This is a genomic window from Bacteriovorax sp. BSW11_IV, from assembly GCF_000447755.1.
GTDB lineage: Bacteria > Bdellovibrionota > Bacteriovoracia > Bacteriovoracales > Bacteriovoracaceae > BSW11-IV.
The window spans coordinates 1-56,474 of sequence record NZ_AUNE01000049.1 but is presented as its reverse complement, the minus strand read 5'-3'; the positions used below and the strand labels follow the sequence as shown (position 1 = coordinate 56,474).

At 36.4% G+C, this 56,474-nt stretch carries 61 protein-coding genes, 5 tRNA genes and 1 pseudogene; 30 read left to right on the top strand and 37 right to left on the bottom strand.

What is annotated here, in order from left to right; genetic code table 11:
• Nucleotides 1-117: 117 nt before the first annotated feature.
• The 7 genes and pseudogenes from M899_RS13825 to lpxC form a co-directional block, all read right to left on the bottom strand.
• Nucleotides 118-192 (bottom strand) — tRNA-Thr (locus M899_RS13825).
• 129 nt (nt 193-321) lie between these two features.
• Nucleotides 322-397, bottom strand: a tRNA-Gly gene (locus tag M899_RS13820).
• A 48-nt stretch (nt 398-445) separates the two neighbouring features.
• Nucleotides 446-532, bottom strand: a tRNA-Tyr gene (locus M899_RS13815).
• Nucleotides 533-543: 11 nt separating this feature from the next.
• Nucleotides 544-619 (bottom strand) — tRNA-Thr (locus tag M899_RS13810).
• Nucleotides 620-711: 92 nt separating this feature from the next.
• A complete protein-coding gene (locus tag M899_RS13805) occupies nt 712-1,473 on the bottom strand; it encodes a TrmH family RNA methyltransferase (protein WP_021272092.1) in 762 nt (253 codons plus the stop codon).
• 107 nt (nt 1,474-1,580) lie between these two features.
• Nucleotides 1,581-3,281, bottom strand: a pseudogene (locus M899_RS13800) (proline--tRNA ligase); the annotation flags it as partial.
• A gap of 99 nt (nt 3,282-3,380) precedes the next feature.
• Nucleotides 3,381-4,301 (bottom strand): UDP-3-O-acyl-N-acetylglucosamine deacetylase, encoded by a 921-nt coding sequence (lpxC, locus tag M899_RS13795; RefSeq protein WP_021272077.1) that lies wholly within the window; start codon nt 4,299-4,301, stop codon nt 3,381-3,383.
• Between the two features lie 331 nt (nt 4,302-4,632).
• Between lpxC and M899_RS13790 the strand changes: the two genes are divergently transcribed.
• Nucleotides 4,633-5,055 carry a hotdog fold thioesterase gene (locus tag M899_RS13790; protein ID WP_021272046.1) on the top strand — a complete coding sequence of 141 codons (423 nt, stop codon included), beginning with the start codon at nt 4,633-4,635 and terminating at the stop codon, nt 5,053-5,055.
• Between the two features lies 1 nt (nt 5,056).
• On the opposite strand, the gene M899_RS13785 is transcribed toward M899_RS13790, so the two are convergent.
• The 5 genes from M899_RS13785 to M899_RS18435 form a co-directional block, all read right to left on the bottom strand.
• A complete protein-coding gene (locus tag M899_RS13785; protein ID WP_021272051.1) occupies nt 5,057-5,560 on the bottom strand; it encodes a hypothetical protein in 504 nt (167 codons plus the stop codon).
• Between the two features lie 76 nt (nt 5,561-5,636).
• On the bottom strand, nt 5,637-6,617 hold the full coding sequence (gene ruvB, locus M899_RS13780) for a Holliday junction branch migration DNA helicase RuvB (protein ID WP_034729568.1): 981 nt from the start codon (nt 6,615-6,617) through the stop codon (nt 5,637-5,639).
• Between the two features lie 24 nt (nt 6,618-6,641).
• Nucleotides 6,642-7,304 (bottom strand): Holliday junction branch migration protein RuvA, encoded by a 663-nt coding sequence (gene ruvA, locus M899_RS13775; RefSeq protein WP_021272059.1) that lies wholly within the window; start codon nt 7,302-7,304, stop codon nt 6,642-6,644.
• Nucleotides 7,301-7,861 carry a crossover junction endodeoxyribonuclease RuvC gene (gene ruvC, locus M899_RS13770; RefSeq protein WP_021272069.1) on the bottom strand — a complete coding sequence of 187 codons (561 nt, stop codon included), beginning with the start codon at nt 7,859-7,861 and terminating at the stop codon, nt 7,301-7,303. Before ruvC ends, ruvA begins: the two co-directional genes overlap by 4 nt.
• Nucleotides 7,862-7,904: 43 nt before the next feature.
• A complete protein-coding gene (locus M899_RS18435) occupies nt 7,905-8,075 on the bottom strand; it encodes a hypothetical protein (protein ID WP_021272067.1) in 171 nt (56 codons plus the stop codon).
• Between the two features lie 104 nt (nt 8,076-8,179).
• Between M899_RS18435 and M899_RS13765 the strand changes: the two genes are divergently transcribed.
• The 4 genes from M899_RS13765 (at nt 8,180) to M899_RS13750 (ending at nt 11,031) form a co-directional block, all read left to right on the top strand.
• A complete protein-coding gene (locus M899_RS13765) occupies nt 8,180-9,046 on the top strand; it encodes a bifunctional 5,10-methylenetetrahydrofolate dehydrogenase/5,10-methenyltetrahydrofolate cyclohydrolase (protein ID WP_021272081.1) in 867 nt (288 codons plus the stop codon).
• 21 nt (nt 9,047-9,067) lie between these two features.
• The gene (gene gcvT, locus M899_RS13760) at nt 9,068-10,144 is read left to right on the top strand and encodes a glycine cleavage system aminomethyltransferase GcvT (protein ID WP_021272044.1); all 1,077 of its coding nucleotides are present in this window, start codon (nt 9,068-9,070) and stop codon (nt 10,142-10,144) included.
• Nucleotides 10,144-10,530 carry a glycine cleavage system protein GcvH gene (gcvH, locus tag M899_RS13755; protein ID WP_021272065.1) on the top strand — a complete coding sequence of 129 codons (387 nt, stop codon included), beginning with the start codon at nt 10,144-10,146 and terminating at the stop codon, nt 10,528-10,530. The genes gcvT and gcvH overlap by 1 nt, the downstream gene beginning before the upstream one ends.
• A 207-nt stretch (nt 10,531-10,737) precedes the next feature.
• Entirely contained in the window at nt 10,738-11,031 is a 294-nt protein-coding gene (locus M899_RS13750; protein WP_021272083.1) for a hypothetical protein, read from the top strand.
• On the opposite strand, the gene M899_RS13745 is transcribed toward M899_RS13750, so the two are convergent.
• The 4 genes from M899_RS13745 to M899_RS13730 form a co-directional block, all read right to left on the bottom strand.
• On the bottom strand, nt 11,028-11,927 hold the full coding sequence (locus M899_RS13745) for an energy transducer TonB family protein (RefSeq protein ID WP_021272072.1): 900 nt from the start codon (nt 11,925-11,927) through the stop codon (nt 11,028-11,030). The two genes, M899_RS13750 and M899_RS13745, sit on opposite strands and share 4 nt — an antisense overlap.
• A 68-nt stretch (nt 11,928-11,995) precedes the next feature.
• Complete coding sequence (locus M899_RS13740) at nt 11,996-14,719, bottom strand: penicillin-binding protein 1A (protein WP_021272082.1); 2,724 nt, start codon at nt 14,717-14,719, stop codon at nt 11,996-11,998.
• Nucleotides 14,720-14,724: 5 nt separating this feature from the next.
• Nucleotides 14,725-15,669, bottom strand: coding sequence for a hypothetical protein (locus tag M899_RS13735; protein WP_021272058.1), 945 nt, complete (start codon nt 15,667-15,669; stop codon nt 14,725-14,727).
• Nucleotides 15,669-15,881, bottom strand: coding sequence for an exodeoxyribonuclease VII small subunit (locus tag M899_RS13730; RefSeq protein WP_021272078.1), 213 nt, complete (start codon nt 15,879-15,881; stop codon nt 15,669-15,671). Before M899_RS13730 ends, M899_RS13735 begins: the two co-directional genes overlap by 1 nt.
• A 197-nt stretch (nt 15,882-16,078) precedes the next feature.
• Between M899_RS13730 and M899_RS13725 the strand changes: the two genes are divergently transcribed.
• The 12 genes from M899_RS13725 (at nt 16,079) to fliW (ending at nt 25,371) form a co-directional block, all read left to right on the top strand.
• Nucleotides 16,079-16,918 carry a flagellar hook-basal body protein gene (locus M899_RS13725; protein WP_021272039.1) on the top strand — a complete coding sequence of 280 codons (840 nt, stop codon included), beginning with the start codon at nt 16,079-16,081 and terminating at the stop codon, nt 16,916-16,918.
• Nucleotides 16,919-16,925: 7 nt separating this feature from the next.
• Nucleotides 16,926-17,762 carry a flagellar basal-body rod protein FlgG gene (gene flgG, locus M899_RS13720; protein WP_021272037.1) on the top strand — a complete coding sequence of 279 codons (837 nt, stop codon included), beginning with the start codon at nt 16,926-16,928 and terminating at the stop codon, nt 17,760-17,762.
• Entirely contained in the window at nt 17,762-18,640 is an 879-nt protein-coding gene (gene flgA, locus M899_RS13715) for a flagellar basal body P-ring formation chaperone FlgA (protein ID WP_081653842.1), read from the top strand. Before flgG ends, flgA begins: the two co-directional genes overlap by 1 nt.
• The gene (locus M899_RS13710; protein WP_021272032.1) at nt 18,637-19,434 is read left to right on the top strand and encodes a flagellar basal body L-ring protein FlgH; all 798 of its coding nucleotides are present in this window, start codon (nt 18,637-18,639) and stop codon (nt 19,432-19,434) included. The genes flgA and M899_RS13710 overlap by 4 nt, the downstream gene beginning before the upstream one ends.
• Nucleotides 19,435-19,438: 4 nt before the next feature.
• Complete coding sequence (locus M899_RS13705; RefSeq protein ID WP_021272070.1) at nt 19,439-20,452, top strand: flagellar basal body P-ring protein FlgI; 1,014 nt, start codon at nt 19,439-19,441, stop codon at nt 20,450-20,452.
• Between the two features lie 102 nt (nt 20,453-20,554).
• Nucleotides 20,555-21,013 carry a hypothetical protein gene (locus M899_RS13700; RefSeq protein WP_021272036.1) on the top strand — a complete coding sequence of 153 codons (459 nt, stop codon included), beginning with the start codon at nt 20,555-20,557 and terminating at the stop codon, nt 21,011-21,013.
• On the top strand, nt 21,006-21,329 hold the full coding sequence (flgM, locus tag M899_RS17950; protein ID WP_021272034.1) for a flagellar biosynthesis anti-sigma factor FlgM: 324 nt from the start codon (nt 21,006-21,008) through the stop codon (nt 21,327-21,329). Before M899_RS13700 ends, flgM begins: the two co-directional genes overlap by 8 nt.
• 5 nt (nt 21,330-21,334) lie before the next feature.
• On the top strand, nt 21,335-21,838 hold the full coding sequence (locus tag M899_RS13690) for a flagellar protein FlgN (RefSeq protein ID WP_021272050.1): 504 nt from the start codon (nt 21,335-21,337) through the stop codon (nt 21,836-21,838).
• Between the two features lie 13 nt (nt 21,839-21,851).
• Nucleotides 21,852-23,318 (top strand): flagellar hook-associated protein FlgK, encoded by a 1,467-nt coding sequence (flgK, locus tag M899_RS13685; RefSeq protein ID WP_021272064.1) that lies wholly within the window; start codon nt 21,852-21,854, stop codon nt 23,316-23,318.
• Nucleotides 23,319-23,321: 3 nt separating this feature from the next.
• Complete coding sequence (gene flgL, locus M899_RS13680; protein ID WP_021272093.1) at nt 23,322-24,347, top strand: flagellar hook-associated protein FlgL; 1,026 nt, start codon at nt 23,322-23,324, stop codon at nt 24,345-24,347.
• Between the two features lie 141 nt (nt 24,348-24,488).
• Nucleotides 24,489-24,719: a carbon storage regulator CsrA gene (csrA, locus tag M899_RS13675; protein WP_021272091.1), complete on the top strand. Its 231-nt coding sequence runs from the start codon at nt 24,489-24,491 to the stop codon at nt 24,717-24,719.
• 82 nt (nt 24,720-24,801) lie between these two features.
• Nucleotides 24,802-25,371 carry a flagellar assembly protein FliW gene (gene fliW, locus M899_RS13670; protein ID WP_021272062.1) on the top strand — a complete coding sequence of 190 codons (570 nt, stop codon included), beginning with the start codon at nt 24,802-24,804 and terminating at the stop codon, nt 25,369-25,371.
• Between the two features lie 50 nt (nt 25,372-25,421).
• Here fliW and M899_RS13665 read toward each other — a convergent pair whose 3' ends face one another.
• The 5 genes from M899_RS13665 to M899_RS13645 all read right to left on the bottom strand — a co-directional run bounded on the left by M899_RS13665 (nt 25,422) and on the right by M899_RS13645 (nt 29,295).
• Nucleotides 25,422-26,153: a tetratricopeptide repeat protein gene (locus M899_RS13665; protein ID WP_021272048.1), complete on the bottom strand. Its 732-nt coding sequence runs from the start codon at nt 26,151-26,153 to the stop codon at nt 25,422-25,424.
• A gap of 2 nt (nt 26,154-26,155) precedes the next feature.
• Entirely contained in the window at nt 26,156-26,920 is a 765-nt protein-coding gene (gene bamD / locus M899_RS17945; RefSeq protein WP_021272073.1) for an outer membrane protein assembly factor BamD, read from the bottom strand.
• A 63-nt stretch (nt 26,921-26,983) separates the two neighbouring features.
• Nucleotides 26,984-28,030: an AI-2E family transporter gene (locus M899_RS13655; RefSeq protein WP_034729523.1), complete on the bottom strand. Its 1,047-nt coding sequence runs from the start codon at nt 28,028-28,030 to the stop codon at nt 26,984-26,986.
• Nucleotides 28,011-28,628, bottom strand: coding sequence for a cyclic nucleotide-binding domain-containing protein (locus tag M899_RS13650; protein ID WP_021272054.1), 618 nt, complete (start codon nt 28,626-28,628; stop codon nt 28,011-28,013). The genes M899_RS13655 and M899_RS13650 overlap by 20 nt, the downstream gene beginning before the upstream one ends.
• 1 nt (nt 28,629) lies before the next feature.
• Nucleotides 28,630-29,295, bottom strand: coding sequence for an SH3 domain-containing protein (locus M899_RS13645; protein WP_021272053.1), 666 nt, complete (start codon nt 29,293-29,295; stop codon nt 28,630-28,632).
• Nucleotides 29,296-29,378: 83 nt separating this feature from the next.
• On the opposite strand from M899_RS13645, the gene M899_RS13640 reads away from it, so the two are divergent.
• Genes M899_RS13640 through M899_RS13630 form a run of 3 tightly spaced genes read left to right on the top strand, consistent with a single transcriptional unit; the run spans nt 29,379 to nt 33,306 of the window.
• Nucleotides 29,379-30,743: an aminotransferase class III-fold pyridoxal phosphate-dependent enzyme gene (locus M899_RS13640; protein ID WP_021272033.1), complete on the top strand. Its 1,365-nt coding sequence runs from the start codon at nt 29,379-29,381 to the stop codon at nt 30,741-30,743.
• A gap of 15 nt (nt 30,744-30,758) precedes the next feature.
• Entirely contained in the window at nt 30,759-31,778 is a 1,020-nt protein-coding gene (locus M899_RS13635; RefSeq protein WP_021272089.1) for an arginine N-succinyltransferase, read from the top strand.
• Nucleotides 31,779-31,791: 13 nt separating this feature from the next.
• On the top strand, nt 31,792-33,306 hold the full coding sequence (locus tag M899_RS13630) for an aldehyde dehydrogenase family protein (protein WP_021272061.1): 1,515 nt from the start codon (nt 31,792-31,794) through the stop codon (nt 33,304-33,306).
• Nucleotides 33,307-33,334: 28 nt separating this feature from the next.
• Here M899_RS13630 and M899_RS13625 read toward each other — a convergent pair whose 3' ends face one another.
• Nucleotides 33,335-33,850: a hypothetical protein gene (locus tag M899_RS13625; protein ID WP_021272074.1), complete on the bottom strand. Its 516-nt coding sequence runs from the start codon at nt 33,848-33,850 to the stop codon at nt 33,335-33,337.
• A gap of 173 nt (nt 33,851-34,023) precedes the next feature.
• Between M899_RS13625 and M899_RS13620 the strand changes: the two genes are divergently transcribed.
• Nucleotides 34,024-34,098: transfer RNA gene (locus tag M899_RS13620), tRNA-Asn, on the top strand.
• Nucleotides 34,099-34,136: 38 nt separating this feature from the next.
• Nucleotides 34,137-35,597 carry an aKG-HExxH-type peptide beta-hydroxylase gene (locus M899_RS13615; protein WP_021272068.1) on the top strand — a complete coding sequence of 487 codons (1,461 nt, stop codon included), beginning with the start codon at nt 34,137-34,139 and terminating at the stop codon, nt 35,595-35,597.
• Here M899_RS13615 and M899_RS13610 read toward each other — a convergent pair.
• Nucleotides 35,594-37,150: a tetratricopeptide repeat protein gene (locus tag M899_RS13610; RefSeq protein ID WP_021272079.1), complete on the bottom strand. Its 1,557-nt coding sequence runs from the start codon at nt 37,148-37,150 to the stop codon at nt 35,594-35,596. The two genes, M899_RS13615 and M899_RS13610, sit on opposite strands and share 4 nt — an antisense overlap.
• Nucleotides 37,151-37,159: 9 nt before the next feature.
• Nucleotides 37,160-37,498 carry a HesB/IscA family protein gene (locus tag M899_RS13605; protein WP_021272088.1) on the bottom strand — a complete coding sequence of 113 codons (339 nt, stop codon included), beginning with the start codon at nt 37,496-37,498 and terminating at the stop codon, nt 37,160-37,162.
• Between the two features lie 131 nt (nt 37,499-37,629).
• On the opposite strand from M899_RS13605, the gene M899_RS17940 reads away from it, so the two are divergent.
• Nucleotides 37,630-38,301, top strand: a complete 672-nt coding sequence (locus M899_RS17940; protein ID WP_021272041.1) for an FHA domain-containing protein — start codon at nt 37,630-37,632, stop codon at nt 38,299-38,301.
• Here the strand turns inward: M899_RS17940 and M899_RS13595 are convergent.
• Nucleotides 38,298-38,861 carry a cob(I)yrinic acid a,c-diamide adenosyltransferase gene (locus M899_RS13595; RefSeq protein ID WP_021272086.1) on the bottom strand — a complete coding sequence of 188 codons (564 nt, stop codon included), beginning with the start codon at nt 38,859-38,861 and terminating at the stop codon, nt 38,298-38,300. The two genes, M899_RS17940 and M899_RS13595, sit on opposite strands and share 4 nt — an antisense overlap.
• Nucleotides 38,861-42,016 (bottom strand): fused isobutyryl-CoA mutase/GTPase IcmF, encoded by a 3,156-nt coding sequence (gene icmF, locus M899_RS13590; protein WP_021272035.1) that lies wholly within the window; start codon nt 42,014-42,016, stop codon nt 38,861-38,863. Before icmF ends, M899_RS13595 begins: the two co-directional genes overlap by 1 nt.
• A 154-nt stretch (nt 42,017-42,170) precedes the next feature.
• On the opposite strand from icmF, the gene M899_RS13585 reads away from it, so the two are divergent.
• On the top strand, nt 42,171-42,599 hold the full coding sequence (locus M899_RS13585; protein WP_021272060.1) for a 4Fe-4S dicluster domain-containing protein: 429 nt from the start codon (nt 42,171-42,173) through the stop codon (nt 42,597-42,599).
• Between the two features lie 28 nt (nt 42,600-42,627).
• Here M899_RS13585 and lspA read toward each other — a convergent pair whose 3' ends face one another.
• Genes lspA through M899_RS13565 form a run of 4 tightly spaced genes read right to left on the bottom strand, consistent with a single transcriptional unit; the run spans nt 42,628 to nt 47,286 of the window.
• Nucleotides 42,628-43,131 (bottom strand): signal peptidase II, encoded by a 504-nt coding sequence (lspA, locus tag M899_RS13580; protein ID WP_021272063.1) that lies wholly within the window; start codon nt 43,129-43,131, stop codon nt 42,628-42,630.
• A gap of 10 nt (nt 43,132-43,141) precedes the next feature.
• A complete protein-coding gene (locus tag M899_RS13575) occupies nt 43,142-44,632 on the bottom strand; it encodes a sigma-54-dependent transcriptional regulator (RefSeq protein WP_021272090.1) in 1,491 nt (496 codons plus the stop codon).
• Nucleotides 44,633-44,641: 9 nt separating this feature from the next.
• Nucleotides 44,642-46,519 carry an ATP-binding protein gene (locus tag M899_RS17935; RefSeq protein WP_021272085.1) on the bottom strand — a complete coding sequence of 626 codons (1,878 nt, stop codon included), beginning with the start codon at nt 46,517-46,519 and terminating at the stop codon, nt 44,642-44,644.
• Nucleotides 46,519-47,286 (bottom strand): hypothetical protein, encoded by a 768-nt coding sequence (locus M899_RS13565; protein WP_021272042.1) that lies wholly within the window; start codon nt 47,284-47,286, stop codon nt 46,519-46,521. The genes M899_RS17935 and M899_RS13565 overlap by 1 nt, the downstream gene beginning before the upstream one ends.
• 280 nt (nt 47,287-47,566) lie before the next feature.
• Here M899_RS13565 and M899_RS13560 point away from each other — a divergent pair, with 280 nt between their 5' ends.
• Nucleotides 47,567-48,403, top strand: coding sequence for a TIM barrel protein (locus M899_RS13560; protein ID WP_021272080.1), 837 nt, complete (start codon nt 47,567-47,569; stop codon nt 48,401-48,403).
• Between the two features lie 13 nt (nt 48,404-48,416).
• On the opposite strand, the gene M899_RS13555 is transcribed toward M899_RS13560, so the two are convergent.
• The 3 genes from M899_RS13555 to M899_RS13545 are packed head-to-tail and all read right to left on the bottom strand — an operon-like array spanning nt 48,417 to nt 49,974.
• Nucleotides 48,417-48,926: a hypothetical protein gene (locus M899_RS13555; RefSeq protein ID WP_021272038.1), complete on the bottom strand. Its 510-nt coding sequence runs from the start codon at nt 48,924-48,926 to the stop codon at nt 48,417-48,419.
• Between the two features lie 36 nt (nt 48,927-48,962).
• Nucleotides 48,963-49,403 (bottom strand): hypothetical protein, encoded by a 441-nt coding sequence (locus tag M899_RS13550; RefSeq protein ID WP_021272056.1) that lies wholly within the window; start codon nt 49,401-49,403, stop codon nt 48,963-48,965.
• Between the two features lies 1 nt (nt 49,404).
• Complete coding sequence (locus tag M899_RS13545; RefSeq protein ID WP_021272076.1) at nt 49,405-49,974, bottom strand: hypothetical protein; 570 nt, start codon at nt 49,972-49,974, stop codon at nt 49,405-49,407.
• Between the two features lie 197 nt (nt 49,975-50,171).
• Here M899_RS13545 and M899_RS18250 point away from each other — a divergent pair, with 197 nt between their 5' ends.
• Nucleotides 50,172-50,360 carry a 4Fe-4S dicluster-binding protein gene (locus M899_RS18250; protein ID WP_081653838.1) on the top strand — a complete coding sequence of 63 codons (189 nt, stop codon included), beginning with the start codon at nt 50,172-50,174 and terminating at the stop codon, nt 50,358-50,360.
• Nucleotides 50,361-50,368: 8 nt separating this feature from the next.
• Here M899_RS18250 and M899_RS13540 read toward each other — a convergent pair whose 3' ends face one another.
• The 4 genes from M899_RS13540 to M899_RS13525 are packed head-to-tail and all read right to left on the bottom strand — an operon-like array spanning nt 50,369 to nt 53,573.
• On the bottom strand, nt 50,369-51,139 hold the full coding sequence (locus M899_RS13540; protein ID WP_021272045.1) for an NTP transferase domain-containing protein: 771 nt from the start codon (nt 51,137-51,139) through the stop codon (nt 50,369-50,371).
• Complete coding sequence (locus M899_RS13535; RefSeq protein ID WP_021272066.1) at nt 51,129-52,124, bottom strand: aminoglycoside phosphotransferase family protein; 996 nt, start codon at nt 52,122-52,124, stop codon at nt 51,129-51,131. The genes M899_RS13540 and M899_RS13535 overlap by 11 nt, the downstream gene beginning before the upstream one ends.
• The gene (locus M899_RS13530) at nt 52,121-52,918 is read right to left on the bottom strand and encodes a hypothetical protein (protein WP_034729519.1); all 798 of its coding nucleotides are present in this window, start codon (nt 52,916-52,918) and stop codon (nt 52,121-52,123) included. The genes M899_RS13535 and M899_RS13530 overlap by 4 nt, the downstream gene beginning before the upstream one ends.
• 1 nt (nt 52,919) lies before the next feature.
• Nucleotides 52,920-53,573, bottom strand: coding sequence for a LysM peptidoglycan-binding domain-containing protein (locus M899_RS13525; RefSeq protein ID WP_021272055.1), 654 nt, complete (start codon nt 53,571-53,573; stop codon nt 52,920-52,922).
• A 127-nt stretch (nt 53,574-53,700) separates the two neighbouring features.
• Between M899_RS13525 and M899_RS13520 the strand changes: the two genes are divergently transcribed.
• The 4 genes from M899_RS13520 to M899_RS13505 form a co-directional block, all read left to right on the top strand.
• Nucleotides 53,701-54,669 carry a hypothetical protein gene (locus tag M899_RS13520; protein ID WP_034729516.1) on the top strand — a complete coding sequence of 323 codons (969 nt, stop codon included), beginning with the start codon at nt 53,701-53,703 and terminating at the stop codon, nt 54,667-54,669.
• A complete protein-coding gene (locus tag M899_RS13515) occupies nt 54,632-54,835 on the top strand; it encodes a hypothetical protein (RefSeq protein WP_021272084.1) in 204 nt (67 codons plus the stop codon). The genes M899_RS13520 and M899_RS13515 overlap by 38 nt, the downstream gene beginning before the upstream one ends.
• The gene (folK, locus tag M899_RS13510; protein ID WP_021272052.1) at nt 54,835-55,314 is read left to right on the top strand and encodes a 2-amino-4-hydroxy-6-hydroxymethyldihydropteridine diphosphokinase; all 480 of its coding nucleotides are present in this window, start codon (nt 54,835-54,837) and stop codon (nt 55,312-55,314) included. The genes M899_RS13515 and folK overlap by 1 nt, the downstream gene beginning before the upstream one ends.
• Nucleotides 55,315-55,393: 79 nt before the next feature.
• A partial coding sequence (locus tag M899_RS13505) for an acyl-CoA dehydrogenase family protein (RefSeq protein WP_021272040.1) occupies nt 55,394-56,474 on the top strand: 1,081 nt, incomplete at its 3' end.

Sequence of the window (56,474 nt, the reverse complement as noted above, 5' to 3'; positions counted from 1 at the left end):
TTTGCCATGATTACTACTCCTTAAAGCAAAAATCGCGTGTAAAAAATTAAAATATTACAAGCTAACTCGTTATTAACAAGATAAAAAAAATGCCTCTAAACCATTGTTGTTCAGAGATGGAGCTTGCGACGGGAATTGAACCCGTGACCTCTCCCTTACCAAGGGAGTACTCTACCACTGAGCCACGCAAGCCCATAATCTGCATTTCACATATTTTTAAATCATATGGTAGGCTTATGTAAAGCAAAAATAGCTCTAGGACAATGTTTTTTGGGGAATTTAGGGCAAAAAAAAAGAGTTCCGAAGAACTCTTTTTTTATTTGGAGCGGGCGACAAGGATCGAACTTGCGACATTCAGCTTGGAAGGCTGACACTCTACCAACTGAGTTACGCCCGCATAGAATAATTTTTTATACTATCTATCAACTTTTATCAAGTGTCAAGATGGTGGCGAGAGATGGATTCGAACCATCGAAGGGGTAAACCCGACAGATTTACAGTCTGTTGCCTTTGGCCACTCGGCAATCTCGCCCCGAGTAAATCTGGAGCTGGTTATAGGACTCGAACCTACGACCTGCGGTTTACAAAACCGCTGCTCTACCAACTGAGCTAAACCAGCGCACTCTTAAAGCTTGTGGATAGTAGTTATAAAAGCTTTGTTTTAGGTTTGCAAGTTTTTTTTAATAAAAAAATTTTTCCCTATCAATTAAATTAGTTGCCACTGAAAAATTTTTCCATGGCCACTGCTGCAGCCACTGATACGTTCAATGATTTAATTGGTCCTTGTGATTTAAAAGCTACAGTTTTATCGAGCATTCTCATAACTGCGTTTGATAATCCAACATCTTCTGCACCAAGAACAAGTGCTATTTTTTCGCTATCAATTTTTTCAGCGGCCTGAGTTTCGTGCTCGCTAAATCCAATACATGAATAGCCAAGGGATTTTAGCTTTGTAATCGCCTTTGGAAGACTTGCCACTTTAATAATTTTTACGTGCTCAAGTGCACCCGATGCAATTCTTGCAAATGATGGAGCGATTCCGAAATTACCTTTAGCAGAAATAAGAATAGCGTCTACACCATAGAAACAAGCTGTACGCATTATCGCTGCTGCATTTTGAACATCTGTAACTTGATCAAGACAAATGATTCGAGGGGCCTTGCCCCCATTTACCATATCACTTACCCATCCGATATTTTCTTCTTCTAAACTTTCAGCAATTAAGAAAATCTGTGAGGGTACGCGAGTGTAGTTGAAGTCGTGAATCGAATAATATCTTTTCGCTTCTTCTTGTAATTTATGAGAAGAACAAAGTTTTATCTCAACTCTCTCAAGTTCAGCTTTAGTTACTCCATGCTTCTTTTTTAATTCATCCAAACCGTCTTCAGATGCATAGAGTGACGTTAAGCTTCTTTTCTTATTTCTTAGGGCCTCGGCAATACTATGAAGCCCTACTATGATTACTTCTTTCATTCTGTTACTACTTCTTTTTCAACATCTAGAACTTTGTTAATTTCTTCCATCAGCTTTGCAACTTCAAAACCTTTGCTCTGCTCGCTCCATAGAATTAACTTATGAACACTTTTTACTTTTTTTACAGCTTCTTCAGTTGAAACTTTGATTGTTTTACCAGTTCTTCTAATTCTGATTTCAAGCATGCCCGATTCTTTATGGTCACGCTCTCCGAGTACAAGTTGAATTGGTAATCCTAAAAGATCTGCATCTTTAAACTTGAAGCCTGGCCCCTGATTTCTATCGTCATAAACAACATCTAGACCTTCTTTTAGAAGTTCTTCATAAATATCATCTGCAAGCTTGTTGTATTCTTCTGATTTTGTAATTGAGACAAAAGATAAATCATATGGAGCTATAGATGCTGGCCAGATAATTCCATTTTCATCATGATTTTGTTCGATGGCCGCAGCAACAACTCTTGTTACACCAATACCATAACAACCCATAAGTGGATGCTGGGCTTTACCGTTAGAATCAAGAATTGTAACGTTCATACCCTTAGTATATTTATCCCCGAGTTGGAATATATGCCCAACTTCGATCCCTCGTCTTACTTTAATTGTACCTTTTCCACACTCGGTTAAATCACCTTCGCGTGCTTCTCTAAGATCTGCAACTTCAAATTTTGCAACATCTCTTTTTGGAACTAAGTTCTTAATATGGAAGTCTTTCTTATTAGCTCCAGCAACAAAGGCCGCTTCTAAATCAACTTCTCTATCAAAAACGATTGAGATATTTTGACCGATTGGCCCAATAAATCCTTTTTCTAATTTAAGCTCTTCTAACTCACCATCGTGGGCCGCACGAACTTTATCTGATTTTAAAAATCCACCTAGTTTAACTTCATTTAATGAGTCATCGCCTAAAAGAAGTAGGAGATAGAATTTTTTCTCTTTTCCACTTTCATCTACGTATACAAGAGATTTAAGACTTGTATGCTGTGGTACTTTTAAGAAATTACATACGTCTTCAATTGTCGCTTTATTTGGTGTGGCAACTTCTTCAATAGCATCAGAAGTATGATTAAATTCGACCTTTGCTCTTTTCGTTTTTGCTTTTTCTACGTTGGCCGCATAACCTGTTTCTGGGCTGTAGATAATCGCATCTTCACCAGAATCCGCAATAACTTGGAACTCATGTGTTTTGGCATCACTTGAGGCCATTGCTCCACCATCAGCTTCAACAGCAGTGAACTCAAGGCCTAGACGCGTGAAGATTGCTGAGTATGCACCATAAAAATCGTCATAGATTTTATCCATACATTCTTTATCGTTATGAAATGTATAGGCGTCTTTCATCGTAAACTCACGACCTCTCATTAGACCAAAGCGTGGTCTAATTTCGTCTCTGAACTTTGTATTAATTTGGTAAAGAGATACTGGAAGTTGCTTATAAGACTTTACTGTTTTTCTAAAAATATCTGTGATTGCCTCTTCATTTGTTGGAGAAATACAAAGATCACGATCTGCCTTGTCTTTAAACTTAAGCATTAGATCACCCATCTTGTCCCAACGACCAGTTTCTTGCCACAGCTCACCTGGAGTCACTACAGACATAAGTAGTTCTTGCGATCCGATTTTATTCAATTCTTCGCGAACGATATTTTCAACTTTTCTGATTGAACGGTAGCCCATCGGTAGATAGTTATAAAGTCCACTTCCTGATTTATGAATGAGTCCTGCTCTAATCATTAATTTATGAGATGTGATTTCAGCATCCGCAGGTGTTTCTTTATATGTTTGCCAAAAGCCTTTTGACAGTTTCATACCGATCCTTTTGTTTTAAAAAAAATTTGAAGCTATGCCCTATGAGCATAGCCTATTTATCAGAGTTTAACATTAATAAAAAGGGGAAATGTCTTTTATTTAAGAGTAACTGGGGGTAAGTGCCAGAGGGAGTTCAAACGCTTCTAGCGCTTCTTTTTCTAGTGATGAAGCGGCAACAATTTGATAAGCACTTGGCGTCTCTAGAAGTTTACGACACAGAAGATTGTGCAGATTATGACCAGATTTATAAGTTGTAATTTTTCCAGCAATCTCATGACCTAAAAGGCCGAAGTCGCCGACAGTATCAAGAATTTTATGTCTAACAAATTCATCTCTAAATCTTAAACCGTCTTCATTTACAACTTTGTATTCATCTAAAACGATGGCATTGTCGAGAGATCCACCTTTGATTAGGCCTTTTCTCTTTAACATATCAACGTCTCTTAAAAGACCAAATGTACGAGCTCTACCAATTTCATTGATATAATTTTCGCAACTAAATTCAAAAGTCTTTCTTTGAGTCTTAATTAATGGGTGAGTGAAAACAATCGTTGAATCGATAATCAAACGAGAAGCAGGTTCGATTCTCGCCCACTTGTCATCAACTCTAACTTCAACAGGTTCTAGTACTACTAGAAACTTTTTCGATTTATTCAGAGTTGTGATTCCGATTTCTTTTAATACAAAAACAAAAGAAGCACCTGAGCCATCCATGATCGGAACTTCAGGGCCATCAATTTCAATAAAGACGTTATCAATACCTAGTCCATAAAGAACTGAAAGTAAGTGCTCTACTGTATGAACAGCATTAACACCTTCACCAATTGTTGTATTATTTTCTGTTGCACCTACTGAAGTCGCAGATGCTCTAAGAATTTCCGAACCTGGAATGTCTACACGTTTAAAACGCACGCCCGTATCAGCTTCAGCAGGATGAAGTTTCATCGTAACTTTTCTTCCTGAGTGAATACCGATTCCTGTGATACTTACAGATTTGGCGATAGTTCTTTGATATAACATTAAACAAAATCCAGTGTTTTTAGCAATTTAGGCTATTTTAATCCAATGCAACATGCGTTGTAAACAGCTATATTCAAGTATATAAGCTTTTTCACGAGGGTCACGCTTTAGAAAGTTTTGCCTCGTCAGAAGAAACGGATGCTCTTCCATCTCCCATAATAATCGTTTCTATACTTGTGGTCATAAAGAATGTAATAATTGCCAAACATATCAACTATTTTGACGATAAATTTTAAGTTATTGAATTTTTGCAGTTTTTAAAAACTGCCAATCTTTATAAACACTTAGAGTAAAGACCGAGTAAAAGACATCGTATTTTCAAGGAGTTAAGATGATTTGGTTTCATAAAGAGCTCACATTAGAAAAAATCAATTCAATCAATAAAAACACTCTCTTAGAGCATTTAAATATCAATATCACTGAAATTGGCCCAGATTTTTTGGTTGGAACAATGCCTGTAAATTCAACAACTCACCAACCCTACGGTGTCCTTCACGGCGGAGCAAGCTGCGTTTTGGCCGAATCTGTTGGAAGTGTTGCCAGCAATCTCATTCTTGATAATAAAATTAGCTATGCTGTTGGCCAATCTATTACCGCAAATCACTTACGTCCCGTAAGCAGTGGTCTAGTCACAGCGAAAGCTCAAATTATGCACAAGGGAAGAAAGAGTCATCTTTGGGAAATTAAAATCACAGATGAGAATGATAAGCTCGTTTGCTTAAGCACTCTCACCATGGCGATTGTTGAGAGATAAATTATTCTTTGTCTTCGTAGTGAGGGATCGTAATATAATCCCAAATATCATCTTCTGCTGTTGGCAGAAATGACATAAGAATTTCACGCTCTTTTTTTGTTAAGGGAGTATAACCACGGTTGTACTTCCATCCGTAGCCCCATCTATAATCAGTTTCAAAGCTTGGACTTCCTCCGGCCCTAACACCAAGATACATTACAATTCCCATCCAATCAGAGAAATTTTTCGATACACATTGTTTGAGTTTACGATCAGCTAGTTTGCGATCCCAATCAGAGCCACCCATCCAGTAGGCCTTGTCATGTTCAAAACAACAGCCTAACCAAGCAAAAGGTTTATCTTTTGTACCTTCTGGCCAGCGGCTACAACCATCTGAATAGAATGGGTTAATATTCTTAGCAATATCTTCACTAGGACCCGTTTGTACTTGTTCAGTACTCATTGAGGCACAAGAATTAAAAATAAAAAGTGAACTAAAAAGAATCACTGAAAAGATTTCTTTCATAATAACTCCAATAATGCGTGAATATATCACTTCAGTTCAGAGCACATTATTTACTTTGTAAAAAATACCTTCAGTGTTAGAAATTTGACTTCTCTATATGATCTTTCGCCTTTTCAGATATTTCTCTTCCACGAGGAGTTCTGATAAGAAAACCTTCTTTAAGAAGATATGGCTCATAAACATCTTCAATTGTCGTTCTATCTTCAGACAAAGTTGCACACAAGGCCTCAATACCTACAGGGCCACCACCATAATAGTCTTTAATAACTGAAAGAATCTTACGATCCATTCTGTCTAGGCCATAGTAATCAATTTCCATAAGACCTAAGGCCTTCTCAACATCTTGCTCAGTTACTTTAGTGTTTCTTGCAACGATGGCAAAATCGCGAACGCGTCTTAGAATTCTATTTGCGATCCTCGGTGTTCCCCTTGAGCATTTTGCAATATGAAGATCAACACCTTCACTCAGAGTAATTTCCATTTTGTGAGAATTATTTCTTACAATCTGGGCCAACTCTTCAGCTTTATAAAAATCAAAATGGAGATGGGCCATAAAACGATCGCGTAGCGGGTTGGATAATAATCCCGATCTCGTTGTGGCACCTATCAAGGTAAAAGGAGCAATGTCTATTTGCATAGTTCTGGCACTTGGCCCCTGACCAATAAGAATATCTAATCGATAATCTTCCATTGCAGAGTAGAGAATCTCCTCTACTGAAATATGCATACGATGAATTTCATCAATAAATAAAACATCGTGAGGTTGTAAATTTGTAAGGATCGCAGCAAGATCCCCTTTTTTTTCAATGGCCGGTCCAGAAATCACATGAAGTTCTGTGCCAAGGGCCTTTGAAATAATCATCGCTAACGATGTTTTCCCTAGGCCTGGGGGTCCTGACAAAAGACAATGGTCCATAGTTTGTTCACGCAGTTTTGCGGATTCAACCATGACTTCAATATTCTGAACGACCTTTTTTTGGCCAATATATTCACTAAAATCCTTCGGTCTAAGAAAGACTTCTTGCTTATATTCTTGATCAGTAATTGAAGAGGACATCAATCTTTCGTTTTCTTCCACTTTTTAAATTTCCTTTAAAACTAGGTGAACTAATTGCTCTGCTTTGACGATATTATTTTCAGACATAATTCTGTGGGCAAGAGACATGACTTTGTCTTCTTTGAATCCAAGTTCTTTACAGGCCATGATCGTTTCTCTTAGAACCTGATCATTCTCCACTACTGCAGAAACTTCTGAAGGTGCATCTTCAAATAATAACGGTTGAGAATATTCATATTCAACTTCACCAGAACTAATTTCAGAAATTACGATCGTTTTATTAGAGTACATTCTAATTTTTTCAATTTTCTTAGTAAGATCAAGAATCATCTGAGATGCTGCTTTAGTTCCAACCCCAGGGGCCTTCGTTAAAGTTTTCTTGTCATCATTTAAAACTGAATCAATGATTTGAGTTGTACTCAATGCCGCCATCAAATTAAAAGCGGACTTAGGCCCAACACCTTTTACAGATATTAGCAATTCGAACATTTTTTTATCGCGAAGAGATTTGAAACCGTATAATTCCTCTGAGCCTTCTTTAACAATGTGACTCACGTAAATACTAATTTTTGACCCCTCTAGGGCGACATTTGAAAAGTAAACTTGGTATCCTGTTCCACTTCTCGTATTTATAATGATTTCATTTCCATCACTGAAAAGTACATCACCTTGTAAAAATCCAATCATCTTTTTTCCTGTATTTTATGAGCAAATACTGATTTGAGAGATCTGCTCTTTGAAGAATGAATAGCTTTTTTATTTGTGACAATTTTAATGTCGCGACTTAAAGCATGACAAACTGCTATTGCTAGCGCATCTGATTCATCGTGTGTTTTAAATTCAATTTTACCAAATATCATCGTTAAGGCCTTGTCCACACTTTCTTTCGTTGCGTGCCCATGCCCCGTCACCGTTGATTTGATAAGGTTCGGACTATATTCAAAAACTTTGCCCTTATTTGTTTTCATAAAAGCAGCAATCATAGCTCCACGGGCCTGAGCAAGCTTTGCCAGCGAAGTTACACTTTTAACATAAATTAACGATTCGATAGCAATTTCAGCAGGAGCGTGGCCGCGAATTAATTCCTCGCATGAATCATAAATATGTCCAAGTCTATCTACGAACTCGTCCACATCGTCATATTTCATAACGCCCGAAGTTATATAATTTATTTTTTTACCGTGAAGCTCAATGAGTGCAAAGCCTGCTTTGCGAGATCCAGGGTCAACGCCAAGAATAATCATAAGAGTATTCTACAAGGCCTTGTCCCCTATCGTCTATGATTAGTTATTTTGATTTGCCTTTAATTGCAGAGCCAATATAGAACAACGCAGAGCCACCAATTAATTGGACTAACTCCAATTGACCATAATCTCCCTTAGTCATACCTGCAAATAAGCACATTCCCACAGATGCAAAACCAATAAGTTGCATTCCAAGTCCAATATAAAATTGCATAGGACCTCCATCTTCGTGCTTTATACTCAAAACGATGTTTTTTAACAACTTTGCGAAGAAGATATTTTTAGTTAATATATCAACTCTTTAGGAGTAAATCGATTATGTCTAATGTGCTTAGCGCAAAACCCGTCGTTGATAAAAATATCAATGACCTCATTAATGAGTGCAACTTACTTAAAAGTAAGGGGGTTACTCCGTATCTTAAAGTGATCCTTGTTGGAGATAATCCGGCGAGTGTCATTTACACAAAAAATAAAAAAGCTTTTTGCGAAAAGATCGGTGCCAAGTGCGACATTATAAAACTGTCTGCTGATATTGATGAAAAAGATTTCCTAAACGAAGTTGAAAATATCAATAATGATAATAGCGTTCATGGATTACTAATCCAACTTCCCCTTCCTAAGAAGTTAAAGCATCTTGATGTCACGACTCTTGTCAATGAAACAAAAGATGTAGACGGTTTTCATCCACTGAATGTTTTTGAACTCTACAAAGGTAACAAAGAAGATAAGATACTTGCTCCATGTACTCCGAAAGGAATCGTCACACTTTGCAAGTTCTACAATATCGACCTTGAAGGAAAAAAAATTGTCGTTGTTGGACGATCGCTAATTGTGGGAAAACCTTTGGCCCTACTTTTAATGAACTACAATGCAACGGTAACTGTTTGTCATTCAAAAACTAAAAACTTAAAAGAGATCACTAAAAGTGCTGATATCATTATCAGTGCAATTGGTCAGGAAGGTTTTATTAATTGCGATCATGTTCGCGATGATAAAACTCAAATTGTAATTGATGTTGGAATCAACAAAAACAATGATAACAAAACAGTTGGAGATTGTGACTTTCAAACTCTTTCTAATAAAGTTAAGGCCATAACTCCTGTTCCTGGTGGAATAGGTCCCATGACCATTCTCTCTCTTGCTCAAAATCTTTTACAAGCTGCTAAAAAGAGCTTATATCCATAAGAAAATTATTAAGGAGAAATCATGTCTCTACAACTTACTTCATTGCATAATAAGCATGTAAACCTTGGTGCGAAAATGGCGCCATTTGCTGGTTTTGATATGCCACTTCAATACTCTTCAGTTAAAGAAGAAGTTATCGCTGTTCGTTCAAACTGTGGTGTTTTCGATGTTAGTCACATGGGAGAATTTCTATGTGTGGGTGAAGACGCAGAAAAGTTTGTGGACTTCATGGTAACAAATGATTTTCTCGGAGCAGGATCTAATAAGGCCGTTTATTCTCCACTATGTAGAGAAAACGGAACTGTCATCGACGATCTTATTGCTTATAAACTTTCACATGGTCGCGTTCTTATTTGTGTAAACGCATCGAATATTGAAAAAGACTGGGATTGGTTCAATGAATTTGTGGGAGACTTTGACTGTACTCTTACAAATCTTTCAAGCGAATACTCACTTTTGGCCATCCAAGGTCCTAAGACAGAACAAATCCTAAAAGATTTAGAAATTATCGATAGTGCTGAATTCCCATACTATTCTGTTAAAGAAAGTGAATTCAATGGAAATGAATTAATTCTCGCAAGAACTGGTTACACAGGTGAGGATGGATTTGAAATTTTCTGTTCACATAAATTCGCAGGAGAACTTTGGGACAAACTTCTTTCTGTTGGTGTCGCTCCATGTGGTTTGGCAGCGAGAGACGTCCTAAGAGTTGAAGTTTGTTATCCTCTTTACGGTCACGAAATTACAGATGACATAACTCCATTGGATGCTGGTCTTAAGTGGACAGTAAAACTTAATAAACCTGAGTTCATTGGCAAACAAGCATTAAGTGAATATCAAGCCAAGTACACTCTTGTTAAGCTCGCTCTTGAAAAAGGAATTCCAAGAGAAGGTTATGAAGTTCTTAATGCCGCAGATGAAATCATTGGAAAAGTAACTTCTGGAACAATGTCAGTAACTGCGAATAAAGGTGTGGCCATTTGCCAGGTAGAAGCAAACAAAAATCCAAAAGATAAAAACTATAAAATTAGAATTCGTAAAAATGATTTCGAAGCAACATACTATGCGAAAGCTTTTGTAACAGGAGGACACAAATAATGTCTCATCAAGTACCATCAACACTTAAGTACACTAAAGACCACGAATGGGCGAAAATTGAAGGTGATATCGTAACTATCGGTATTACAGACTTCGCACAATCAGCTCTAGGGGACATCGTCTTCGTTGAGCTACCAGAAGTTGGTTCAACTCTAGATCAAGCAAGCACTTTTGGTGTTGTTGAATCTATTAAATCTGTAAGTGATTTATACTCACCAATTACTGGTGAAGTTGTTGAAGCAAACAACGAACTTGAATCATCTCCAGAGCTTTGTAACCAGTCTCCATATGACTCATGGATCATTAAAGTAAAGGCAACGAACCTTTCTGAACTTGATTCACTACTGTCAAGTGCTGATTACGAACAACATTGCAGCGAACTATAATCTTAGGAAGCCCCTGCTTTTGCGGGGGTTTTCAACTAATTCACACAACTTATCCACAATTTTCCTAAACATATTCACACCGCATATCTAAACGAATTACCTACTATAAACTTTTTTTAATTGTGGCTTTTTTTACTTCACAAACTGTTGTTAAAGTCTCATACTGCAAGCGTTTGACAGGCCCATCTGAAGAGGATTTCCAGAGCTATGAATAACAATCAAGAATCAATTCAATTAATCAATACAGCAATCATCAAGAGCAAAGAAAAAAGAATTGATAGCAGCTATGAAGAAAGACTATCGGCCACTTGTCAGACAGAGGCCATTAAAGCTCTTTCAATTGCGATCTCACATTTAGCAGAAAGCCAAAAAATTTCTTACGACCAAGCGGCAATTCAAATTGTTGAAACAGTTAGAGAACTAGACTCAATTTGGAATGATTACGTAATGATGGAAGGGATTAACAAGCTAAAGACTATGCTTAAGTCTTCATCTCACTAAGATTTTACAACAAATCCCCATTCGATTGTTGCAACACCATTTTTAACAAGTCCCTTTGGAGGATTTGGAAATGGCCCAGCTTTATTAAACGATTCGATAGCGGCTTCATCAAGTTCTGCAATTCCTGAAGTACTTTTAACTATAATGTCGACAATATTACCTTTCTCATCGAGAACGATTCTAAGTGACGTTATATGATTTTCACTCGCTGGAACACGTCTTCCAGAACTCATTATTTTCTTGGCCTTCTCTTGGATTGAATTACCCCAATACTGCTCAAGACGCTGACGAATTCTAAAATAGAAGCCGTAATACTTATACTCTGTAGTATTAAGTTTAGTCATATCACCTAGGGGAATTTCTTCTACGAAGTCATTCGCACGTGACAATCCTCGTTCATTTGCATTTCCATTTTTAAGGCCTTTGGCCTGTGCCATCACATTTTTCTTAACTGGATTTTTTGAGAAGGCCAAATCAGAAAATGAAATTTTCTTATTCTTACCTTTTTTAACTTTTTTCTTTGGCGTTTTATCATTCTTTCCACCTTGATCCATATCCATCGCTGTTTTTGAACCTAGGCCGGCCTCTTTAAATGAGCCAATATCTTTGGAAACACTCTGACGATCAACTCTTTGGTTGCTGTGACTCAAAAACTTAGAATCTTCAGGTTTCTCTTGATTTTGTTGTTTGATATTATTAACGATTTGTTTTTCAACTTTTGCTTTATCTTTAAAAACAAGTTTAATCTTCTGAGGTTTCTTTGGTGCTTCTTCTTCAGAATTTTTAATTAGAGAGTAGACATCATATTTTGAAACAAGAAAACCAACGTGAATCATAAATGAGAAAAATACACTCATTAAGATTACTTTTTTTAAATTTGTTGGTTGATTCTTCATCGCGCCTCGCTCACGGTGCTATAGCACCATGAGCTTTATCGGCAGGTAGATTTTTTACTTAAAAGGTTTTACTGATTATTGAAGTATTCATCATCTTCAAGTAGCTGACCTTTAGGGTCAACTTTTATCTCTTCAACTGTCTCAGAACCTGGCTCAGTTCCTTCAACAAATGATTCCAGAAAATACTCTTTCTCACCATTCTTTGCGAGGCGGCCAGTCTCTTTATTAATCGGAACGTTAACAATTCCTAAAGGAACACTGAAGTCACGCTCTCCATATCTTTCAATGGCCTTTTGCATGAAATCTTTCCAAATTGGAAGCGCAGTTTTTGCACCAGTCTCACCCCAACCGAGAGTCTTATTGTCATCGAATCCTGTCCATACACCCGTCACTACGTTTGCTGAAAAACCGATAAACCAAGCATCAACATAGTTGTTAGTTGTTCCTGTTTTCCCGCCCAAGAAGGTACTTACACTCTTAGCACCTTTTCCTGTTCCATAATTAACAACACCCTTCATAAGGTTTGTCATAATATAGGCAAGTCTAGGATCGTAAACTTGTTCATCATTTAAAAGTTCATGATAAGGATTTATTTTCTTTTCTTCTTCAACTTGTGCGACTTCCTCTTGGATAGGTTCTTCTACTGGTTTTACTTCAGTTGTTTCAACTTCAGGAGCTACGACATCATCCTTATTCAAATTATCAAGATTGTCGTACTGTCTTCCTTCGCGATCAGTAAGAGAAACTATTGATTTAACCTTCAAGAGTTTTCCACCATTAGGAAAAATTGAAAATGTCTTCACAATATCCATTAGAGTAACGCCAAAAGACCCGAGAGAAAGACTTAGGTCTCTATCAAGCTTGGCATTGAATCCAATTCTATCCATGAATTTAAATATTGTTGGCACTCCAATTTTTTCAGTAATTTTGATCGTTGGAATATTTCTACTTTGTTCAAGTGAGTTTCTATATGTAATTGGCCCTTTGAACTTTCCATCATAATTTCTTGGCTTCCAATTTAAACTTGCATCAACTCCCCCAAGGGCCTCTGGTGAATCTATAATAATAGAATTAGGTGTAAATCCATTTTCTAGACCAGCGGCAAATAGAAGTGGCTTAAATGATGATCCTGGCTGTCTTCTTGATTGTAGCGCTCTATTAAATTGAGAACGTTTGAAATCATAACCTCCAACCATAGAGATTAGTTCTCCTGTATCAGGTCTAATTGATACGAGCCCGGCCTCTGCAATCGGCTCTTGATCCAGCATAACAAGAAGATATTTTTCTTTCTCAACAATTTCTTTATCTTTACTTCGCTCTAGTCTCTCTTTTCCTGTTGACCACATTTGCGGCAACAGACCAGTGTTTTTCCCCATTAGCTCAACAAGGATTTTGTCACCAGGTTTTACAATACTGCTAGGACGAGTCACATATGGAAAAAAGTTTCTTTCTTCACTAATGATTCTTTCATGTGCCCATCTAAAATATCTATATGGAATAACCCCAGTAAGACCACCTAGATTGACATAAATCAATCGTGAATCGTCATCAGTATGTAGAACATACGCCTCGTAAGACTTGCCTACTTCAAGAGCATTTAAAAGTTTGTCGTCTTTTAAATTACCATGCAGATAATTTTTTGATCTAATTTTTCCAGTGAATTCATCACGATGTTCTACAATTTTTGTGAGTTCTTCTTCGTCAAAGGCCATTTCATATTCCCTTTCCAAAGATTCACTTAACGTGAAAAACTCAGACTTATTCATATAGAAGTCTGTTCTGAATTTTTTAATATATTCATCATTAATTTCAGATGGTGCTAAAGTCGCAAGCGGTCCATTAAATCCCTGTCTCTTATCTACTTCTTTTACACCATAACGTACTTGTAATTCTGCTGCCTTTTGTAGCTCATAATCAAGAGTTGTTTGAACTTTATAACCACCAGTTAAAAACTCTTCTTCGCCAATGGCCGTGATAACTCTTTGACGAATCCAATCTGTGAAATAACCCGCTCTGAAATCATTATCTTCACGAAGCCTAAATCTAATTTTTTCTTTTAGGGCCTCTTCATACTGCTCTTTTGATATTTTTCCGTTGGCCAACAATCTCCCTAGAACATAGTGTTGTCTCTTATATGCAAACTTTGGATTAATATAAGGGGAATAGCGCCCAGGAGCAACGAGAAGACCAGCAATCATGGCCGACTCGGCGACAGTCGCTTCACTTAACTCTTTACCGAAGTAACCACGAAATGCCGTTTTAACTCCGTAGTATCCACCACCAAGATAAACTTGATTTAAATATAAAAATAAAATCTCTTCCTTAGTAAACTTCTCTTCAATTTTTTGGGCCAAAAGGAAATCTTTTACTTTCCTAGAAATTGATCGTTCACGAGATAAAAGAAGTGACTTTGCAACCTGTTGGGTGATTGTACTTCCCCCTTGCACAACTCGACCTGCCTTAATATTTGCAAGCATAGCTCTAAGAACACCTAGGTAATCAACTCCTTTATGTTCATAGAAACCATCATCCTCCGCAGACAAAAATGAATTCACAATCAGTTTTGGAATCTCATCAAATTTTGCAATTTCTCTGCGCTCTTTACCAATTTCAGCTAAGACAACCCCATCTTTAGATAAAATCTGTGATGGTAATGCTGGTTTATAATCGGCCAAACTTTGAATTTTCGGTAATCCGAATGAAAAATAAACAAATAGCAAGGCAAGGGCGATAACTCCAAGAATACCAGCAGTTAATCCGCCTAGGATCAGTCTTATGATCAACTTCTTCATTAAATCTATTCCTCTTTTTTATCTTTTAACTCAGTCAAAAAAGATTCTACTTTTTTGCAATATTCCTTCCCTACTTGAATTACATCACCAATTTTCTCAGTATCTAATTCAAATTCATCCACAGGAATTTTGAGTTTTAAATCTGCACGTGTATCAAATTTTATATTATGACCGATCAATTTTCCATAGACGCCATAAAGATAGTCATTAATTGAATTCAATTTCAATTTATCTCCAAGGACATCTAGGACAATGACATAGTCAGCTCTTTTTTTAAGCTCCTCTACTATATCATCTTCGCTGCCAAATACTGAATTAACGTTATTGCCGCTAAAAGTTAAAGAGAGATTGTTTAAAAGCGACGTTTTCAAGTTTCCTTTAAACGTAAGAACATTTTTCTTCTTTTTTAAATCATATTCAGCAACAGCTAAAACCTTTGTTGCTCCTTGAATTCTTTTGTTCTTAAACTCTTTGTCTACAAACTTAACTATTGTCTCACTCCAATCCTTTGAATAAATTGTCTTATTCTTTATCTCTTCAGACATTTGATAAAGTTTCCAGTCAATTTCCTCAGCGGTTAAATCATAAGCGTATAAAGATGCTATCATCGCAGAAAACTCTGCTCCAGCAATGATATGAAAATCTAGATCCATTCTTTTTAAGCACGAAATAACTGGAATGTAGGCAAATGATTTATGAAGTCCTGGTCCTAAATAGAGGGCAATAACTTTTTTATTTTCAATTTTTTCGTCATAAACTTGATCAGGGCCCTCAACATTTATAGGACCCATATCTAGAGATCGAACTCTTTCTTTACTGATAAAGGGCGAGCTTTTAATGGCCATTGTTTTATCAACATCTACACCAGTGAAAAGAATATTTCTCTCTTTCTCTGATTGAGAACATGAAAAACAAATGAATAGGATAAAAACAAAAGCGAGATATCGCACTATTCTAATTCTTCTTCTTTTAGACTATCGGTTAGTTTTGAAAGCTTCTTCTCGGCCTTAGTGAGATAGTCTTTGCAGCCTTTATAAAGTTTAACACCTTTTTCAAAGGCCACTAAACTTTCATCCAATGAAAGCTCACCAGATTCAAGTTCACGCACAACTTTTTCAAGGTCTGTTAATGATGATTCAAATGAATTTGTTTCTTTACTCATATGTCATACCTTTGACGCATCATGGTCATAATTTGAGAAAAATTTTCATATATCTCTATATCTATAACATTATTATCTCTATCTGAAACCAGTTTTGACATAATTTCAAAGACTTATTCAGTGGGTCAATTTTACCCATGTGGAATCTATGGCATAGGGATTGATACTATTTTCCTAAGGCTCACCAGGAGGGTGAATTGAAGGAATTATGGGTCCCACTTTCTGGCGCGATTGCTCAACAGAGGAAAGTTGAAACAATTGCCAACAATGTTGCTAATGCAAACACACCAGGATTTAAAAAGGACGAAGTTACATTTCGTGAATATCTCACGGCACTAGATAAAGGTGTCGAGGACATTGATATACCCAATAAAGAATTTGCTCCAGAAGATTTTTACAGAAGCCAGGGTGCTGAACATTCTAAAGTTGAGGCGGATGGCAATTACACAATTTTTGAACAAGGACAATTAAGACCTACTAAAAACCCATTAGATGTTGGGTTATTCGGCAAGGGCTTTCTTGAAGTTCTTACACCAAATGGTATTCGTTATACAAGAAGAGGTATGCTCTCTTTAGATAATCAAGGACATCTTGTAACCGATCAAGGCTTCAAAGTCTTATCTAAACTAGATCTTCCTCCAGATTTAAATACAAACGTAAATGCAGTAAACACACTTCCAAAACCAGAAGAGCGTTTTATTAAGGCCAATGGTGGAAATATTTCTATAAATCTTCAAGGTGAGATTTTCACTGGCAATATCAAAGTCGGAGAAATGAGCGTTCGTGAATTCAAAGATATTCACGCCCTAAGAAAAGAAGGGAGTTCATTATTCATAAATAAAGATCTGAACAATATTTCCAACACTCCACTTAAAACAGCTATTCATCAAGGTTATGTAGAACAATCAAACGTTAATGCCATTCAGGAAATGTCTGAGCTTATCAAAGCACACAGACACTTTGAAAGTATTCAAAACGTTATAAAAACTTACGACAACATTAGCAGTAAAGGTGTTAATGAAATCTCTAAATTTTAGGAGTCTTATGAAGACAACACTAGCACTTATTCTCTTTATGTCAGCTAATACCTATGCAATGTTTGGCGCACTCAACACTGCTGCGACAGGAATGGCGGCACAGGAAACACAAGTTGGTACAATTTCAAACAACATTGCCAACGTAAATACTATTGGATTTAAAAAACAAAGAGCTGAGTCTGAAGATTTGCTTTACAACACTGTTACTGAAGCAGGGGCTAGGTCAAGTCAAAACACTCAATATAACGTTGGATTACAGATTGGTTCTGGGTCCAAAATTTCAGCCGTTAGAAAAGAATTTTCACAAGGTATGCCTAGGATTACAAACAACCCATTTGATCTAATGATCAACGGAGAAGGTTTTTTCGGTCTTGTTAAACCTAATAACGAGGTACTTTATACAAGAGATGGCTCATTTAACGTCGATCAAACAGGGACAGTGGTAAATAAGCAAGGCTATAAACTTTTTCCAAATTTTTCTTTTCCCCAAGGAACAAAATCAGTTTCAATTGGCGAGGATGGTACTGTTGAGGCATATGTTAATGGTCAACTTGAACCAGTGAATCTAGGACAAATTCCAGTTTTCACTTTTGTAAATCCAGTAGGACTTAAGTCTGCTGGTGGAAACAATTATCTTATAACAACAGCATCTGGTGAACCCATTCAAAACGTAGCAGGTCAAAGTAACTCAGGCGTTGTAGTCCAAGGCTCTCTTGAAAACTCAAATGTAAACGTAATGAATGAGATGACTGATTTGATTCGTGCTCAAAGGGCCTACGAAATGAACTCTAAAGTCATGGGTGTTACAGATCAAATGATGCAAACGCTGAACAATATTAGGTAATGATGATTAAATACTTTTTCATTTTATTCACATTCATCGCTTCTTTTAAGGTTTTATCGTGTGAAATGACATTGCCCGATAAAATCTTTTTCATTAATGATCAAAAAATTGAAACTTTGCCTGCAAGTTTACAAACTGCTTGTGACCAAAGTTCAACAATCGACCTTGTAAATTCTCTAAAAAACTCTAACGGTGTTATTCCCGGTTTTCATATTGCTAGAGGTGCTAGCATAGAAAACTTGAAGATCACTAATAATAAGGTTCAAATAAATTCACTAAACGAATTTGTTAAAGAAAAATTAAATCTTGCAGGAGATTTATTCATTACAGATTTAAAAGTGACAGGAATCGATGGAGCGCTCACTCTTACTGAAGATCAAAACCTAAATATCAAATGTTATCAATGTGAGCGTCCTGGAACCTATGCTTTAAATATTGAAATCAACTCCCCTTTTGGAAAAGCAACAAAGTGGGGTCAGATTCACATTCAAAGACAAGTACAAGTTGTAAAAGTTAAAGATGAAATACGTGCTATAAACACAGATTTAACTCCAGATATGTTCGAAGAGGCCTTGATCTTCACAGATAGACCGAGCGATTATTTAAAAAGTAAAAACGAAGTAGTTTTTTATAAAAACAACAAACATTTTCCGGTTGGTCATGCAGTAAAGAAATATGACATTGTTCCAATCAATCTTGTTCAAAGAGGTCAACAGGCCAAAGTTGTTATTCAGTCGAGTTCTTTAAAACTTTCTGGATATGGAATTCCTTTGCGAAGTGGTGCGAAGGGACAAAACATTGAACTAAGAAACCCAAAATCAAACAGAACATTTTCAGCAACAGTTATTGATTTTAACAAGGTATTGGTCGAGCTATGAAGTCTATTCTATTTATTTTATCACTCTTTCTTTTCACTTCATGTGCTAGTTATGTAGATCGCATTCACAAAGAATTAGATAGAGAAGAACAACAAAACTATAATGCCAATTATAAACGTGGTTATAACACTTTTGATCAATTCAGAGCTCCGCAAAGAAGTAATCCAAACGGATACTATGCGCCAAGATCTGCTCCACTAAACACTGTCACATCAGCTCAACAGTCTGTTATTCAGCCCAATATTAAAAGACAGTACAACACTCAAGAAGAATTCAAAAAAAGAGTTACCGCAAGAGATCTCGAGGATAATAGTGACGAAGGAAGTCTATGGACTGGTTCAGGTAATGAAAACTACCTCTTCACCAAAAACAAATGGAAAAAGAACGGAGACATTGTTCTTATAAATGTTCAATCTAAATTAAAGAATGAAATTACTCTTGAACTTAAAAGAGCATTTCCTGATTACCCAACTCGTAAAAAAGAACAAGAAAAAGGACCTGCTTCTACAGATCCCGCCGCAGCAGCAGCGACGCCACCAGCGGCGTCAGGTGCAGAAGATGATACGGCCTCAGAAGACGGTGATCCAGAGAAGGTTCACGACAGAATTTCTGCTGTTATTGTTGAGGAAATCAGTAAAGATCACCTCCTTGTAAGAGGTCAAAAACTGGTTCTTTACAAAAATCAAAAACGCTTAATTGAATTACAGGCACTCGTGTCGCGTAAAGATATATCAGATGAAGATACCATTAGTTCTTCAAAATTTTTAGAGTCTAACGTAACAGTTATTAGGTGATTAAATGAAAAGAATTCTATTACTTTCTTTGTCTCTTCTTTTTTCAAACGTGTCCTTTGCTAAGGCCTCACGTCTTAAAGATTTAGTCACTGTAAAAGGTGTTCGTGAAAATCCAATTATCGGATATGGTCTTGTTATAGGACTTAACGGTTCTGGTGACGGTGGTGGTGAAATAACAAACACATCGCTTAAGAGAATGTTTCAAAAACTTGGGCTTAATCCACAAACAGAAGTGACTTCTAAAAACGTTGCTGCCGTAATCGTTACCGCTAAAATTCCACCATTCGCTCGCGTTGGCCAAAAAATAGATGTAACTGTTTCCTCTATTGGAGATGCTTCATCTCTTGCGGGTGGAACTTTACTCGTAACTCCCCTTAAAGGTGGTGATGGTAATGTATACGCAGTTGCAAACGGTCCCCTTTCAATTGGTGGTCTAAAGCAAGGTGCAAAATTTGCGACAACAGGACTTATTCCCTCTGGAGCATCTGTTGAAAGAGAAATCAACTTAGATTTTGATCGTAAAAACTCACTTCGACTTTCTTTAAATAATGCCGATTTCACTACAGCTGCGAGAATTGAAAGAACAATCAACCAAGAACTTGGCGGTAAGTATGCTAATGCCAAAGATGCTACAACGATTGATTTAATTGTCCCTGTACATTACCAGAGAAGTGTTGTTGCTCTCATGGCAATTGTTGAAAACTTTAAAGTTGAAACAGATCAATCAGCTAAAATTATCATCAATGAAAGAACTGGTACTATCGTGGCCGGTGGTGATGTCCTTCTCAAAGAGGTGGCGATCAGCCATGGGAACCTGACAATTGAAGTCGGAGAAGGCCAAGGTGGTGGCCAAAATGCGGCAAAATCTGCCTCTGCCGTTTATTTTGAAGAAAAAACTACACTTAATGATTTAGTTAAGGCCCTAAATGCCTACGGAACGACTCCAGAGGACCTTATTTCGATCTTTCAGGCCCTTAAAAAGAATGGCTCAATCATAGGAGACATTGAACTAATATAATTTTTACAATGGCGGAAAGCACTTTTAATACTAGCTTTCTATCCATATTTAAGGCACAATAATAGAAGGTGATTCTAGGATTGAATCTCCCAGGAGCTCAGGATGAGTAATGTTGACATCAAAATTCATAATCCAAAGATTGCTATTGGAAACAATAGTAAGCCTGCAGCTTCAAAAAACATTGATACAAAACAATATATTCCAGAACCCTATCGCGAAGTCGCAACTGGTATGGAAGAGCAGTTTGCAAATTTTATGATCGCCGAAATGGAAAAATCTGTCGGGAATCTTCCTACTGATACAGCTGGTGATTACTATGCAACTCTAATGCGTTCTAAAAGAGCTGAGATGATGGCGAAGAAAGAAAGTTTAGGTCTTCAAAATGTTATCTTAGATCAAATATATCCAGAGGCCCAAAGAACTAAAGAGGCCTATGATGCTTACCAAAAGATGGTAGCAATGAATAATTTCAGTCGTAAGAAGATTGAAATTCATGATCAACCAACACAAGATATCCAAATGGTCAGAAAAACTTCTGCCAAGGAGCTAACGCATGAATAATATCGACACTACTCGCTCTGGTTTTTTTCCTAATTCAAAAACGACTAAAGAAACAAATTCAAAAGTTGCTGATGTCGTTCTAAGAAAAAATACTCCAGAACGTGCAAACGAACTGAAAGCTTTTGCTAAGACTGATTCAAAGGTTGATATTTCTGACGCTATCAAAGACTTCTCTAAAATTAAAAGAGCAGTAGATGCGGCACCAGAAATCGACAACTCAGATAAGATCGCTAGCTTAAAAAGTAGAATTCAAGCTGGTACATACAATGTTGATTACGATGCACTGGCAGACCGTATTTTAAGTGAGGAGATGTAGGATTAATGGAAAGATCAAAGCTTAATCTAGAAATTCTTTATTATAGAATTACAGATCTTTGGAAGGAGTTCTGCGAACTTCATAATAGCTTATTTGATCTTACATGTGATGAATACTCCCTGCTTCTTAAAAGCGATCTAGAGAATCTTGAAACTAAAGTTGAAGAGAAGAAGGCCATTATTCAAAAAATTTCACTAATCGAAAGTGAGCGAGTCCTTTTGATCGATGATTTAAATAAAGAGCTGAGTGACGATAAAAAAATCAGTACCGTTTCTGAATTAATTACTTATTTTAGAGAATTCGAAGATAAAAATAATTTGAAGCACCTTTTTCGCTTCAATGCACTATTGATTGATATTATCGAGAAGATACAAGATCAAAATAAGAGAAACCAAATTTTCATTAACAAGGCGATTCATGCTCTTAAAGAGATTCGCCATGAGGCCGTAGGTCAGAAGAACTACGCTACATATAACTCACTTGGAAAACAAACATCCAAGGCACTTTAACTAGAGGTTCGCGTTGTCTGATTTATTAAATATTGGACGCACAGGTTTAAATGTTTCCAAGAAGTCTCTAGAGACTACAGGGCACAACATTGCCAACGCAAACACTGAAGGTTATTCACGTCAAAGAGTTAATCAAACTACAAATATTTCTATTGTAAAAGGTGGTTTAAACCACGGAACGGGTGCAAGAATTAAAGATGTTACTCGTGTCCATGACCCTTTTGTAGAAAAAAGATTTCGCGATCAAACATCTAGTCATGAATATTATGAAAAAAGATCTGAATATCTCACCCAAGTTGAAGAGGTATTCAATGAAATTGACAATGGTGGTTTAAACCAAGTTATGAACCGTTTTTTTAACTCTTTCAGAGACTTGGCTAACCAACCAGAAAATGAAACGATTCGCTCTGTTGTACGAGACAATGCCCAACTTGTAATAAAAGATTTCAAACGTATCCGTGAATCATTAGACATGATTTCTAGAAATATTGATAATTCAATGTCTCGTTCAGTCGAAGACGTTAATCAAACTCTTAAAAATATCGCCGGCTTAAATAAAAAAATAGCCGAACTAGAGGCCGGTGGTTCAGAAACTGGTGACCTACGCGACCAAAGAGATATTGAAATTAAAGAACTTTCAAAAGTCATGAAAGTTCATACATACGAGGATGAAAAAGGTAGTTTTGTTGTTTCAGCTGTCGGAGTTGGTACTCTTGTAACAGCGGCTCAAACGATTCCACTTCGCTATGGTACAGAAAATAAGGAAGCTGGAACTACCCAACTCGATGGATCGGGCCAGGTTTATTATCAAGGTCGTCCTGCAGCGACACTTACTGAGCGTTTCCAAAAAGGTACGATGGAGGCCATTGCTGAGGTTCGTGATCAAGATGTTGCAGGCCTTAGAAAGAAAATTGATGAAATTGCCTATAATTTTATAAATGCTGTTAACGCTATTCACAGAAAAGGATTTGCTCATCGTGACGTAAAAATGGATGAAAATGGCAATCCAATGCAAAGTGCCGATGCAAAAGGTCCGCTAACAGGCATCGACTTTTTTCAGGCCCCAGCAGCAATGAGCGATGCGGCCCTAAACATTGAATTAAGTACGGCCGTTTCAAGTGATCTCACAAATATTGCAACTGCTCTAGCTCCAAACTCACCTGGGGATAACCGCGTTGCTGTTGCAATTTCAAAACTCCAACATGAAAAGTATCTTGATGATGGAACGGCCACAATTGAAGAATATTTTCTACAGACTATCGGAAACGTTGGTCTTGAATCAGGGAAAACTAAAATTGACCTTGAGCAATCAACTGGTCTTTTAGCCCAAATTAAAAATATTAAAGAAAGAATTAGCGGTGTTTCAATAGATGAAGAAGCCGCAAATATGGTTCGCTTCCAACATGCTTATGAAGCGGCCGCAAAAGTTATGAAAACTGCCGATGAAATGTTTAGAACGGTAATTGACCTTAAAAGGTAATAGATGACGAGAGTATCTGAAAACAGTCAGACAGCTTCCTTAAAGTTTGCCTTAAATAAGGCAAAGACTAAAATGGAAGACCTTCAACTTAAAGGTTCTACTTTAAAGAAGCTCACTCGTCCTTCAGATAATCCCGTTAGCAACGTTGAGTCCATGGCGCTGACAAGTAGCATGAACGACAATAAACAGTTTGTTAGAAATGCCAATTATGCTCTTATGCATTTGAACGTTACAGAAAGATCTTTAGAAGAACTTACAAATATATTAGTTAAGGCCAAAGAAGTTGCAATTGCGCAATCATCAGACTTTTACAACTCTGATGTGCGTAAGAATATTTCTAATGAAATCATTCAGCTTAAAAATTTGGCCTTATCTATTGCTAATAAACGTATTGGCCAAAAATTTATTTTTGGTGGGTTCTCTACTTTAAAGCAACCCTTTGACGGTTCAGGAAATTATCACGGAGACAAAGGTCACGTGAATCTTGAAGTTTCAAAAGATTTCTTTGTTCCTATTAACGTTAATGGTAGCGAAGTATTTTACTCTTCAGAGTCTACTCCAACAGATCAGGATCATCCGCTAAGAGAATTTCCTGATCTACAAAGTGCACCGAAGAACCTTCCAACAATTCCGGAAGGCGAGGCCTCTCGAGATCTTGCATCAATTAATGTAAGTCCCGACGGTTTTGAAAAGAGGGAGAATATTTTTGCCCTACTTGATAACTTGGTCTCTGGGCTTGAAAATAATGACCCTAAAGTAATTCAAGACTTACTTGAAAAATTTGATGATGCAACTTCTAGACTTATTACTTTAAGAACCAAAGTTGGTTCAGTTATAAGCTCTGTAGAAACATCGATGAATACAATTGAAGCTGAGAATATTGATCAAGCTGAACGTCGCTCTACGTTAGTAGATGCCGATGTCGCTGAACTATTTTCAGATATAACTAAGCAGCAGGAAGTTCTAAAAACGACTTATAAGACCACGCAAGGTCTTATTAACAACACGCTTTTAGATTTTCTTAAGTAACGCTTAGCGAAGTACAACAGTTAATAAATTTTATATAATTATTACACTATAGCTGGACTTTTTTCCTTGCCTTTTATACGACAAGGTAATATATGAAGCTGTGCGGACCGAATCAGGAAGGTTCAGTAGAAGAGGTTGAATATGCTGGTATTAACACGGAAGCTGGGTGAATCAATCGCAATTGACGATCACATCAAGATCGTAGTCGTTCAAATCAAGGGAAAACAAGTTCGCTTAGGCATTAAAGCGCCTAAAGAGACCAAAATCCATAGAGAAGAAGTCTACCAATCCATCCAAGAACAAAACACTGAGGCCTCGAAGGCAGATCTTAGCTCAATTTCGTCACTGAATGACGAACTGAACAAGAAATAAATTCCTTCTTGCCCTTTTGCCCCTACGGCTGTTAGAATCTTTCCATCGGGCCAAAGTGGCCTTGGAGATTTGGAGGCTAAAAGTGAAAATCAACACAACTAGATTTGGCGAACTTGAAGTAGATAACAAAGATATAATTACTTTGGCCGATGGCCTTTTAGGTTTTGAAAACCTAACTAAATTCTTTGTTGTTGATCCAGGTGACCAGACTCTAATTCTTTGGTTACAATCTTCTGAAGATGCTGCTACTGCATTTCCAATGATCGAACCAAAAATCTTCAAGCCTGATTATTCAGTGAAGCTTCTACCACAAGAACTTAACAGTCTATCACTTGAGAACTTAAACAACGCAAGCATTTACACTATCCTTACGATTCCACAGAACGTAAAAGATATGTCTGCAAATATGAAAGCTCCAATTGTTATCAACAATAAGACTAAAGTTGCGAGACAAATTGTACTTCAAGATTCAAAACTAGAAGTTAAGTACCCAATGTATACAGATCTTAAGAAATACATCGTGAACTACTCTTCTGATGATTCAAGAAGAACAAATGTAATGATTGATGCTAAAGAAGAAACTACTGTTGTTTCTCAAGACACTGCAGCTGATAATTCAAACAAATCAAATCCACAAAATCTAGAAGCCTAATAAAAAGGCCTCCATTAGGAGGCCTTTTTTTTTACCAATTTTTCAATTATTTAAATACTTGTTTCAGTCGCTGTCTTAGATAAATTTAAGTACATCGCTGCTTCAGAATTTCCACCAGACATGGCAAGAACTCTTTCCCATTCGGCCTGAGCTTCAAGAATCTTTCCATTTCCGTAATAAAGAACACCCATTGCAATTCTTGCTGGATGATAATTTGGATATTCATTTTTCAATTTTTGTAGTTCATCAAAGGCCTTAGATACAAATCCTTTCTTTGCATAAACTTTTGCTATTTTAATTCTCGTTTCTAGATTCTCTGAATCAAGTGCAATTACTTTATTGTACTCAAATAGTGCTTCATCAAAACGATTATAAGTAAGATATAAATCCGCTATTTCTAAATGCTTAATCGCAAATTTTTTATTGATATGCTTATCTTCAATGCGATCGCCAGTCTTCTTTGCCTTAACTCTTTCATTGGCCTTCTCGAAAACTTTTTTAGCATCTTCATAGTGACCGATATCGTTATAAAGAACGGATAAACTAATGGCCGCATCTGTATGATTAGGATCGATTTCAAGTACCTTATTGAAGGCCTTAATGGCCTTTCCAATCTCACCTTTAATGTGAAATATATTGGCCATATTAAAAAAGGCCTCAAGATTCTTACCATCTACTTCAATAACTTCGTTATAAAGTGCTAATGAATTAGAGTATTCACCGCGATTAAAACAATCCTTTGCTTTACTTAATAGTCCTTCAAGATCAATTGTCTTATCCACTTTTACTCCTTAATTGTGCACTTATCGTTTACGTCTTTTGCAAGCGTACTGTATTTTTTAGAAATAAGTGTCGAGTACATTCTGTATACAGATTTACAGTCATTCATTTCTTTCAGATGATACGAGGCCTGCATATATTTAAAAACCGCATAGCTTCTAAGCTCAACATCGTCTGCGAATTGTTCTGCGATTTTTTTGTAACGTATGCGAGCTGGATTAAATTTTTCAGTTTTATAATAGAAGTCAGCAATATACTTCTCTTTATCTTTGATCATCTGTTTAGACGTTTGAATTTTTTCAACAGCACCTTTTGCATACTCTGAATTTCTAAACAGCCTTAACATCTCTTCAAAGTACTTAATCGCCTCATGGGCCGCAGTTAAATCCCTATCAAATGTTGAAGGAATCTGCTGATAGTAAGATTCAGCAATTTTATAAATTACATAATCTAAATTCTCAAATTTAGGGTGAAAATCACGGAAGATAATATATGAAGCAGCAGCTTCAACATAGTTTTCTTGTTTAAAAAGAATATCAGCTTGCATTAGCTCGGCCTTGGCCGTGTAAACACTGTAAGAATATTTAGATCTAATTGTATTTAGCTTTTCAGTAGCAAGTAGGTAGCGTCCGGCATCATATAGCTCTTGCGCTTCTTGATAGAGAACTTCTGCTTCTGTCTGTCCTTGTGGTCTTTCTGTGGCACATGAACCAAGAAATAGGCCAAGCGCTAGAACAATGAGATTCAACTTTTTTCCAAATTTATTCACTATTTCTCCAAATGATAAAACCGCTTTGTGCAGTTTATCATTTTGGAAAAGTGATCGTCAAAATCATTTGAATCTCGTTAGATAAATCTCATTGTAGACTTCTATAAAAATAAGTTTCAACGCGGCGGCCAAAGGTATTGAAATAACCATACCCAGAATCCCAAACGCTTGTGATCCCACTATAACGCTAAGAACAACAACTATTGGGTGTAGGTCTACAATTTTTGAAACAAGAATTGGGAACACCAGAGCAATATCGATAGCATTAGCAATAATATAGAGAATACACATTGCCCCAAATGTAGTCCCCATTCCATAATCAACCATTCCAAAGATCAATGCTGGCACCATTCCAAGAACTGGGCCCAGGTAAGGAATAACATTTGTAAGTCCAGCAATGAGTCCAAATAACAATGCAAAACGAACATTGAGAAGCATTAGGCCTAGCGTGATAACAATACCAACAATTGAGGCCTCGACAACTTTAGCAAAAATATAGTTCCCCAATTTCTTATTAAATTGATGAGATAAGAAATAGAATCGTTCAAAGATATTATTTGGCGTAATCCTCATAAGAATCATGAGAAGCTTGTCGCCATCTTTAAGCATAAAAAAGAAAAAAAGTGGGACAACAAAAATCCATTCAATGATATTTGCAATAGATTTTGGTAGATTTAAAAGAAAGTTAGCAGAACTTTCTCTAACGTAGTTAAGACCTTCGCTTATATGCTTTTGTTCGACCTCATAACCAATTCTTTTTTTGATTTTTTGACGTAGGGCCTGTGTTTCAGTTTCAATATAACGTTCAACTTTAGGAATGTAGTACTGAAAATTTTGTGACTCCGTAGTAATCAGCGGAGCCACTTTAACGACTGGGTAAATACTAAAAAATAAGACCCCGATAAAAATAACCCAAATCGATAGGTCTCGGTTTAATCCCATTTTTGTTAGTCTTGGTACCAGTGGTCCAAAAATCATATTTAAAATAAAAGCGATCCCTATAGGGATTGTGATTCGAGGAAGGTATACAAGAATACTAAAAGCCGTTATTAAAACTGCAAAGAAAAAGCATAACCTAATGATTTCTATTTTAGTCTTTTTTACTTGCATTTAACTCTTCTTCTAATAGGGCTATTTTTTGTTTTAGTCTTTTTAACTCTGCTGTTACGTTATAAAAACGATTGGCCGTGATTACAGAAACCGAGTGAAGAAACTTCGTGGCCACAACTGGATGTGATTGAATCATCTTCTCCAAGTCAGGTTTAAATATACCTAAAAGTTCACTTTGCTCACCCGCAACGGCAGAAGCGTTTCTGAGTCCTTTCTCTTGTAAGATTGAAAGTTCACCAAAATAATCGTTACGATCTAAGCTCACAATTAAATTCGTTCCACCATCTTCACAATTTGTACAAATCTTTACCGTTCCTGAAAGGATTAGATAAAAACCAACACCAATATCCCCTTCTTTAAAGACAAACTCATCTTTTGCAAAGTTTCTATGATGCATGAAGCGAGAGAGAATCATTAGCTCGTAATCTGTAAAGCTACTAAGAATTTGAACCTTTCTTAAAAACTTTGGAATCGTTTGCTTATTTCGAACAAGTGGATTCGCTTGCCAAAAATACTTAAGAACAGGAATGTCCAAAGTCTCAGGCAAACTTTCATTGTTTTGAATCTTTTTTTCAATTTCTTGTTCGTAACTACTCATTTTATAAATTTCCTAATAAGTCTTTTTTAACCCAACCAGCATATTGTTTTGGATATTCAACCATGACCCATTTCTTGTTTTCTTCTCCAAGAATAATTTTTGCACCAGCGGCCAGTTCTCCAATCATTCCGTATACACCAGAGGGACCTTCTAAAATTTTTTGGTTTTGTAATGCAATTGCGACTTTATATTTTGACTTTATAAAGTAATGGGCCCCTGAAGGCATTAAAGATAGAACAACTAAAAGAGCAAAAATTCGCTTCTTTGTAATTTTTCCCATACGCAAGAGAATGGCCAACAACAAAACAAGAATCAGTGAAAAACTTAGTACTAAATCAGTACCCATTTTCATTGAAAAATTTATCACCTTATCGCTTGTGACTTCGGATGTTGAAAGGTCATTCAATGGCAATTTTTTCATCAAGAAATCTAGGTTGTTACGGGCCTTTATATTGAATGGCGATTCTTTTAACGCCATTTCGAAATTGTAGCGCCCTGCTCCAAGGTCATTATTCTTAACAAGAATAGTTCCTAAATTGTAATGAAAATCACTATTGCTAAAGAGTGACTTGTTTTTAATTAAAAGCCCCATGGCCTCATCGTAGTTGCCGTTTAAATAGAGCTCTTCTAATGACTTTAAGATGTCTGATGTGCTAGTATTTTCCATAGTTTTATTATCTCTAACGAGTTTTTTTTCGCAAGCATGGGCGCATAAAGAACTTTTGTCCCATCATAATTAAAGGAACAGATATGATTCACGGAGTACAATCAGGACAAATACAAGAGTTGTCAAATAAGTTATTCTCAGAAATTCTTTTAGAGCAAACGAAGATCATGGGTGTAAAACCCGCTGATGAAGATAAGAAACATCTTTCAGAAGAAGTTATTAATGAATACGCCTCACTAAAAGGTAGAGGGTTTTTCTTCAATTATATGTCTTCAGGTAGAGGTCATGGACCTTTCACTGAACTTGTTGATGGTTCTGTTAAATTTGATCTAATCGGAGCGATCGGACCAAATCTACTTGGTCACTCTCACCCAATTACAATCAAAGCACATTTAGAAGCAGCAACTAGTGATGTCATGATGTGTGGAAACCTTCTTTCACATCAAGAACCTTACAAACTTTCTAAAGTACTTTTAAATGCTGTTAAAAAATCTAGACTAAAACACTTCTGGTTTGCTGGTTCAGGTTCTTTTGCCAACGACTCGGCCCTTAAAATGCTTTGGCAAAAAAAGGCCCCGAACTATAGACTTATTGCATTTCAAAAAGCTTTTGCTGGTAGAAGTATTGCCACACAAGATATTACTTACAATGCTGGGTACAGAGAAGGAATGCCACAAACGATTCAAGTTGATCACATTCCTCACTTTGATCAAAACGATCCGACAAATGCACTTCAAAAAACAATTGATGCCCTTAACGAACTTGTTAAAGAGAGACCTAATCAACACTGCGCTATCATGATGGAACTTATTCAAGGTGAAGCAGGTTTTGTTTATGGTACTAAAGAGTATTACGAAGGTGTCTTTAAGTGGGCAAAAGACCACGGTCTTTATGTTTGGGTTGATGAGGTTCAATCATTTGGTAGAACTCATGAACTCTTTGCTTTCCAACACTTCGGTCTAGATGAATATGTTGATGTTGTTACTGTAGGTAAGGCCCTACAAGCATGTGGTACACTTTATACAGAAGAACTTAATCCTAAACCAGGTCTTATTGCTGGTACTTTCAATGGCTCTATCGCTGCACTTAATGCGGGTGAAAAAGTCGTTCGCTACCTGACAGAAGGAAACTTCTATGGTGAGAACGGTCGCATGAAAGAACTTGAAGGAAAGTTTATTTCTAAACTTAACCACCTTGGTGCAACAACTTGTAAAGGCAAAATCGGTTATGCTGGTGGTGTTGGGACAATGATCTCGTTTGAAGTTGGTGACAGCTCAAAAGATGCTACTGATAAATTTATTAAAAAATTATTTGAAAATGGAATTATTTGTTTCTCTGCAGGAAAAGATCCTGTCAGAGTTCGATTCTTAATTCCAACTTGTTTAACAGACGAACATATCGATGATATTTTTAAGATCATCGAAAAAACGGCACAGGAAGTGTTGTAATAAATCGGAGAATTTATGTTTTTATTAAGGGCCGTTAAGGAGAAAGATTTAGATGACTTATTTACATTAAGTCAGCATTACCTCTTCATCAATCTTCCTCCGGACAGAGATATTATCCACGATAAAATCAAAAGCTCTGTTCAGGCCTTTACCAATCCATCAAAGAAACTCGAGGACAATCATTATATTTTTGTTCTCGAGGATGTGAAGAGAAAAACGATCATTGGCTGTTCAATGATCCATGCCCAACACGGAACAGAGGACGAGCCTCACTACTTCTTAAAAGTTGGACAAGAGAATAAATTCAGTAAATCTATCAACACTGGATTTATTCATGGAACTCTAAAACTTGGTTATGATACAGATGGTCCCACTGAAATCGGTGGGCTTATTTTAGATCCAGAATACAGAAACAATCCTTTCAAGTTAGGTAAGCAGCTATCATTTGTTCGCTTTCTCTATATGGGAACAAACAGAGATCGCTTCAAAGAAATGATCCACTCTGAACTAATGCCTCCATTTGATAAAGATGGAAAATCTCCCCTTTGGGAGGCCATTGGCAGACGATTTTTAAATCTTGAGTATCATGATGCCGATCTTCTAAGCCGTTCAAATAAAGAATTTATTCTTAGTCTTTTCCCATCTGGAATTATTTACGAAACACTTCTCCCTATTGAAGCGAGAAATGCCATTGGAAAAGTTGGAAAAGACACAATTCCTGTTAAAAGAATGCTTGAAAACATCGGTTTCAAATACATGGATGAGGTAGACCCATTTGATGGCGGCCCTCACTATCGTGCAAAAATGGATGATATTTCAATTGTTAAGAAAATCGCAAAAAAGAAGATCGTATTCAAGGAAAATCTCATTGACACTAATAGAGCTGTTTTATTTGAAATTCCCCAAGCTGAACATTCTTATGCTGCTATTTACGCCAATGCGATCGAAGAAGATGATACAATATTCATAGATAAGTCTTATCAAGATGAGTTTGAACTCGAAGATAATTTTGAAACGAATATAACTTTTGTATAAAAAGGAATCTTATATGGAACTTAAAGGTAATTATTATAATGGAGAATTTCATCCTAACTTGGGTAAGGGATCTTCAAGCACTCAACTCTTTGTAGAACGTGAATGCCCCTCAGACCTAAGTCTAACTCTTTGGCGTTGTCCTATTGAGTATCAAGATGTTGATCATGTTGTTGAATCGGCCATCAATGGTTTCAATGTTTGGAGAAAAACACCACTTGAAGAAAGGATTGCGATTTTTGGACGCTATAAGGCGGCCCTTTTAGAGAAAAAAGAAGAAATCTCGCGCGCAATAGCCCTAGAGGTTGGAAAACCACTTTGGGAAGCAAGAACAGAGGCCCAATCTTTAATTGGTAAGGTTGACGTTACAATTAACGATTCTCTTCCAAGAATTAACAAGAAGCATTTTCCAGAAATCATGCCACACACACACGGGCATATTTTCTTCAAGCCAATTGGTCCATCGTTAATTATTGGTCCATTCAATTTCCCATGTCATTTGGCCAACGGTCAGATTCTAAGTGCTCTTATTGCAGGAAACTCAATCATCTTCAAACCTTCTGAGAAGACATGTTACAGTGCTCAGCTTATGTTTGAATGTCTTGCTCAAGCAGGATTTCCAACTGGTGTTGTAAACTTGATCCAAGGAGATGGTGAAGTCGCAAGAAGAATTCTAAAAGAAAAGGCCATCAAAGGTGTATTCTTCACAGGTTCAAAAGAAGTTGGACTTAGAATTCTTGAACAAACTCATAAAGATCTCGGAAAACTTGTTTGTTTAGAACTTGGTGGTAAAAACCCATCAATCATTCACAAAGATACAGATATTGATCATGCTCTCGCAGAAATCATTAAAGGTTCATTCCTTACGACTGGTCAGCGTTGTACTTCAACGGCGATTACAGTAATCCATAACGATATTAAGGATGAATTCATTGATAAATTCCATGCATTAGCAAAAAGAATTATCGTTGATGATCCAATGAATGAAGAAGTTCTTCCTTTCATGGGACCACTTATTGATCAAAGATCACTTGATCAATACTTACTATTCCAAGGAATGGCAAAACGTGAAGGTATTGAAGAGATTATGCGTGGTAAACAACTAGAGAGATCTAAAAAAGGCTACTATGTTTCACCATCAATTCACCTAGCGAAAGCATGGGATAACAAGTCTCACTTTCTTCAAAGTGAAATTTTTGGTCCAAACAATACATTTGTTCCTTATACAGATATTGAAGAAGCTATTACAATTGCCAATAGTACTGAGTACGGTTTAGCCGCTTCAATTTTCACAAAAGATAATGCTATCTTCGAAAAATGTGTGATGGATATCGACGCAGGCCTTGTTAACAGAAACCGTTCAACTGTTGGAGCTAGTGCAAAACTTCCTTTCGGGGGTGTCAAAAATTCTGGTAACTATCATCCAGCTGCTGTTACAACAATTGATGCTTGTGTTTATCAACTATCAAGTTTAGAAATCGAAAATGATTTTGTAGAAGATTTCAATACCATTACTGGTTTAATGAAATAAAAAAAGCAGTCTTCGGACTGCTTTTTTTTTAATATTGCTTCTTATTCACAAGAACGCCGACCTGAGCTGATTTTGACATATCGTCTTTCAGCTTACGCTCTTGTTCTATATCGACTGATGAATTTTTTCGATACAGCTTTAATACTTCCGCACCTTTTAACTTTGTTTGAGAGTAATTAAATCGCTTCTTCTCATTTATAATAAAGCTAGCTGTATCCATAAATTTGGAACTTTTAGCATCACCATAACTTTCATTGATTTTGGCCTTTTCAAAGTAATGATCTAAATATTTTTGAACTTCGGCGCCAGCAAAGAATTCGAGTCTAATTTTCTCTTCTTCGACAACTTCTTCTTGGGCCCCTGGTTTTTTGAAAGGCAGAATTTTTGCGCCCTCTTCACTAACAGGAATCTCTCCATGATCGTAGCGAGTCATCATCTCTGTTAAAGAGACTCGTTTATCCCCAATGGAACTTGTCGTAAGCTTATTGATCTCCTCAGGAGTCAAAAGCCTAAAAATATCCATTAAAATGTTAGTAGCGGCCATAAAATTTCCCACAATAATAGCTTACCAAACCTATCGGTTATTCCTTCTAAAAACTTTACGTAAACATCCTTTATTTGCAAATATTTCAACAAGTTATAGACGGCCCACTTTTTTCTAAAAAGGGGCTAGACATCCATCAAAAAAACTCTTATAACAGTTACTCACAGGTACATTGGGGTGTGGCGCAGCGGTAGCGCAGCGGACTGTTAATCCGTTGGTCGCCGGTTCGAATCCGGCCACCCCAGCCACTTCTTATCCTCACCCTTACAAATTCAAGAGAAATTCCATGATTACAGCAAAGAATATTTGTTCTTCAAAGTTTCATAAAGACATTAAAGCTAATGTTGTTGCTAACTACAAAGACCTTATTCAGGATATCCGAGAGGATATGGCACAGGGATTTGAAACGGAACACCTTTCAAAAGAATTCCTTCAAGGCCTAGCAAAAATCATTAAGGACCCTGCTCTTAATAACTACACTTCTTTCAATTTCTATTGGACAACACTTCTTGAGAATCTCATTTACGTTGTTCAATTACATGATGAAATTCAAGAAGCTGAAGAGGATGAGTCTGACTTCGAATTCTCAGAATCAGAAGATGAATTATTTAATTTTTGGAATGATTCAGAAATGGCGCAATCATTTCTTGAGATGTTAGATGAGAGCAACAATATTATTGAAGCATCATCGAATCTGCTAACTATCCTAGAAAATCAAATCTTAAGTTTTTACTATTTGCATATTGCTTCAACTCACCATGAACTAAAAGATGTTATTCTTTATAATGTCATTCCAGAAATTGGTGATTCACCAGAGCGTATGTATATTGGTGAACAACATCGTATTGCTGATTTTCCAGAGCCTTCTGATATTTATCCTAGTATTGCCCTAAAAAGTGTTTTTGAGCAACGCCAAGGATTCGAAGTAGAGATCAATACTGATCTTTACGAAGTACCTATTCGTGAAAATCACGACTATATCACTGTTGGTGAACATAGAATTTTTCTTCTTCCAATCTGTGAAGAGGGAAGAAAAAGAGAAATTGAATTCAAAGAGAAAATTGGATTAGCACTTAAACTGATCGGTGACTCTAATCCAGGACTTTTAGATACATTCATGAGTTTCACTCACTCTATAGTTCCTGTGAACGAACCAGGGATTGTTAGTTTCTCAATGCAATCGCTTCCAGGGTTCTCTTCAATCAATATGTTTGAAAGAGACTTCGTTGATTTAATGGATGACCTTCTTCATGAGAATGGTCACCACTATTTAAATACTTTTCTTAACTATACAGAACTTATCTTTGAAGACGATGAGAAGATCTACTATAGTCCATGGCGAAGAGCTTTAAGACCTATTCGAGGAATCTACCACGCTGTCTTTACATTTTACTGGGCGCTTAATCTATTTCATGAATTAGATGCGGCGATTACGACCGGAAAATTAGATGCTTTCTATAAGTTTACAAAAGAAGAAAAGCTTAAAGTTAAAAGAAGAGCTGTAGAAGAGTACTATATGCTCACGTACTGTGCTCTTGATCTTGAACATGCTTTTGAAAATGGTAAGGTCTCACCAGAAGGTAACAATCTTATTCTTTCAATTTATAATTTGATTGAGCAAATGAAAGATGGAATTACTGCGATTCATAAAACTCTTCTAGAGCAAGATCCTGAATCTGGTAAAGAAATTAATGAGCTCGTAGAAACTTTAAAAGAAAAACGTGCTCATTATTCTTTAAATGATTAATTGATAGAATTAAGTAGGGACTGCATGCCATTTGCTGGCATCATGTCCCCTCTTTTAGAGGCAACAACAACACCTTTCTCTAAAACATCCTTGGCCCTAACAGTGTCACCTGTTTCAAGTAGACACTTTCCTAATAAGTAATAGCCGTTTGAGTATTGAGCATCTTCAGCAAGCACGACATCTAAGTGTTCTATAGCGGCCGTATAATTTTTCCTATAATAATAAATATCGGCCATACCATAGTTGGCCAAGACGTCATTCTCATCAATCTCTAAAACCTGTTTAAACATTGATTCACGTCTTTCAATTTCAGCATTTCTTTTTTGGGCCTCGTCAGCGGCCGCTCTTTTTGCAGCAGCTTCTTTACCTAATCGTTCGAAAGTCTTTACTGTGGCCATACTTTTTTGTTCTTCTGCTTCTTCAATTTTTCCTAACTTCATTAGATAGAGAGATTTATTTGTATGTGCCATTACCGAAGATTCATCAACGGCAAGAAGCTTATCCATATACTCAATACCTTCATTGTATTTTTCATGGCGACCTAATATAACCCCAATGACTTCATAAGCGTCTGCAAAATCAGGTTTCAATTGAACTGTAGCATACAAATATTTCAGGGCCATTTGCTCTTCATCATTTTGAAACAATGAAATAGCATGATCATAGTAATATTCGGCCTTTTGATTTCTATCAAATGAACCAAACAAAGGTGCATAGTGTACTGTAGCTTTAAATTTCTTATTTTCAAAAGAGACTTCAAATTTCTTTTTATCAACTCTGAAATCTCTATATAATTTAACTAAGACGTAATTTTTTCCATCAACTTCTGTTGACCCAATGACTTCTCCACCCTTACGGTCTTCAATCATTAGAATATTTCCTGAAATAAAAATCTGATTTTCTTCAGTAAACTCTAATAGCGTCGGATAGTAGGCAGCACCGCGATTATTATTAATTTTTGCAACTGTTTCTTGTCCAAGAAAACACCCTTTCTTATAAGAAATGGCCAATTCATTTAATCTTGAATCATTAATGAATTCATTTTCTTTTACTGTTTTATTCCAGACTGGATATCCGGTTAGAACAGCATATTGTTCAAGCTTGTTTTCATCTAAGAACTCTAAATCTTCATATTCTTCAACAATACTAATAACTCCAGGTTCATCAAAAATATTTACCCTGAAATCGTTCTCATCTTTTTTAGAAAAAGATTCAAGACCAAATGAGAATTGTGCTTTATTAGTCGATGTCGTGATCTCAACATCATCCATAATAATAAACTTCTCTAAATCACTCTTTAAAACTACTGAAGTTTCCTTCGGCACAATCATATAATCGCAATTTGTACCAACAAGATAATACAAATAAGAAACAACCTTACCGTGCTGAGTAAGACGGGTATTTAGTAGGCCTTCATTAGAGCTAATTGATTTTAAATCGGCCGTAAGTTGGCCTTGCATATAACGAGTACGATCTTCTCCTGTAACTTGGAAAAGATCGAACATGTCACCTTTAAAGTGACCACCTAAAATGATTTCATCACAAATTTTCAATTTATTCACCTAGACTGAAAAAGACTCACCACAACCACAAGTATTTGTAGCGTTAGGATTACTGAAAACAAATCCTTTACCTGCTAGGCCATCTTTAAAATCTAAGACAACACCTTTTAAGTAAATTGATGATTTTGGATCAATATAGACTTCAAAATGCTCAAAGCTCATTACATTGTCTTTATCTTTCTTATAATCAAAATCAATTTTATAGGAAAGACCAGAACAGCCCCCACCGACCACTCCAAGCCTCAGTCCTTTCCCCTGATTATTTTGATCAGTTGAAAAAATTGTTTCAATTTGTTTAACGGCTTTATCTGTAATTTCAACAACTTTTGACGTTTCCATCAAGATGCCCCTATTTTTCTTATGCTTAATTATGTCAGTACAGGTTTATCACACTATAATTTTAAATGAAACTCCTCCTTTTTGCTTATAGTTTTCTTATGAATTCCGATAAGTATTTGGAATGAGGTAATATGGTAATCAAAGTTAAAGTGTACGAAAGCGAAAATGTCCATGAACTCATACTTGATAAGTCGATTAAAACTATCGGCCGTTCTAGCTCGTGTGATATCAAGCTCACTGACGATCATGTCAGTGGTAAGCATCTCGCATTTAAAAAAACAGAACAAGGCAAAATAGTCGTTAAAGACTTAGGGTCTACTAATGGTACGTTTCTAAATCAAAGTTCTATTTCTGAGAGCTTATTGCGTATTAATGACGTTCTTACCATTGGACCCAATATCAAAATCAGTATTGATAGTGGTTCACTCTCAAGCTTTGAACGTAGCTCAATTGAAATTAATGAAAAGCCCGTAATTGGTATAACAAATACTCAAGAATCAGCTCAAGACGCTACAACCGTAATGAAGATCAATCGTAAAAAGCCAATCAATCAAAGTGCAGAACCGGCCAATGATGCTGATAAAGAAGTAAATTCAGCAGGCCCTGTAAAAGTTGGAAAAAATATTACAGAGATGGAGCTTGAAGAATCATCTGGTATGACTCGAATGATTAAAATTGATCGATCGCCAAAGGTCGAGGCCAAAGAAAGTGCAAAAATTAAAAAGAGAGCAAGAACGAAACCTTCTCCTGTAAAAAAAGAAGAAGGACTTCTAGATAAAATATTGAAGCTTTTTAAAGCTTAATCTTTTTTGGGAACCCAATAAATTTCTGCTTTTCCTTCAACTTTATTTATATAGCGAGATAAGACGAAGAAATAATCAGACAATCTATTGATATACTCGCGAGAACTTTCAGGCGTATCTTCAACGGCTAAATGTGCAACCATTTTTCTTTCAACTCTTCTGCAAACAGTTCGACAAACATGTAAAACAGCGCAGGCCTGTGAACCACCTGGTAGTACAAAATACTTTAGTGGTTCAAGCTCTGTATCTAATTTATCTATTTTTTGTTCCAACCAATCAACATCTTGTTTTGAAAGTTGTGGCAACTTGAATTGAAGTCTTTTTTCAACTTCACAAGCAAGATTACTTCCAAGATCAAAAAGTTTAACCTGAATCGTGTGTAAGTCTTCAAGAAGTGCTTTATCATTAATTAATGTAGTCGCGACACCTAAGTGAGAATTTAATTCGTCAACTTCACCATAAAGATCAATAAGATCTGAGCCTTTTGAAATACGGGACCCACCAACAAGTCCCGTCTGACCTTTATCACCACTTCTCGTATAAACTTTCGATTTGGCCATTACATATTCCTTCTGTATCTTCCACCAACTTCATAAAGTACATTTGTAATTTGTCCTAGTGAGCAGTAGTTAACAGTAGTAAGAAGCTCTTCAAAAATATTACCACCAGTTAGGGCAACTTCTCTTAAGCGCTTAAGAGATTCCTCACCTTTATCACCAGCTTTTGCTTTGAAATTTTCAAGACGTTTAATTTGCTCAGTCTTCTCTTCATCAGAACAACGAGAAATTTCAATTTCCTGATTCAACTGCTCATCAATATTATCTGCGATATAAGTATTAACACCAATAATTGGAAGCTCTCCTGAGTCTTTCAGTGTTTCGTAGTATAATGACTCTTCTTGAATTTTACTTCTTTGGTACATTGATTCCATAGCACCAAGAACGCCACCTTTATCAGAAATTCTTTCGAATTCTGCAAGCACGGCATCTTCAACTATCTCACAAAGCTCTTCGTAAATATAAGATCCTTGCATAGGATTGTCTGTCTTGTTTAAGCCAAACTCTCTATTGATAATCATCTGAATGGCCATTGCACGTCTTACCGATTCTTCTGTAGGAGTTGTGATGGCTTCATCATAGGCATTTGTATGAAGAGAGTTACAGTTATCACTTAGAGCAAGGAATGCTTGAAGTGTTGTTCTAATATCGTTGAAATCAATCTCTTGAGCATGTAACGAACGCCCTGAAGTTTGGATGTGATACTTGAACATTTGTGATTTAGTATTTGCACCGTACTTATCTCTCATGGCAACGGCCCAAATTTTTCTAGCAACACGGCCAATAACTGTATACTCAGGATCAAGACCATTACTGAAGAAGAATGATAAGTTTCCAGAGAAATCATCAATATTCATGCCACGGCTTAAATAGTATTCTACAAATGTGAAGCCGTTTGAAAGAGTGAAAGCAACTTGAGTAATTGGGTTCGCCCCAGCTTCAGCAATGTGGTACCCAGAAATAGAAACCGTATAATAGTTTTTGATTGCATGCTTACAGAAAAATGATTGAACATCTCCCATAAGTTTAAGAGCGAATTCAAGAGAGAATATACAAGTATTCTGTGCCTGATCTTCTTTTAAAATATCGGCCTGAACAGTACCACGTACCATTTGCATAACAGCAATACGTTTTGCCTCATCCCAAAAATCTGTCCCCTGAAGATCTTGTTTCATTGCCGTATTCATAAACATTGCCAGAATAATTGGCGCAGGACCATTGATTGTCATCGAAACAGAAGTCATTGGATCTGTTAATTTAAATCCTTTGAATAAGTCTTGCATATCATCAAGAGTTGCAATTGAAACACCGGCCTCACCAATTTTACCAAAGATGTCCGGTCTATAATCAGGGTCTTCACCGTAAAGTGTTACTGAGTCAAACGCAGTTGAAAGGCGTTTTGCCGGATCATTTTCAGAAAGATAGTGAAAACGCTTATTCGTTCTAAGCGGTCCACCTTCTCCAGCAAACATTCTTTTTGGGTCTTCATCAGCACGCTTGAATGGGAAAATTCCTGATGCGTATGGGAAGTGTCCTGGTAGATTTGATTTTTTAATAAATCTATATTTTTCAAACTTAGATTTATAATTAGGAACTCCAACTTTTGAAATTTCATTTTGACTTAGAGAAGTATATTTTGTTTTTACATTAATATCTTTTCCACGAACAGTGTATGTAAAGAGTCCATTGGTATATTGAGCAACAGTTGCCTCAAAAAGCTCAAGTTCAGAAAGCGCAGTTTCTGGAATAAGTGCCTTAACCTCATCTCTTTTAAGGGCAATCTCTTTATTGTCCTTTAGGATATTTGCAGAGATTTCTAATGCTTCATAATCTTTAATTAATTCGGCAACACGATTCGCCTCTTCATTATAGTTCTTACAAGCAGAAGAAATTTCTCTTAGGTATAAAGATCTCTCTGCTGGAATTATCTTTGTCTTATTCGTTGGAACTTTTTCTTTTTTAATATGGTCTAGATGGTCAACATCAAAGTCTAAACTCTTGGCCAGATCATAAAAAAGAGCGTTCACACCAGCATCATTAAATTGAGATGCCATAGTTCCATAAATTGGTAACTCTTCATCTGTTGGTGCACCAGGGTGACCAGCAAAAAGATTGTGGTTTCTTCTATATTGCTTTCTTATATCTCTTAAAGCATCTTCAGATCTCGGTTTTTCAAATTTATTCAAAATCACGAAATTTGCCTGCTCAAGCATTTCAATTTTTTCAAGCTGAGATGCTGCCCCATATTCCGGTGTCATTACATAAGCACACTTGTCTGCAACTTTTGTAATTTCATCTGATGCTTGACCAATCCCTGAAGTTTCAACGATCACGAGATCGAAGTCTAGCGACTTCATAAAAGAAACGACTTTTTGAATTTGTGGAGAAAGTTCAGTTTTCGAATCTCTAGTCGCAAGGGATCTGATATAGAAATTATCGTAAACAGCACTTCCCAATCTAATTCTGTCCCCTAGAAGAGCTCCCTGAGTTTTTTTCTTAGTAGGATCTACAGAAATAAGGGCCACTTTTTTATTTGGAAAACTTCTGTGAAAACGCAGAAGTAATTCATCAATTAAAGATGATTTACCTGCACCACCAGTTCCTGTAATACCAAGAACAGGTGTCTTCTTTTCTGTTACAGAAAAAGGTAATTCACCATTGTCTTCAATATATGTAATTACTTTTGAAATATCATAGTAGCTTAAATCTCTTTTTTGAATTTCACTAAAATTCACATCATCAATTGTCGAGTGCTCTGATCTTTTGATCATATCTTCGATCATTCCCACTAGACCCATCTTCATTCCGTCTTCAGGCGAATAAATTCTAGTGATACCTTTGTCGTGTAGGGCCTTAATTTCAGAGGGAGTAATTACTCCACCACCACCGCCGACAATTCTTACGTTCTTGGCCCCGGCCTCATCTAAAAGCTCTCGGATATAAGCGAAATATTCGTTGTGTCCACCTTGGTATGAGCTTAAAGCTACCGCATGGGCATCTTCTTGCAGGGCCGCATCTACGACTTCTTTTGCCGAACGATTGTGTCCTAAATGGATTACCTCTACTCCATTGGCCTGGAGGAGTCTTCTCATAATGTTTATTGAGACATCGTGACCATCAAATAGCGATGCTGCAGTTACAAATCTTAATCTTTTCATAGTTACCGCCAAATAAATTTATTTACATTCACATTTTTCAAATTTTAAAGTATAGGGAATATATCCTAATATACTCATAGGGGCAAAATCCCATCTTTATTGATTGGCATTTTTTGTGCTATATTAGGATTACAAATTACAAAATAGGTACGAAATGAGCGAAGAACAAAAAATTCTAGTGGAAAACCCATATCATACGGCAAGATTAAAGCCTGTTCGTAAGGGGAAGAAACCACCTAAACTACTTGCTGTTGTGCACCAATCAGGTTGTACAGGTTGTGAAGTTTGTATTCAAGGGTGTCCTGTAGACTCAATCGAGTTAGTACCAGGTCCAGATGCATCGAACCCAGCCTTTAGACAAACTGTAGAAATCGACCTTTCTCGCTGTATTGGTTGTCAAAACTGTTCACAAGACTGTCCTTGGGAGACGATCACAATGTATCACCATGACGACGCTTTCATCGCTTGGGGTAATGAAACATTGAGTTCAGAACTTTACATTGAAGAAGATGCTCTAGAGCAATTAAATTCAGAGTATGGAATTAGTCTTAAAAAAGATGAAGAAACAGAAGAAACTGCATAATAAAAAAGGCTCCGTTAGGAGCCTTTTTTTATACCGTCTTTTCTTCTTCAACTTTTCTTTTTTTCTCTAAAAAAATAAAATCATAAATCAAAAGCATCGCCCCAATCGTAATTGCACTGTCTGCAACATTGAAGGCCGCAAAGTGCCATGTACCATAATAAAAATCAAACATATCAACCACGAACTTTAGATAGAAACGGTCAATAAGATTTCCAATAGCACCGGCCAAAATAAGTGAGTAGGCAGAACATAAAACAAGTGCTTTGTGGCGTGTGTCCCAAATCAAATAAAGCAACCAAAAACATGCCACCACAGGCAGCGCCAAGAACATAAGAACTCTAAACCATTCTTCTGAACCTGCACCAAACCCAAAGGCCGCCCCAGTATTTTGAACATAAGTTAAGTTAAAAAATCCAGGTATAACTGCTTTAATCTCTCCAAGTTGGAAAGCTGATTGAATATAGCCCTTTGTGAACTGATCCACTAAAATAATTGCAACCATCACAAGGGTCAAACGCCAAATTCTATTCATCCTCTACCTTTTAGTAGTACTCTTTTGGATTAATTTCGTACTTCTCAATTTTTCTCAAAAGCGTCTTCTTTGGAATATTCGCTTTCAAGGCGGTTTGATTAATCTTACCTTTATTAACTCTTAGGGCCTCAATAATAAACTGTTTTTCAAACAATTCTTTTGCTACCTGGAAGTCCATATTATAATCATTTTCTGACCCTAATTTAAATGTAAATTTGAGTCCCTCTTCCGATTCATTGATTTCTTTATTAAGAACACTCTCTTTAATACCTTCGAAATCAATAATACTTTCTTCTTCATCTTCAACAATATGTGTTTGTGCTTGTTGAGAGTTTTTCTTCACTGTTTCAGGAAGAGAATTGAAGTTAATTGTATCTGTTGACTCAATAATAAACGAGTGTTCAATAACGTTTCTTAGTTCACGAATATTTCCCGGCCATGAATAGTTTTTCATAGCTTCCATTGCATCAGGTGTAAAACCTGAGATCTGGAGATTGTGAAGATTGTTGAAATATTTTAAGTAGTATTCAACAAGAAAATTAATATCGTCTTTTCTCTCTCTTAATGGAGGCAGGTAAACTGGAAGAACGTTCAATCTATAAAATAAGTCTTCTCTGAAAGTTCCTTCCTTAATCATTTTTTCAAATGGCTTATGTGAAGCAGCGATCACTCTAACATCACACTTGATGTCTCTATTAGATCCAACCGGTGTAAAAGTTTTCTCTTGAAGAACACGAAGGAGCTTCACTTGCATTGTTGGAGAAACATCACCTATTTCATCTAAAAAGATTGTTCCACCATCAGCATATTGAAATTTACCAATTTTTCTTTCAGTCGCCCCTGTAAAAGCACCCTTTTCGTGACCGAATAACTCTGACTCAATAAGATTATCTGGGATAGCAGCAAGGTTGATTGTAACAAACTTCTCATCTTTTCTTGGACCATTGAAGTGAATTGCCTTCGCAACAAGCTCTTTACCTGTACCTGATTCACCTCTGATAAGAACAGGCGTATTAACTTGTGCTAGTTTACTGATAACATTGAAAACTTTTTTCATGACATCAGATTCACCAACAAATTGATCTGATCCTTGTCCCAGTGAAAGCGTAGGAGCAGAGAACATAGATGTTTCTACTAAACTTCTTGCTTTCAATGCTCTTTTAATAAGAGCAACAAGATTTTCACTAGTGATTGGTTTTTCAAGATAGTTGTAGGCACCTTCCTTAACGGCCTTTACTGCATCAGTAACATTTGAGTATGCTGTAAGGATAATCACGATTATCGAAGGATCATATTTTTTAATTTCAGCGAGAGCTTCAATCCCTGTCATTTCTGGCATATTAACATCCATAACAACAAGATCATATTTCTCTCTATAAACTGCACCAACAGCTTCTTTACCATTGTTTGCAACATCGACATTGAAATGATGGAACTCTAAGGCCTGTCTAACGTTGTCCTGTAAAACTTTATCATCATCAACTACGAGTACTCTATACATATTAAACTCCTATTCATTCCTTAATTTTATTCTAAAAGTTGTACCAATTCCAATATTTGATTCGCAGACAATTGTTCCCCCGTGGAGTTCAACGAAATACTTCACAAGATAAAGACCAAGTCCACTACCTTTGATTTCATGGCTTTTGTCATTTTTAACGCGATAAAATTTCTCAAAAATATTCTCTAAATCTTCTTTTGGAATTCCATCACCATTGTCTGTTATTTCTATATAAACCCATTTCTCGTCATCCCAAGATTTAACGATTACCTGAGTGTTTTCCTCACAATATTTAATGGCATTTTCAACAAGATTTGAAATAACCCTGTTTATAAGTGTCACATCTATCTGAATCGGATAAAGAGGTGTTATTTCTTTTTCGATTTTTATATTTTTTTGACCGGCCTCAAACTTCAAATTGTCACAGACCTGTTCAATAACAGTATTGATATCTTTTGAAACTTTGTTCAAGCTCAAATTCGAAGATTCAATTTTTGTAAGATCCAAAATTGAAGTGATAAATTTATTCAGTTCTTTGGTCGCATCCACAATGCGTAAAAACTCGAAGCGTACACCGGGATCAGCTGAACCATATTTATGGATCGCAACATCAGCTATACCTGCAATTTTTGCTACGGGTGTTTTCAAATCATGACTCATTAAAGAGATAAAGTTTTGTTTTAAATTTTCTACTTTTTTCAATAGCTTTGTTTCTTCTTGAATTGCATAGCGTCTTTGATATTCACCAATGGCCCTAAAGGGAACCCAAATATAATAGACTGCAAATATTGTTAGAAGAATATGCGCTAGGTAAATCCAAAGTCCAAACAACGAAAATAAAACATACGAAAGAACGATTACTGAGAGTATTGTTACTAGAGTAAACACCAGACCATGAGTTGGCTTAATGCGATTAATAACATAAGCAAGCACTAAACCTAACAGTAGTGAAAGAACATATGAAAACAATCGCGGTACTTGCACCACTGTTTTATTTTGAATTAAGGATTCAATTATAGATGCATGTACACCTATTTTAGGCGAGCTATAACTCTCTCGATCATAGGGAGTCATCACAAAGTCTGAGGCATTTGATAAATAACTTGGACCAATCAGGACGAGTTTATTTTTAAAGAAACCTTTTGGAAAATTCCCTACGACAACTCTATGAAATGGAATCTTTTTAATCTTTCCTTTTCCTTCAACAGTGTTTTCATAGTATCTAAAATTTACAAAAGTCGCATCACTCTCTCTTACATAGTAGGCGCCGTTAATATCATTGAGCTTCAATGGTAAATATCCGGTTCTTCTTCGATATGCATTCGCGGCCCAAAGATGAAGAGAGTCTTCACCTGAATAATTTAAAATAGTCTTTCTTGAAACATCATCTCTTGCGAATACGGCGTTATCTACATTTAGGATGGCCAGAGAATATCCAACATCTCTCAGCCTTTCGGGTGGAAGTTGTTCTCCCCATGTATCCAAATCCGTTCCAAAGCGAAATGCTCCTCCAGAACTAGTAAATTCTTTTATGGTATCTTTAAATTTATCTAACTCAAGTTCTGTTCTATCACTTTCAGGCTCATCCAAATGGACGAGATAGTTTACGACAACTGGTTTTTCTTCAATGATTCTTTTTAATAATCGATTATGTGTTGCATAGGTATAGGGATAAGATTCTCCCAAGAAGTCGTCACTTTCTTCATCTAGAGTAATAATAACTATATTATCTAAGAAGCTAATTCCGAAATCATACTTTACACGCATATCGTAAAAGACAGCTTCTAAATTTGAAAAGCTATATTGAAATAAAATCGCCACAAAGAAAATTGTGAACGCAAACGGATAGAGTTTTGAAAAATCAAACTGTTTAATTTTTTTCAGCATTACTTTTCCGATATTAAGTTTTGAAAACGAAGACTCGTGCCATCTTGGCCGTTTAGTCTAAAATCGTTTTCATCTCTCTTATTATCGGCATAAGTTAGTGAATTCATTATATACTTTTGAATAAAAGTTGCATTTCTTCCAGAAAGGGTCCCAATTTTATAAATTGAACCCGCGAGCTCTCTGTTTTGTTCAGTTTCTAGCCCCACTTCCTTATCTACAACTGACATATTTAGGTAATTAAGCACTAGCTTATTCATGAGCTGGCCAGGCATCGCAAGAAATTCATATATAGTTCCTAGCCAGGCCAATGGTTTGATCTTTTTTAGCGCAAAATGAGGAAGGGCCAAGAAGTAATGGCCAAAGCTCACAAGCATTTTTGCTCTTGCTTCCTTGATTTTAATGATCTTCAAGCTGGCATAAATCACCAGATCAAGCTCTTCTTGTGAGAGCTTCTCTTCAATTCCACCACCAAAGACAAGACTTGCTCTGCCCATCCCAGATTGAAGAAAATAGATATTCGGGTTCAAAAAAGGTGCACTATAGAGATAAATAGTCCCCAGACCTAGCCTTGCAGACATATTATTGGCACGTCTCCAAAGATCCCTTGAAACCAAGGCCCCACGGGCATTGATGGCCGCTAATATTAAGCGATCACCGAAGAAAAAGATGAATATAGAAAGAAATAGGGATATCGCTAACACAAGGCCAGCAAAGAACAGATCGGCCACAAGGTAGCCAATTAACCCACTTAAAATGAAGTACGCCATCCACCATGATAGCAATAAAAACTGTCTAATAGACTATCCTTTTTTCAACACGTAGGAATTCTTACATAAGAATTTCTAAATTATAGACAAAAATTTTGATTACGGCTATTACCCAAAATGATTCGTCATTAAGTCGCGGGCCCTTTGGGGAAGGGGCCATAAATATCTAAAATCAAAGGCTTTGCTGCTGCGTGCCTACTGTGCGATTTTGATATGTGATATGACATCGTGAATCGCATTTATTAGTTGTATCAATGCACGTTTGTATCGGGGGATTTGAATGCAAATGAACAGACTTCTCTTCGGAACTGCTGGAGTTCCAAATTGCACTGTGAAAAAAAACAATCCAATTGAAGGTGTTAAAACTATCCACGCTCTTGGTCTAGATTGTATGCAACTTGAGTTCGCTCATGGCGTACGCATGAAAGAAGAAGTCTCTTCAGGTCTTCGTAAAATTTCTTACGAACTAGGAATTCCACTTACGTCTCATGGCCCTTACTACATTAACCTTAACGCCCGTGAACAAGATAAAATTGATTCATCTGTTGAGCGTATTATTCAAACAGCTAAGATCTCAGACCTTTGTGGTGCTGAATCTATGACATTTCACGCTGCTTTCTACATGAAAGATTCTCCATATGATGTTTTTGATCTAGTAGAAAAAAGTATGAACGTAATCGAAGAAAGACTTAGCCGTCTTGATATCGAAATTGAACTTCGTCCAGAACTTACAGGTAAGACATCTCAATTTGGTTCTCTTGAAGAGCTAATCACTCTTACTAAGAACGTTACAACATGTTCTCCTTGTATGGACTTCTCTCACCTTTACGCTAGAACAGGTGAGTACAATACTGAAGAAGAATTCAACCAAGTTCTTACTCGTTTAAAAGAAGAACTAGGACCGAATGCGCTTAAGAAAATGCACATTCATATTTCAGGAATTAGCTCAAACTCTAAAGGTGATTTGAAGCATCTGAACCTGAATCAATCTGAATTTAACTGGAAGGCCCTATTGAAAACTCTTAAAGAGCACGATGCTTCTGGTTATGTAATTTGCAACAGCCCTAACCTAGAAGTTGATGCAAAAATGATGAAAGATTACTACACAAGTATTTAGTAAAAAGGCCTCTTTAAGAGGCCTTTTTTATTTGAGCTTCATCAACTAAATCTTGAATCATTTTAAGTTTTGCACTATCACCATCATCCAGAACAAATAAATAAGAATTGTCCCTGAAGACTAGAATACTTGGCTCACCATTAAAGGCATCTGAGCAAGACAGGACTTCATAAAGAGTTTCATCAAAATCTTTGATTCTATAAAGACCAACCCGAGCAGTGTTCATCGCGTTTTTAATTAACTCAAAAACACCCCAGTTCTCAGGAAAGTCGATAACATTCTTATTAAACTTAACCCTATAAGCGCCAATTTTTTCAAGATACTGAACTTCAAAAAATGAAATCCCTTTTAAATAAAAAAGCTGAACAAAAGGATTATCTTCCTCTTGCTCAACTTGATTCGTTCTTAGTTCGAAGTATTTTTGTAAACAACCCGTGTCGTGAAGCTTAGAAGTCTCCGAGATCTCGTAAGTTTCTTCAAGCAATTGGGATATTAAATTTTCTTCATTCTTTAGTGGTGCCATAACCACTAAATCGGAAAAATTTGCCGATGACTTAAACTATTTGTCGCCGATAGTTTCTTTATTTTCGATATATGTTTTCACATTAGTAATATCAAAAATTTTCCAAGTATTTTCGTCAACTTTTCTTAGTTCTGCAATTTTCTTAACTTCTGTCTCTGATTTTTCTTCTTCTTTGGTTTCAACATACTTTAAAACATATGTAAGAAAACACTTATCGGCATTGCAATTTGAATGGACAACCTTAAAGCTATTCTTTTTAAACTTTTCTGTTTCAAGAAATTGCTTTAGCTCTTCATCTTTCATTTCTTGAGTCTCTTCAAGAATGTCCCCATCTAGAAAGCTCATGATTTTTTCAGCAGATTGATTACTTGTGAATCTATAATCGATGAACTCTCTTAATGTTTCTTCTGGACCTAATTTTTTTGTACATGAAGTTGCCAATAAAATTGAAGCGAATACAATGATCAGTTTATTCATATTAATTCCTAATGATTCCTCGGTCTTTTAGAATATCATATAACTCATTCCAACCTAGGTCATTGTTGGCAGTATTTTCTCCATTTTCGATTCTAAGCCCAATCCCATCAGAATAACTTGTCATAGTGAGCCCAAGAATCTGAAATAACCTACCAAGGAACTCAACTTCAACTCTAATTTTTTTAGAAATAATCTGAACAGGGTTATCAAATTTTATGAACAAACTTCCCTTATCTAAATTTGTTATTTGTCCCTCAACCATTTGGCCATCTACTAGGATTTTAACGTTTTGAAGTTTTCCATTAACGCATAAATCCCTCTTAGTATAGTTCGGATTATAAAGGGCCTCTTCAAATTCCAAAATGAGAAGTTGGTAGAAATAGAATGCGCACAGAATATAGAGAAATGTTAAAAGAAGAAGTACCTTATCAAAACCATCAAAGAATAAGACTCCACTTCTAAACGCTACAATTAGAGTAAAGGCCGGAAAAATGTATTTCGAGAATTTGTAACATTTAAATAAGCAAAAGCTAGTTACAAGCATTAAGGCCGCTAGCAACTTTTCGCCCATTAAAAAATCCAACAGATCCTTCCACACAAGTGCGCTTATTCCGCTATGAAATGAATAAACAAGATGCATGAACATGATGCTAAAAAAGCAAAATACTATGGAGTTTTTAATTACTGAGGTTCTCTTCAATATTCTCATTGATCACCGGGCAAATAGTCCCAAATTGATTAATCTTATTAATATGTCACACTACCATTATGCTACCGAAACTACAGATCAACAACAGATGTATTCAATGTGATAATTGCAGGCTTGCCTGTCCTGAGAATGCTATCTTAATCCATGACAACACATATTCTATTGAGAACTGGTCTTGCACACTGTGTAATATCTGTGTTGAGTTGTGTCCTGTTGATTGTATCAAAGAAGTTTTGGAAGAAGATTAAGAAGAAGATTAATGGCCTTCGTATTTTGCTAAAATAGCGCCACCACAACGCTCTAATGTCAGCCACCCTAGCTCACTTCCAATATGAACCTTACTTAATGTGGCGTTTAAAAATTGGGCCGCATACTCCTCAAGAGTTCCGTAGTCTTTCATTTTTAAAGACGGCAGATCATCAATTTCAACTTTCTCAGACTTATAAGGTGCAACAGTTTCAAAAAAAGGCGATACGCCTTCTACTATTTTTAGACCCTTTAAATGAATTCTTCCAAGACCGCAGTAAGTTCTATACTTAACATCTTTTGGTTTTGTAATTTCGACGAGTTTATTATTCTCAGTTATGAGCGCATTGTATGACTGATTTGCATCAACAGGCATAGAGACAAGTCTGGCGCGCGCGCTCCCCATTGGTCTAAGAAATTTTTCAATATCTGATTCACTAAGTGAATAGAGAACGTCGCTATTAATTGTTATCAAATTATTAGATATACCAGCATTTTTCATCAGATTATGAATTGCTCCACCGGAACCAAGTATTTCATCTTCTATAATAACTTTCACTGAAGGGAAAAATCTTTGAAGATAACTACACATCAAATCCTTACAATGGTGAACGTTTACCCAAACATCACCATCACTAATGCTTCTCGCAAAATGAATTTGTTTTGCTAGTAATGTCGTTTGATCAATCGGCCACAAAGGCTTGGGAAGATTTTTTCCAACCTCACCCATTCTTGTGCCAAAACCTGCTGCGAGAATTAGGACAGTATCATTAACTTTCATAATAGATCTTACTTAACAGTTCATTGAGTTCTTTAAATTCAGGAAACTTTTTAAGAGTATTACGAACTGTCTCAAATGCTCTTCCCACATATTTCAGATAACGATAATCCCCTCGAGTATCTGCAATATAACAAAAACTTCCGATGGCCTTATACGTTCTTTGGATAAGCATGAGATTGTATATTCTATCAAACTGAATATCTTTTGTTATCTTCATCTCTTTACAATAGTACTCTTGTAGAGCAATTTTATTATCTGCATCGAGATTGTAATAACAATCATCGATCAATGAAACAAGATCATATTGCGCAGGGCCAAGTCTTGCATCTTGGAAATCGATAACGATCATCTCATCATCTTTGAGCATCAAATTTCTACTGTGATAATCTCTATGGCACACAACTTGTTTTTCTTGTGCTAACTCGGAATTAATTTTATCTAGAACAGATGCAATACTTGAAATCATAGTTTCGTTTGAAAATTTTAAATATTTTCTTAAAAAATATTCATTAGTCATATTCGTTTCTTGATTAAGTTTTTCTGAATCAAAATATCTGCTAGAGTAAGGTTTTCCGTCCTGAACATCTATACTGTGGATTTTTACAACTTCATCAATTGCTCTTATGTATAGGGCCAATTCTTCTTCTTTCGAACAAATTGCAAGCTTCGAAAGAAGTGTTACATCACCCAAATCTTCTTCTAAGAGATACCCCTTATCTTTTCTTCCATCGTAAATATGTGGCACGCGAACTTTATTTTCTTCTAAAATATTTTGCATTTGAAAAAAATCAGAATCAAAATCTGTAGGATTATCTAGGCAAACAACATAACTTTTTGTTGTTGATTGAACTCGATAATATCTTCTAGTAGATGCATCACCAGTTAAGCGTTGAACATCTTTAATTTTTGATAGACCGTCATTTTTCTGCGCAGAACCGTTATAAAGTTCTTCTACAAAAAGTTTTTCAGATTGTTCGTGTTTCATAACTGGCCTTTAATCTCATTAATAAACTGATAGAACTGCTTGCTAGAGTTTTTTTCTTCAATACCTTCAAAACGATCTTTTTTAGAAGCGATGAAGTTTTTGAACAAATACTCTTCACGCGACAGTCTTCGTGTTGTTCCGTGCTGTAGTGAAAAGTCTAACATATTCTTGTTCTGTGTCTGCAACCAAATAAGATAAGCTGAAGGATCATAACCAGAACGTCTTAGAATTAAATAAGAATTATTATTGATCTCAGACTTTACTGGAAGAGGTACTTTAACGAGTGAAAGCATTCTTTCGATAGTAATAAATCCCGTAGGCACGACTACATTTTTTTCATAAATTAAATTGGTACTTTTAAACGTTTCGGCACTTAACATTGCGACTAGAAGCTGTTCATTTTTCAAATAACGTTCAATAAGACCAGTTGAAAAATAGAAGTCTGATCCAGGCAAGGAGAAGTAGTACGGAATTCTAGATTTTATGACATTAAAATTTGGCCTATCATTTTGAGGCAATAAGAGTTCATTGTTTTTCACAAGCCTTGAGTAAATATCATTCAAATATTTTTTTGAGCTAGATGATAGACGTATTGTCTCAGTTCCTGGTGTATTTAAAAAACTACTCCCAAGATATTTAAGGTGGGCGGCATAATCCGAACTAATTGGCTGATCCAATTGGAACGACCAATCCGCACTCTTCGTAGTCGAACAGGCGGTTAAAGTTAATAGTGATCCAATAAAAAAGGCCCTCTTTAGAAGAGGGCCCATTTTATATATACTTTTTTTAATCATCTTATAGTTCTTGTGGTTCAGATGCTAAATCTCTTTCCTCTACAGGAATATAATATAGAGTAAAACCAGCAAAAATCAAATTAGGATCTTTAATCATTGGTCTATTATTATCCCAAATATCTTTCCACTTTTGATCAGTTCCGTACTTTTCAGTAGAAATTGTTCCTAAAGTATCACCTCTTTTAATTAGGTGTGGAAGACCTTGTGGATTCCATGTAAAGCCATTTGGTACGTATTTAAGAGTTTTTCCAACAGGAAGATTCCCCATTTCGATACCACCATTTAATTGTGAAAGCTCTTTCCATCTCTCATAGTCTCCCCAAACTTTGAAGGCAACTAACATTAGAGTATCACCAGCTTGAACTGTATACTCGGCCATTTCAGTTATAGATGGTGACGTTGATGGCATAGTTTCTTCTATCATCGGTTGGTCTTCCATAATTGCTTCAGCAGATGCCATTGCACCAGCTTCGGCCTTATTCGTTTCTTCCATTAGTGCAGAATCATCAGAGTCAACGATGAAATCAGCATCTTCCTCAAGTAGTTTTTCATCAAGGCTAGTTGTTTCAGCAGTTGTATTTTCTTCAGTTTTATTACTTGAACAAGCGGCCATACTTAGCAGTGAGAGCATAACCAGGATATTCATAAATTTCATGCGAGACTCCTTTCTTTGTTTATGTCATTACTCGTTTCGGACTAACACATTGAAAGTTTAATTTTTTTTGATGTACACTTTTTCCCCCTAACTAGACGAGAATCGGCCTTTTCTTTAGAATAACAGTATGAAAAAACTTGTCTTTCTATTACTGACATTTTTACTCAACTTTTCGATTCATGCACAATCATTCGTGGATGATTTCGACGATACAGCTTCAGTTGAAGAAGTTGCTAGTGATTTACCTACAGAAAAAATTGAAAAAATTTCTGCTTCAGGAAGAATTTTTATAATCACGAACACGAATCAATCCTTCTCTAAGGGTGACTTTATTTCTTTAATCAAGTTCAACAAACTTGTTACTCGTGCTTTAGTTGCAAAAGATACTAACGGTATTGCAGGTATCAAGATATTGAAAACCTACTCTCTAGATCTTTTTAAAGATCTTCGTGTTGGTGATGAAGTAAAAGTCCTTCGTGGTGATGACAGTTTTTTCAAAGTAAAAAAGAAAGAAGAAACTGAGACTTCAAAAATTAACGAAGAAGAAGATTTATACAATGAGGATCTTATTACAGAAGATGACCTCGATCTAAACGAAAACAAAAATCGTGCAATCAAGACCGATAATATCATTTCCGCCTCCCTTGGATTTCTTGATACGATCGATAAAGATCAAAACTCAATTCGACTTAATCAATTTAATGCTTCATGGGCCTATCAATTTGACGACAATATCTGGGGAGAGGTTCTTTATGGTGAAGGAACTCAAAAAAACTTTCCTGATGATGGCCTAGGGACAAAAATCACAAACCTCACAGTGCGTGGTAAATATACTTTTGCTGGACCAATGTTTACCTATTTCCAACCCTATGCAGGTTTTCAAATTATCAATGCCGATAGTCCGGGTGCCGGTCAGCCAGATGCTCAAAAGACTGATCCTGTCGCATTACAAAAAGAGCTCGATTTAGTAGACAGTTTAAAAGAAAAACGAGTAATCTTTGGCGTAACTGTTCTTAAACGTCTTGTTCCAGGATGGTTTATGCGAGGAGATTTCGGAAATGACATGCTTAACGTCGGTTTCAGTTTGGAGTTTTAGACTTACACTATTTTTTCTAGTATTCAATATTTCATCATGTGGTGTTAAGGCCCCTCCAAAATCTAGTTCTCTAAGTTTACCATCTATTGATGCTCCCTATATTGAAGTCAAAAAAGATTCTTCTGTTACTGATAATGCTGAAGACGTTGAAAAAGAAGAAAACTAGTGCCTATCATTATTGCTCTTGGTTCAAATTTAGAAAATAAAGCTAACAATCTTCGCGATGCTATTTCAAAAATTTCAGATCATTTTGAAATTGAAGCTCAAAGTCGCGTCTACGAATCACCTGCTGTTGATTATCTTAATCAACCTGATTTTTTTAATATGGTCATCCAGTGTAAAACTCCAACGTCACTAGATGCTGAGTCTGTAATGGATCTTCTTCTCAGTATAGAAAAAGACTTAGGACGCAGAAGAGATATACCAAAAGGCCCTCGAACAATTGATCTCGACCTTCTTTTTTTCGACCTTCAAACCAACGATACCGTTAAACTTCAGTTGCCCCATCCAAGACTCTTCGAAAGAAGTTTTGTCGTTTTACCTCTTCTCGAACTTCCGTATTCAGAAGTGTTGAAAACAAAATTTCATTTCCCTGATAATTTTGACAATTTTGCTCAAGCAAAAAGTTCTCTAGACAATATCTAATTTGCTCTCATTGACCCAAATCCAGTGTGTTTCTATAATCACCTTATAGAAATTTTCCCTAATCAAAAAAGAGGTCAATATGATTAACTTTGAATTATCGGATGAGCAAAAAGAAATCCAAGAAATGGCCATGAAGTTCGCAAGAAATGAAATGATGCCACACGCCTCTGAGTATGATGAAAAAGCTCAAATGCCGATGCCTATCTTACAAAAAGCGTGGGAGCTTGGTCTTGTGAATACTTGTATTTCTACAACTTTTGGAGGAACAGGATTTTCCACAATAGATTCAATGATAATTACAGAATCACTTGCCTATGGTTGTCTTGGTATGAATACAGCAATTATGGCCAATGACCTTGCACTTCTTCCGATTGTAATCGGTGCTAATGATGAACAAAAAGCACGCTTTCTCACACCTTTCACAGAGAGTTATAAAATTGCAGCATTTTGTTTAACTGAGCCCGGCAATGGTTCAGACGCTGCAGGATTGAAGACAACTCTAAAAGAAGATGGTGACTGCTACCGTCTTAACGGTAATAAAATGTGGATTACAAACGCAGGTTACGCTGATCTATTTGTTGTCTACTGCACAACTGATCCTTCTCTCAAACACAAAGGCATTACGGCCGTAGTTGTTGAAAAAGGCAGTGAAGGAATTGAGATTGGTGAGAAAGAAAATAAAATGGGACATCGTTGTTCGGATACAAGAGCTGTCACTTTTAACAATGTAAAAGTCCCTAAAGAAAATATCATTGGTGGTCTCGGTAATGGTTGGAAGATTGCCATGAAAACCCTCGATCACTCACGTCCAATGGTAGCGTCATCAGCTGTTGGTGGTGCGCAATGTGCCTTTGACCATGCAGTCAAATATGCCAAAGAGAGAACTCAATTTAATGTGCCTATTTCTGCGCACCAAGCTATTCAGTTTATGATTGCTGAAATGGCCATGAAAATCGAAGCATCTCGTCTTTTAGTTCACAAAGCGGCTTGGTTGTTAGATAATAATAAGCCTAATACGCAACTTGCTTCTTATGCCAAAGCATTTGCAGCAGACGCATTTATGGAAGTAGCAACTGACGCGGTTCAAGTGTACGGAGGCTACGGCTACAGTAAAGAATATCCAGTAGAAAAGTTGATGAGAGATGCTAAACTCATTCAGA

Bases quoted from the DNA above. Each gene is read 5' to 3' on its own strand.
- M899_RS13805 (WP_021272092.1), bottom strand. From the start codon at position 1,473: ATGAAAGAAGTAATCATAGTAGGGCTTCATAGTATTGCCGAGGCCCTA.
- lpxC (WP_021272077.1), bottom strand. From the start codon at position 4,301: ATGTTATATCAAAGAACTATCGCCAAATCTGTAAGTATCACAGGAATC.
- M899_RS13790 (WP_021272046.1), top strand. From the start codon at position 4,633: ATGATTTGGTTTCATAAAGAGCTCACATTAGAAAAAATCAATTCAATC.
- M899_RS13785 (WP_021272051.1), bottom strand. From the start codon at position 5,560: ATGAAAGAAATCTTTTCAGTGATTCTTTTTAGTTCACTTTTTATTTTT.
- ruvB (WP_034729568.1), bottom strand. From the start codon at position 6,617: ATGTCCTCTTCAATTACTGATCAAGAATATAAGCAAGAAGTCTTTCTT.
- ruvA (WP_021272059.1), bottom strand. From the start codon at position 7,304: ATGATTGGATTTTTACAAGGTGATGTACTTTTCAGTGATGGAAATGAA.
- ruvC (WP_021272069.1), bottom strand. From the start codon at position 7,861: ATGATTATTCTTGGCGTTGACCCTGGATCTCGCAAAGCAGGCTTTGCA.
- M899_RS18435 (WP_021272067.1), bottom strand. From the start codon at position 8,075: ATGCAATTTTATATTGGACTTGGAATGCAACTTATTGGTTTTGCATCT.
- M899_RS13765 (WP_021272081.1), top strand. From the start codon at position 8,180: ATGTCTAATGTGCTTAGCGCAAAACCCGTCGTTGATAAAAATATCAAT.
- gcvT (WP_021272044.1), top strand. From the start codon at position 9,068: ATGTCTCTACAACTTACTTCATTGCATAATAAGCATGTAAACCTTGGT.
- gcvH (WP_021272065.1), top strand. From the start codon at position 10,144: ATGTCTCATCAAGTACCATCAACACTTAAGTACACTAAAGACCACGAA.
- M899_RS13750 (WP_021272083.1), top strand. From the start codon at position 10,738: ATGAATAACAATCAAGAATCAATTCAATTAATCAATACAGCAATCATC.
- M899_RS13745 (WP_021272072.1), bottom strand. From the start codon at position 11,927: ATGAAGAATCAACCAACAAATTTAAAAAAAGTAATCTTAATGAGTGTA.
- M899_RS13740 (WP_021272082.1), bottom strand. From the start codon at position 14,719: ATGAAGAAGTTGATCATAAGACTGATCCTAGGCGGATTAACTGCTGGT.
- M899_RS13730 (WP_021272078.1), bottom strand. From the start codon at position 15,881: ATGAGTAAAGAAACAAATTCATTTGAATCATCATTAACAGACCTTGAA.
- flgG (WP_021272037.1), top strand. From the start codon at position 16,926: ATGAAGACAACACTAGCACTTATTCTCTTTATGTCAGCTAATACCTAT.
- flgA (WP_081653842.1), top strand. From the start codon at position 17,762: ATGATGATTAAATACTTTTTCATTTTATTCACATTCATCGCTTCTTTT.
- M899_RS13710 (WP_021272032.1), top strand. From the start codon at position 18,637: ATGAAGTCTATTCTATTTATTTTATCACTCTTTCTTTTCACTTCATGT.
- M899_RS13705 (WP_021272070.1), top strand. From the start codon at position 19,439: ATGAAAAGAATTCTATTACTTTCTTTGTCTCTTCTTTTTTCAAACGTG.
- M899_RS13700 (WP_021272036.1), top strand. From the start codon at position 20,555: ATGAGTAATGTTGACATCAAAATTCATAATCCAAAGATTGCTATTGGA.
- flgM (WP_021272034.1), top strand. From the start codon at position 21,006: ATGAATAATATCGACACTACTCGCTCTGGTTTTTTTCCTAATTCAAAA.
- M899_RS13690 (WP_021272050.1), top strand. From the start codon at position 21,335: ATGGAAAGATCAAAGCTTAATCTAGAAATTCTTTATTATAGAATTACA.
- flgL (WP_021272093.1), top strand. From the start codon at position 23,322: ATGACGAGAGTATCTGAAAACAGTCAGACAGCTTCCTTAAAGTTTGCC.
- csrA (WP_021272091.1), top strand. From the start codon at position 24,489: ATGCTGGTATTAACACGGAAGCTGGGTGAATCAATCGCAATTGACGAT.
- M899_RS13655 (WP_034729523.1), bottom strand. From the start codon at position 28,030: ATGCAAGTAAAAAAGACTAAAATAGAAATCATTAGGTTATGCTTTTTC.
- M899_RS13650 (WP_021272054.1), bottom strand. From the start codon at position 28,628: ATGAGTAGTTACGAACAAGAAATTGAAAAAAAGATTCAAAACAATGAA.
- M899_RS13645 (WP_021272053.1), bottom strand. From the start codon at position 29,295: ATGGAAAATACTAGCACATCAGACATCTTAAAGTCATTAGAAGAGCTC.
- M899_RS13640 (WP_021272033.1), top strand. From the start codon at position 29,379: ATGATTCACGGAGTACAATCAGGACAAATACAAGAGTTGTCAAATAAG.
- M899_RS13635 (WP_021272089.1), top strand. From the start codon at position 30,759: ATGTTTTTATTAAGGGCCGTTAAGGAGAAAGATTTAGATGACTTATTT.
- M899_RS13630 (WP_021272061.1), top strand. From the start codon at position 31,792: ATGGAACTTAAAGGTAATTATTATAATGGAGAATTTCATCCTAACTTG.
- M899_RS13625 (WP_021272074.1), bottom strand. From the start codon at position 33,850: ATGGCCGCTACTAACATTTTAATGGATATTTTTAGGCTTTTGACTCCT.
- M899_RS13615 (WP_021272068.1), top strand. From the start codon at position 34,137: ATGATTACAGCAAAGAATATTTGTTCTTCAAAGTTTCATAAAGACATT.
- M899_RS13605 (WP_021272088.1), bottom strand. From the start codon at position 37,498: ATGGAAACGTCAAAAGTTGTTGAAATTACAGATAAAGCCGTTAAACAA.
- M899_RS17940 (WP_021272041.1), top strand. From the start codon at position 37,630: ATGGTAATCAAAGTTAAAGTGTACGAAAGCGAAAATGTCCATGAACTC.
- M899_RS13595 (WP_021272086.1), bottom strand. From the start codon at position 38,861: ATGGCCAAATCGAAAGTTTATACGAGAAGTGGTGATAAAGGTCAGACG.
- icmF (WP_021272035.1), bottom strand. From the start codon at position 42,016: ATGAAAAGATTAAGATTTGTAACTGCAGCATCGCTATTTGATGGTCAC.
- M899_RS13585 (WP_021272060.1), top strand. From the start codon at position 42,171: ATGAGCGAAGAACAAAAAATTCTAGTGGAAAACCCATATCATACGGCA.
- lspA (WP_021272063.1), bottom strand. From the start codon at position 43,131: ATGAATAGAATTTGGCGTTTGACCCTTGTGATGGTTGCAATTATTTTA.
- M899_RS13575 (WP_021272090.1), bottom strand. From the start codon at position 44,632: ATGTATAGAGTACTCGTAGTTGATGATGATAAAGTTTTACAGGACAAC.
- M899_RS17935 (WP_021272085.1), bottom strand. From the start codon at position 46,519: ATGCTGAAAAAAATTAAACAGTTTGATTTTTCAAAACTCTATCCGTTT.
- M899_RS13565 (WP_021272042.1), bottom strand. From the start codon at position 47,286: ATGGCGTACTTCATTTTAAGTGGGTTAATTGGCTACCTTGTGGCCGAT.
- M899_RS13560 (WP_021272080.1), top strand. From the start codon at position 47,567: ATGCAAATGAACAGACTTCTCTTCGGAACTGCTGGAGTTCCAAATTGC.
- M899_RS13555 (WP_021272038.1), bottom strand. From the start codon at position 48,926: ATGGCACCACTAAAGAATGAAGAAAATTTAATATCCCAATTGCTTGAA.
- M899_RS13550 (WP_021272056.1), bottom strand. From the start codon at position 49,403: ATGAATAAACTGATCATTGTATTCGCTTCAATTTTATTGGCAACTTCA.
- M899_RS13545 (WP_021272076.1), bottom strand. From the start codon at position 49,974: ATGGGCGAAAAGTTGCTAGCGGCCTTAATGCTTGTAACTAGCTTTTGC.
- M899_RS18250 (WP_081653838.1), top strand. From the start codon at position 50,172: ATGCTACCGAAACTACAGATCAACAACAGATGTATTCAATGTGATAAT.
- M899_RS13540 (WP_021272045.1), bottom strand. From the start codon at position 51,139: ATGAAAGTTAATGATACTGTCCTAATTCTCGCAGCAGGTTTTGGCACA.
- M899_RS13535 (WP_021272066.1), bottom strand. From the start codon at position 52,124: ATGAAACACGAACAATCTGAAAAACTTTTTGTAGAAGAACTTTATAAC.
- M899_RS13530 (WP_034729519.1), bottom strand. From the start codon at position 52,918: ATGATTAAAAAAAGTATATATAAAATGGGCCCTCTTCTAAAGAGGGCC.
- M899_RS13525 (WP_021272055.1), bottom strand. From the start codon at position 53,573: ATGAAATTTATGAATATCCTGGTTATGCTCTCACTGCTAAGTATGGCC.
- M899_RS13520 (WP_034729516.1), top strand. From the start codon at position 53,701: ATGAAAAAACTTGTCTTTCTATTACTGACATTTTTACTCAACTTTTCG.
- M899_RS13515 (WP_021272084.1), top strand. From the start codon at position 54,632: ATGACATGCTTAACGTCGGTTTCAGTTTGGAGTTTTAGACTTACACTA.